We start from the raw sequence: 57,671 nt of genomic DNA, 5'->3' as shown, positions 1-57,671 counted from the left end.
CAACAACAGCATGAGCAAAGCGGTGATTGAGCTGATTGATGTGCTGATGGAAGACTAGCTGACAAATTCCACAATTCAAAATGCAAATTCCAAACATTCACCCATAGCCTGCGGCACACACACCGGAATCTGCTATTGAAAGTTAAGAATCTCTGTGTGTCACAGCCATGCGAAAATGCTGAAAGCATGCCATAATAAAACCGGGTGCCGTCCCGGGAAAAGTAATAGTTAATATATTACAAGCTCCAATGCCCTCTCCCATCATACACGCACAAAACCTTTCTCTTTCCATCGAATCAGAAAATATCTTAAACAACATTTCCTTTTCTATCAATACGGGGGAATGTATTGTTCTGACAGGTGCTTCCGGAAGCGGCAAAACAAGTCTTGCAAAAATACTTGCCGGGCATTGGAAAGCGTCTTCCGGTGAGATACATTTTTCTTCACCTGACTTAAAAAAAACCATTGTACAGCAGCAGCATGATTTCAGGTATGCATTCGAAACAAAGTCGTATTTTGGTCAGCGTTACGACCGTAATTACAGCGGCAACTTCCCTACGGTAAACGATATTCTGTTAAAAGAAAAATCTGCGGCAACTGATCTGCAAAGAGTTGTTACTCAATTAAACTTATCTGAAAAACTGCAGCAGCCTGTTATTGAGCTGTCAAACGGAGAAGGCAAGCGTCTGCAGCTTGCGCTGGCACTGCTTACAAAACCGGATGTATTAATTCTTGACCAGCCATTTATAGGCCTGGATACTGCAACACGCGGTGAGCTGCATCAGTTGCTGGAAAAGATTAAAGAACAAAAAATTACCGTTATCCTCATTACTACACCGGATGAAATTCCGGCATGTGCCGATCAGATTTTTTTAATGAGAGCCGGAACGCTTTGTGCGCAAACAAAAGATGCGCCTGGCATTATAGAAGAAATGCAACAGCAACAAAACGGATCTGTTAACTGGGAAGATTTAAAAGAAATTTCTGTCTCTGCATTTCCGCCGTTTGAAGTTGCGGTACACATGAATCACGTGAACGTTTCTTTTGGTAATAAAAAAATACTCGATGACATTTCGTGGACAGTAAAACGCGGTGAGCATTGGGCCTTACTTGGGCATAATGGTTCGGGTAAATCAACCTTGCTGAGTCTGATCAATGCAGATAACCCGCAGGTATACCTGAATGATGTATTTCTTTTTGATCAAAAACGCGGAAATGGTGAAAGCATCTGGGAGATCAAAAAAAAGATCGGTTATGTTTCTCCGGAAATGCATAACCACGTGTTGCGTGGCAGCAGCTACATTCAATCGCAGGCATTAGCTAAAAACGATTATTCGCTGGGCGGGTTTTCACAGGATAAAACCACTTGTTTTGAAATTGTTAGTTCAGGTGTAAACGACCAGGTTGGTTCTTCCACGCGCCTAACGGCTATGCAGCAAAAGACGGTTACGTACTGGATGGAAGCGCTGGATGTGATTCACCTGAAACAAAGAGCTTTTTATAAAACATCGTTAGGACAGCAGCGTTTGCTGTTGCTTGCACGTGCTCTGGTAAAAAACCCACCGGTGCTGATTTTAGATGAACCTTGTCAGGGCCTGGATAAAGAACAGACCCAGCGTTTTACTTCATTGGTTGATACAGTCTGCAATCACATTGAAAAAACATTGATCTATGTTTCACACTATGCCAGCGATATGCCGTCGTGTATTGATCATGTCTTAATGCTTGAAAACGGACGGGTGAAAGAAAACTAAGACACCACAACCATATCCATGGCTAAGCCATGAGGTCAATTTTACCACGTTGGCTTCTGGCTCGTGGCTTTTACTGCATATTTGCTCTTCCATTTTTTATACTGCTCATCCCGGATCTGCGACATAACATTTCCGTAAGAGCCTGCCCAATAATTTCTGATACCTGCACCAAAAGGTGCGCCGCGCATGCGTTCCTGAAGCAGCACTTCTTTCGTTTCAATATTGAAAAATACTACATGATAGATGGCTTCTTTCTTCAGCCTATTCATGCTTTCAGCAATAAAAACCAAACCAATACCCGCGCGGTCTTTGGTATCGTACAAAGACACAAAAGACTGTATGTCTGCTAACATGTAATACGGCGTAACGGCTGCTTCTACAGAATCAACCGGTGTGGCTGCATTAGCCTGTTTTATCGGGTTCAGGTCTACAGCAACAGATTTTCTCCGGATCATCGAAGCAACATCATATTTGTCCGGTTCGTCCAGAATAAGGTGATTCCAGGAAGGATAGTATTTGTCCCTCAAATCGGTGGCTGTAATCGGTGTATTGCCGCCAAATGTGCTTACATAACCGATCACTTTTGAATGGGAATAATCGATCCCGAACCAGGTGACGGTATAATCTGAATTTGAGAAAATATCTTCTACCCGTTGCGCATAGGCAGAATACGAGAAAACAAGTATTAACAAAAGAATTGAAAGAAGCCTCTTTTTCATAATTCAAATATACAGAATTCCTGAAATTAATGATATGGCTTTGATTAATAGAATATTATACTTCCATTAAAATATTCATGTGCACCAATTTCATACGTATACATTCACAAACATACATGCTGTTCCCGTGATATTTAAAAGTAATGTCGATTTATTGAATCTTTCCTTTTTATGCTCCCCGAAAAGCCGTAATTTTGAGGCCTAAAATCACCAATCAAACATATGATTACTGCACCTATTCGCACAACAGCAAGAGATACTCAAATTTTTGATTTAATCTCTAAAGAGGCTCACCGTCAGGAAGAAGGCATCGAATTAATTGCTTCAGAAAATTTCACTTCAAAACAAGTGATGGAAGCAATGGGAAGTGTACTTACCAATAAATATGCTGAAGGCCTTCCGGGCAAGCGTTATTACGGAGGTTGCCAGGTTGTTGATCAGGTTGAGCAGATTGCTATTGATCGTTTGAAAAAATTATTCGGTGCTGAATGGGCAAACGTTCAGCCACACTCCGGTGCACAGGCAAACGCTGCGATCATGATTGCGTGTCTGAATCCGGGAGATTCTATTTTAGGTTTTGATCTTTCGCACGGTGGTCACCTTTCACATGGTTCACCGGTAAATATGTCGGGTAAATATTTCAAGGCACATTTCTATGGTGTAGAAAAAGAATCCGGTCTGATTAACATGGATATTGTTGAAGCAACGGCTTTAAAAGTAAAACCTAAAATGATCATCTGCGGAGCTTCAGCCTACTCACGTGACTGGGATTATGCACGCTTCCGCAAAATAGCAGACAGCGTTGGAGCTATCTTATTAGCAGATATTTCTCACCCGGCCGGTTTGATTGCAAAAGGTTTATTGAACGACCCGATCCCGCATTGCCACATTGTTTCTACAACAACGCATAAAACATTGAGAGGTCCGCGTGGTGGTGTGATCATGATGGGTAAAGATTTTGAAAACCCATTCGGTTTAAAAACACCAAAAGGTGAAACACGTATGATGTCTAATGTATTAGACATGGGCGTTTTCCCGGGTACACAAGGCGGTCCGTTAGAGCACGTTATTGCTGCTAAAGCGGTAGCTTTCCAGGAAGCATTATCTACGGATTACTTACAGTATGCAAAACAAATTCAAAAGAATGCACAGATCATGGCTGAAGCATTTTTGAAAAAAGGATACGATATCATTTCCGGTGGTACAGACAATCACTTAATGCTGATCGACCTTAGAAGTAAAAACTTAACCGGTAAAGAAGCTGAAAACGCGCTGATCCGCGCAGATATTACGATCAACAAAAACATGGTTCCGTTTGACGACAAATCTCCGTTTGTTACTTCAGGTATGCGTGTAGGTACAGCTGCTATTACAAGCCGTGGTATGGTTGGTGATGACATGATCCGTATTGTTGAAATGATCGATACCGTTTTAATGAACCAGACTAAAGATTCTGTAATTGAAACTGTACGTAAAGACGTAAACAACTGGATGGCACAATATCCATTATATATTTAATTCCCGAATCCGGTGAGCGATACTACAGAAGAAAAAAAAGAAATGTCCTTCCTGGACCATCTCGAGGAATTAAGGAAACATTTAATAAAAGCAATATTAGCGGTGATGGTTTTAACCATCATCGCTTTTTTTAATATGGATATTATCTTTCATGATATCTTAATGGCTCCGTCAAGACCTGATTTTCCAACCTTTACCATACTTTGCAAATATTTTAATTATTGTATCGGTGAAATGAATTTTACATTAATGAGCCGCACCATGACAGGACAGTTTACCATGCACCTGCTGGCATCCTTAATTACAGGCGCGATCGTAGCATTCCCTTATATTGCCTATCAACTGTGGCAATTCATTGCTCCTGCGTTACACCCAAATGAGCGCAAGAATGTGCGCGGCGTTGTGCTGGGTGTTTCCATATTGTTCTTCATCGGAATTTTATTCGGTTACTACATCATTTCGCCGCTGGCAATTGATTTCCTTGCTAATTATAAATTAGATCCTTCTATCGAAAACAGCTTCGATGTTACGTCATACATTTCCACCTTATGTATGATGGCCTTAGGAGGCGGGGTTATTTTCCAGTTACCGGTAGTTGTTTATTTCCTTTCATTAATGGGTATCATGACGCCTATGTATATGAAACAATACAGAAGACATGCTATTGTTGTGATGGCTGTTATTTCAGCTATCCTTACACCATCACCGGATGTATTAAGCCAGCTATTAATGCTGGTGCCTATGTATATGCTTTATGAGATAAGCATATTTGTAAGCGCTGTTGTTTATAAAAGAAAATTAAAAGAAGCGGAATAAAATTATGGCGTATACAATCGCATTAGGTGGTGACCATGCCGGTTACACCTATAAAAAAGAAATCATTGCATACTTAGAGACTCAGGGTCATAAAACGATCGACTGCGGACCATTCTCTGAAGCGTCTGTAGATTATCCTGATTTCTCTCATCCGGTAGCAGAAGCTGTTGAAACCGGAAAAGCAACGTTTGGAATCCTGATCTGCGGAAGTGGTAACGGCGTTTGCATGACAGCAAACAAACATCAGCACATACGTGCAGGCTTATGCTGGACTCCTGAAATAGCAATGCTTACACGCCAGCATAACAACGCAAACGTATTGTGCCTTCCGGCACGCTTTATTCCCATTGAAGAAGCAATTGCCTGTGTAAAAATGTTTGTAGAAACAGCATTTGAAGGCGGCAGACACGAAGGCCGCGTCAATAAAATTGCCTGCGCATAATACCCGCCCCCAGCGCATAACAAAACAGCCCATGGTTTAAACCATGGGCTGTTTTGTTATGCGCTGGGCCCTTTGCTATTTTACCAGCTTATATGCTTTTTTGTCATACGAAGGCTCGTACATATTTTTCAGTTCGGGAATGCGCTGAATGAGATCCGGCATCATGCTTATGTTGTCAAATATGTATTCCGGCTTGTTCTCAATAATATTTGTATAGATCGCCGAAATGTTTCCGTAATTATTTAAATCGCCGAAATGCCTTAGTGATAAATTCCATTTAGCATACACGGTAACCTGTTTGTTATGGATCAGTGCAGCCGGATTTGCTCCCAGCAGCAGTACTTTCTTCTCCCGTACGGCATCTCCATTAAAGCGTACCTCGGTATCTCTGGCAAGTAAAATAGATGAGTTGTTTGAAAGCGCTTTACTTTTATCCAGAAATTTATTGTTGATGTGAAAGAAAACAAATGCTGCAATGATCGTCCAGAAGATTGTTTCTTTTAACCAGAAACGTTCAATACCTAAAAACAAAAACACGGTGAAGAAAGCAAAGACCGGAACCATGATGTACAAATTGAAATATCCCCATTCATTCATCAATAAAAAAGCAAGCAAGCCGTTCACAAACCACATAGCCATAATTTTCATCGATGAATACTGGTAGTTCAGAAAATTGCTTTTTGAAATGGTATATAAAAATGCTGTGATCGCCAGCAAAGCTGATGGAATACCGACTTTAATGATGGAATAGAAGTCAGCATAATAAATGTGATTTGTGTAAAACGTTCCCTGTATTAAGTTTTCAAATACTTCAGAAAAAGATCCTTGCAGGTAATAGTATGAAAATACCATTAACCAGGGAAACATAACTGCTGAAAGAAGCTGAAAGAATCGACGCACATCAAATGAGCTAAATACGGCAAACGAATAAACGATAAAGATAATGAAACAGGCAAAGGGCAAATAAAACAGCGAGGCAACACCTAAACTAACGCCGGCAAAAAAGTGATTCCGGGATTTCTCTCCCATACGTACATCTTTAAAAAGAAAATACATCACAGGCAACATAAATGTTACGCCTAACTGCACCGGAGATAACGCAAAAAAATCATAATTGATGGAACTGAACAGCACATAGAAAAATGCCGGATAGGACGTTTTCTGATCGTAAATATTTGTCTGAGAAACATAATAATTGAACAGGAGCGCCTGTACAACTGCCAGGATCATAGAGCAGATACGCAGCGTAAGTACAGATTTGCCGAATATATAGTTAATGATATAATAGGTTCCGGCACTGAACGGCTCTAATGTGGTCCAGATATCCTTATAGAGTACTTTCTCATCTGTCATCATATCTCCGATCGAAAGCCATTCGAGCGAAGGTATCAGCAACATATCATCTGTTAGCCAGTATAATCGTACAAGAATGGCTATTAGTGTAATTACTAATAAGCGAAACGGGTCATAACTTTTTAAAAATTCTAACACAGGCGATTAATTTTGAACCAAATTAAGCATTTTTTCTGTTTCAAACGGAGTACAGTAAACATTACCGGCTCTTTTTTGTATTTTTACGTATCCTTTGATAAGGAGCTTGTAATTTAATAGAATATTATGGAAAGTGTAAGACAACAAAAGGTAGCAAGATTAATTCTGAAAGAAATGGCAGACATATTTCTGAAAGAAAGTCGTGTGCTTTTTGGTAACGTATTTATTTCCATTACGGTTGTACGTATGAGCCCGGATCTGAGTGTGGCAAAATTATACCTGAGTATTATGCTTCAGGAAGACAAAAACGCTATTCTGAAAGAAATCAAGGTGCATACAAAAGAATTGCGCAAATTATTAGGCGAGCGTATCCGGAAGCAGGTGCGTATCATTCCTGAAATTATCTTTTATCTGGATGATAACGTTGATTATGCAAATCACATGGATGATGTGCTGTCTAAAATTACGATTCCTAAAAAAGAAGACGAGAATTTCGATCCCAATCAATATCCCGGCTTGAAAGAATAGCTGCAAATCAATCCGCATTTCCTTGAAGGCTATTTTATTCATTGCGCGTCATTATTATTTTTCCGGTAAGAATTTACTTCTTATCAATGTTATATCCATACTTTCTATTTTAGTTGTTGCCATTATTACCATGTCTTTAGTAATCGGCATGTCTGTGTTTAATGGTATGGAAAACCTGATCCGTTCCTTATACAATTCATTTGACCCTGAAATTAAAATCTCTCCCCGAACAGGCAAAACCTTTGAAATGACTGATAGTCTGCATAAGCTGGTGCAGTCTGCCGAAGGTGTTTTTATTTTAACTGAAGTGATCGAAGATAATGCTGTGATCAGTTATAAAAATGAAACCGATGTTATTAAAATAAAAGGTGTTTCTGAAAATTTTACAGCGCAGCACCGTATGGATTCTTTTCTGGTGTCCGGCTCTATGAGCATGTTTAAGCAAGGCAGAGATTTTGCCATCATTGGGCGCGGCATTCAATATAAATTATCCATTCCGATCAATAATCAATTTTCTCCTGTACAGATCTTCTACCCCGATCGCGATAAGATCAAACGTCCGGATGCGCTTGATGCTTTCAGAATAAAAAGCATTCATGCAGGCGGCGTTTTTGCTATTGAAAAACAATACGACGATAATTTTGTTTTTGTACCCTTGGTTTTTGCAAAAGAATTAATGAATTATGAAAACGAACGCACATCGCTTGAAATAAAAGTTTCCAGCGGTTATGAGGTAGAAGACGTGCAGTCTGCGCTTAAAGAACGTTTAGGCGATACATTTTTAGTACTCAACAGCGATGAGCAGCATAAGGGTTTATTGAAAGCGATCAAGGTAGAAAAGTTTGTGGTGAATGTTATGCTTAGCTTTATCCTTGCTATTTCTTCCGTAGGAATCTTTTTTTGTTTAACCATGCTCACATTGAATAAACGTAAAGACATTGCTGTGTTAAAAGCAATGGGAAGTACAAAAGCATTTATCCGTAATTTATTTATGACTGAAGGCATGCTGATCGCGCTTTCCGGGGCCGTTATTGGTATGGGCCTTGGCATCGGCATTTGTTTGCTTCAGCAATATTTTGGATTTGTTACTATAGGCACCGAAACATCCGTTATTGAAGAGTATCCGGTAGAATTACGGTATACTGATTTATTCTGGATTGCCGGTACCGTAATTTGTATTTCATTTTTAGCTTCTATAAGACCTTCTATCATAGCATCCAGAATTGATGTTAAAAAACACCTGTAAGCTTTTACACATTTTTTGTGAATAAAATATCTTCAAACATCGCACAAGGAAAAGGGTTGTTTACTATATTGTAGATTACATTTCTATAGAAAACCCGTATTCCGGGCTTACTTGATTACTGTTTTCTATATTCCTTTAACCCGTTTTACGTGAAAGTATCAACCACTGAACCGTTTCAAATTATATACTCATTATTTGAGCATGAGTATCTGGGGTATCTGTTTGAATCTTTTGTAATTCAACTGGATCACCAACGCAGGCTTACGCTCAAGCATCAAAATATTTCTGCCAAAAATGCGGATGAATTTGCGCGTGAATTAGATGATGTTGATTTTAAACTGATCGATTTAATTGACTCTATTCAGCAGGAAGCTATTGTTAAAAAATTCTATAACAAGAAAATTACACCCGCTGAATTTTTTCTAAAAATTTACCACAAAGAAAAAGGGGATGAACTGATACAGGATGCGATCCGCTCCTATATTGAATTAAAGAAAAACCAGATCTTATGTCTGCTTGAAAATAAAATGTTGTTTGAAATGGGGCATGATGGCGAGCCGACCTGGAAACGCCTGGCGCTTGCTCCGCAAAAAGCAAATATTTTATTTCACTTCATGCGTAACGAAGATAATACGCATTATTTTCCTACGATTAAGTATGACGGGCAAAAGATCGACTTCCAGTATAAAAATGCCATCATTGTCTGCAGCATGCCCGCGTGGCTGCTGGTTGACAATACCGTATACCATTTCAATAAAGATGTTGATGGCAATAAGTTGAAACCTTTTCTGAACAAAAAATTTATATTGGTTCCCCGTAAAATGGAGGAAACCTATTATGAAAAATTTGTTACCCAGATTGTTTCTTCTTTTGATGTACACGCAAAAGGCTTTACCATACATGCTGAAGAGTATGCGCCCAAGCCTGTATTGACACTTACGGAGCTGGCAGTTGCCAAAGCACCGGTTTCGCTATTTGATACCGCCGGACAGGATACGGCGGTTGATACCGTTGAAGAAAATAAAATACTGGTCAGTCTGGATTTCCAATACGGCACCTTTATCTTTTCCTCCGATAAGCTTTCTCCTTCTTTTGTTAAAATGGAGAAAACCGATGATTCGTATATTTTCCATAAAGTAAAACGCGATTCGGATAAAGAAAAAGATTTTCTGGACCTGTTACGCAACTCCGATCTGGAATTTAAAAGCGGAAAAGTAACACTCGACAAATCAAAGATATTTTCGTGGCTCTCGGCAAACCGCGCTGCTCTTGAAGCCCAGGGCCTGGTTGTACGGCAGAATTTAAAAGATGGTAAACGCTACTTTGTAGGTGCCTCTTCTATAAGCCTGGAAGTAAAAGAAAATAACGACTGGTTTGATATCTATGCTGTTGTGCGCTTTGGTGAATTTGAAATTCCATTTTTAAAATTGAAGCAATACATTCTGAAAAAGAAAAAAGAGTTTGTATTGCCAAATGGAGAAATTGCGGTTATACCGGAAGAATGGTTCAGTCAGTATTCAGATCTGTTTGCCTTTATTGAAGATGATTCAGATGATCTGAAGCTGCGCAAACACCATATGGCGCTGGTTAAAGAACTGCAGAATGACCGCTTGGCAGAGGTTTCAATGGACCGCAAATTAGAGCGTCTGCGCGACTTCCAGGAAATTGAAGATTACGATCTGCCCGCTGAGTTTAAAGGTGAATTAAGGCCCTATCAAAAAGCGGGTTACAACTGGATGCGCTTTCTGAACCAATATAATTTTGGCGGCTGCCTGGCAGATGATATGGGTTTGGGTAAAACCGTGCAGACATTGGCACTGCTGCAATCGCTGCAAAAAACTGCAGACGGAAAAGCAAGCTTATTAATTATGCCTACATCACTGGTATACAACTGGGAAATGGAAGCACGGAAGTTTACGCCTGATCTGAAAATCCTGAACTTTACAGGTATCAACCGCGATAAAAATGTTGAACAGTTTCACAATTACGACATCATAATCACATCTTACGGTACGGTGCGTATCGATATTGAATTGTTTAAACAATATCAGTTTTATTATACCATTCTGGATGAATCGCAAGTGATCAAAAATCCGGAATCAATTATTGCAAAAGCCGTTAAAGAACTTAACAGCAAACACCGGCTTATCTTAACGGGTACGCCTGTTGAAAACAGCACGATGGATCTGTGGTCACAAATGACCTTTGTAAACCCGGGCTTATTAGGCAGTCAGCAGTTTTTCAGAAATGAGTTTTTAAATCCGATTGAGAAAAAACACGATGAAGTAAAAACGAAACGTTTATACAGCATCATCAAACCGTTTATACTGCGCAGACAAAAATCGCAGGTTGTAAAAGACCTTCCTGAAAAAATTGAGAACGTACATTATTGTACGATGTCTCCGGAACAGGAACAGGAGTATGAAAAAACAAAATCAAATTACCGGAATTTAATTCTTGAATCAATCGATGAAAAGGGCTTAGCCGGCAGTCAGATTTTATTGCTGCAGGGTTTGACAAAGCTGCGCCAGATCGCGAATCACCCGAGTCTGGTTGAAGATACGTTTGAAGGAACTTCCGGTAAAATGGAAGACGTAAATTACATGCTGGATAATGCGCTGGAGCTTGGTCACAAAATTCTGGTGTTCTCTCAGTTTGTAAAACACCTGCATCTGTATGCAAAGTTGCTGGATAAAGCAGGTATTAAATATGCATACCTGGATGGACAAACACGCGACAGACAGGCAGAGGTAGAACGCTTTCAGAATGAAGAAGGCATTCGTGTATTTTTAATTTCGTTAAAAGCCGGTGGCTTAGGTTTAAATTTAACTGCTGCAGATTATGTGTTCCTGCTTGATCCGTGGTGGAACCCGGCCGTGGAAGCACAGGCGGTTGATAGAGCGTACCGGATCGGACAAAAAAATACGGTGTTCACCTATAAATTTATTACAAAGAATACCGTTGAAGAAAAAATCCTCAACCTGCAAAAAAATAAATTAAAGCTGGCAAACGATCTGATCAGCTCAGAAGAAACATTCTTTAAAGCGCTAAGCAAAGAGGATATTCAGTCGATCTTTGATTAATCATCTTTAAAGCTGAATGCTTAAAAGCTAACTGTTTTGGGTTAGTCACATTCTTCAGACCATTTGATGGCCTGAAGAATGTTAAATTTTTCAACATGCAAAAATTATTTTACTTATAAATTAAAATGCCCGGCAGCTTCCGGCTGGTATGCAATCGATTCGATTTTTATTTTTGTCATTCCGGCCGGTACACACCATTCAATTTCGTCCCCTATCTGATAACCAATCAATGCAGTTGCTATGGGAGAAAAAATTGAGATCTTATTATTTTTCACATCTGCTTTATCCGGATAAACCAATTGAAATTCCACCCGCTTGTTTGAATCCATAAAAACAATTGTTACAATCGAATGCATGGTAACAACATTGTTCGGAATTTCTTCTGGTTCAACCAGTTTTCCTAATTTAAGTTCGTTCATTAAACTGTTTGCTTCAACAACAGAGATCGATTTAAATTGTTTCGCCTCATTAATACATTGTTGAATCCGTGAATAATCCAGTTTGTTAATTATTGTTCTCATGTTAGTTAAGTTAAACAGAACATGCAGAAAATAGCATGCCAATAAGTGCGTCCTAAGTGTTTATTGGTAGTGGCAGGTTGTGAAAATACGTATAAAAAAACGGTCGCTCCATAATATGGAGCGACCGTTATCGGATATTCATTCCGGCGATTATACTGCTGAATGTTTTATTTTATGCAGATATATATTTGACACTACTAAAATTGCCAGCAATATAATCGGCATGGTTATTCCTTTTGTATCATCAATCGCTACGTGTGTGATGGCAGCGGCAATCAAATTAATCCCGAAACCTGCATACGCCCATTCCTTAACGCGTGTTGGTATTTGAGGAATCAGCAATACCAGTGCGCCAAGCAATTTTGCTGTACCAAGCTCTACTCTGAAATAATCCGGGAAACCCATAAATTTAAAGCCTTCCACAATTTTAGGGTCTGTAAAATACATGAATCCGCTCATTAGCATCATGGCACCGAAAATACCTGTTGCTACCCAGTAAATAATTTTATCCTTTTTCATACTCGTTTATTTTTTCATTTGATTGATGCTGCAATTTACGTAAATTTGATTACCAAAAGTAAGCAGTTACCAAAAAGTAAGCACAATAAATTATGGTAGTTAAACACAGTCACAAAGAATGCGGTTCGGCCTTATTGGCTGTCCGGGATGCACTTGATGTCGTAAGCGGAAAATGGAAACTCCAGATCATTATTTCAATCCGTACCGGTAACCATCGTTTCAGAGAAATTGAACGCAGCATTCCTAAAATTTCTTCAAAGGTTTTAGCAAAAGAATTAAAAGACCTGGAAGAACATGAACTGATCAAACGCACGGTGTATGATGATTCGCCTGTGCTGGTAGAGTACACGATTGAGCCCTATGCAGATACGTTGGATGATGTGATCAATGCATTATACGAGTGGGGTATCCAGCACCGTAAGAAAATTTTAAAAAAATAACGTACGTTTTTATGTGGAAACAAACGTTGCGTATACATTTGAAAAATTTCTGTTATTAAGATCCTCTTTATGAATGCCGATGTGAATCCAGGAATCGGTGTGCCCGTGGCTATCCAGAATAGTTGTATACACAAGCTCAAAATCTTTTAAAATCTGCTCCGCTTTATTCGCCGCTTCACCTTCAGATGCTTCAACCCTTTTCCAGTCAAGCACACCATCAGCATCTACATAACCAAGGTGCTGATATGCCCAGCCCCACAATGCCTGCATATCGGGTACACCGCCTATTGTCTGGCTGCCAAACTGCCCGACAATCTCTGCTATCAAACCATATTGCAGATCGATAATCTTGTACACATCTTCTTCGGGAACGTCAATTCCGTCAAAAATATACGATTGGTTTTCATGTATGCTATAGGTTTGAATCGGAATCAGCTTATAGGCATCTTTCTCCGGCAGTGAACCTGCCGTATCAGACAAATCAATCATAGGTATATACAATACTTTAAACTGGCCCCGTTTTTCAGGAAAAGCAGTTGGCTCTTCTTCAACATCCATAAAAACATACAGCATCCCTTCATGCGGAAAATTCTCAAGGGGGCTGAGATCTTTGCAGTTGATCTGAGCAAGCAGTTTCAAGGGACGATTTTCGTATACCGGCACTTTATCGGCAGTAATAAAATGTGGGGAACCACCATATTTTGTGTCACCCAGCGAAGCTTCTATCTTGCCATCTCCGTCAAATTCAATACATACAGCAAGGTTGTTATTTATAAGCTCTGCTACCTTTTTGCTCAACGTAGCTTTCACTTTTGCCTTGATCTTATCTTCTATTGATTTCTTTCCCCAGAACATAATTAAATATGATAAAATGAATTTTGACTGATTTCCCTGTCCGAATCTAATAATTATTTGCTTAAATTTTTTATTCTGAATATCGAAAATACTACCGCTTATAAATATAGTATTTACTATTTTTATAATATTTTATTTTGAATTAATAAGTTTAACAGATTATAATAATCTGTAAAATGTATTTTTTTGATATATGCCAAATAAAATTTTGTTAAATAAATTTGGGTTTTTCAATTCCACCAGATACATTTGTTTCAACATTCGGGTTCAAGGAACGTAAACGAATGGTACTTAAGCTACTTTTTATCTGTTAGCAGAAAAGAAACCAAGTCATTTAAAAAATTCATTCACCCCTAACGCTTACCCATATGATATGAACATTACAAAGCTGTTTCTTAATCTATACTAAATCTATATAGATTATATAAATAATTATTCATCTTAACATCCGGAGTCAAAAAACATTTACATAAACCCTGATTATATTCTGTTGCATACGGGATACGCCTCTCAGTTAAGTAACGTGGCAAAAACCACTGCATGTTTTACAATTTAAATCTTCGTTTTCACTTATGGTAGCTATAAAAAACTTCAGCATTAAAATAAAAGATAAAGAACCGGTATTTACATTAGGAGAAAAACTGACGCAAGAGCAGCTGGACTTCTTTGAAACGCATGGATATATACATTTCAAAAATTTTCTTAACCCTGAAACAGTGCCTGCAGTTATAAAAGCACTCGAAGATGTACAGGAACAGTGGATTGCGGAAAACAGAGAAAAAGTTAATGGTGTACCGATAAAGTACGGCGTTGATCTGGATGGTAAAAAAATTGTTCAGCGCTTTGCTTTTGCTTCACTGTTCAGCAACGTACTGCATGAACTATTAAAAGATCCCAGATTAAAAGCGTTATATCCACTCCTGCAAGCTAAAGACGAACGCATTGGTGAATTTGAAAAAGATGGTCTGGTGGTAAACCATTATATAAACAGCGATGCTAGCAGCTTTACAAAAATGGGCTGGCATACCGATTGTTTACGTGATGTGTTTTACGGTAAAAAAATTATGCCTATGTTGAATGTAGGTATACATCTTGACAACTACGATCCGAAAAATGGCGGTCTGCGTATTATTCCGGGTACACACAAACAGGATCTGCTTAATCTGCTGTTCAGAAAAAAATATTATGTAAGTCATAAGCCTGATCCGGATGAGATCGGTTTTAATATAACAGCTGGTGATTTAACCGTACACGACGGAAGATCGTGGCATCGCGTGGAGCGCTCGCCAATTACTGGTGAAGCCAGCAGAAGACGGGTAATGTATATTCCATTTATCGGCGGTGAATACCAGCCTAAAGATGAGAACAGTTCTACACAACTGTACCAAAGACTTTCAAAATTTGTACGTTAACACATTACCCCATACATGACCTATGCACTCATAACGGGGGCAAGCAAAGGAATAGGGAAATCAATAGCAGAGGAGCTTGCAGCTAAGGGCAAAAATCTGTTATTGGTTTCTCGTTCTGAAGAAACCCTCAACGAATTACGTTTATCACTTATACAGCGCTATAATGTTCATGTAGCGTATTTAGCCATTGATCTGTCTGCAGCCGAGGCGCCACAACTTGTTTCAAACTGGTGCACATCAAATAACTACAGCATTGATGTGCTTGTTAATAATGCCGGTTATGGACTTTGGGGGCCTTTTGAAAAAGTTTCTCTTGAAAGCCACCAGGAAATGCTGCAGCTGAACATGCTTACGGTTGTACAGCTTACTTATGCATTATTACCTGAGTTAAAAAAACATGCTTCTTCCTATATTCTGAATGTTGCAAGTACTGCCGCTTATCAGGCCGTGCCTACACTCAGTTTGTATGCTGCAAGTAAATCGTTTGTCTTGCTGTTTACAAGAGGCATCCGGCTTGAGCTTGAAGGTACAGGCGTCTCCGTAAGTTGTTTATGCCCCGGACCAACATCTACTGATTTTGTTACACGCGCAGGTATGAGTTTGGCAATCCAGAAAAAATCTGATACTTTCAGTATGACTTCCGAAGCCGTGGCACGTATTGGTGTGCGCGGTATGTATAACCATAAGGCAGAAATTATTCCGGGACTGTTAAATAAAATTATTGTTGCTGCTACGGCATGGCTGCCAAAATATGTAACCGAAAAAATTGCAAACGATCTGTACAAAAAATGAGAATACGCTCTTTATTAATTATCCTTACAATAGGTTTATTACTGGTAAATGCAATTTGTGTTTCCGCGCTTGGTCAAACGAGTGAAAGCATTGCCCGCGGAGATGTGTATTTTGGTTTAATGCGCTACCGCGATGCGATTGCCTGGTATAAGCTGGATTCCACAAAGGCTGAGGCCCAATGGAAAATTGCCCGTGCATATGTTTGCTACGGGGACAACGCAGTGCCGGCAGAGAAAGAATATAATTTCAGAAATGCTGTACGTGCGGCAAATAAATGCATCGAACTGGAAGAAACCAATGCCAACGGCCACACCTGGCTTGCTGCGGCACTTGGCAATACAGCTATGTATGAAGGCAGTAAAACAAAAGTTCGTTTATGTACGCAAATAAAAAAAGAGTTGAACCGTGCAATAGCGTTGAACCCTAAAGATGATATTGCGTATTCTATTTTAGGTTCTTTTTACCGCGAGATAGGCAACATAAGCTGGCTTGAGAAACAGCTTGCCATGACATTTATCGGAAAGATTCCCGATGGAACATATGAAGATTCAGAAAAAGCTTTTGCTAAAGCCATTGCATTAAACCCCACGATCATGCGTCATTGGTATGAACAGGGTTTGCTTTACAAATACTGGAATAAAAACGAACAGGCGATTGCATCCTTTAATAAAGCCAAAGCATGCCCGGTATTTGTCTCCAGCGACAATAAAAGACTCGCAGCAATAGAGGTGTATTTAAAAAATCTTCAATAAGCGTGTAGGAGAAAATTCTATACATTTCAAATTATTACACTTATTTTAAAATTACTTGTATAAATCCCACACAACCTGTATTTCATACGGCAATTCCGATGCCCGTCGAACAAATTTGAATAATAAAGCATTAAACCGTACTTTTGAAGTTAGTACCTATTACAATTCGTTCGAATGAATATTCATTATTTTCAACATGTCCCTTTTGAGGGACTGGCTTGCATGGAAGATTGGGTTAGACGACCCAGCAATAAAGTTACTGCCACACGTTTCTATGAAGATGAGCGCATGCCGTTTGTAGAACTTTTTGATACGCTGATTGTGATGGGCGGACCAATGAGTGTGCACGATGAAAAAAAATATCCATGGCTGGTTCAGGAAAAACAATTAATTAAAAAAGCGATTGAACGCGGCAAAAAAGTAATTGGGATCTGCCTCGGTGCCCAGCTGATTGCCGAAGTATTAGGCGCAACAGTTTCTAAAAACACCTACAGAGAAATCGGCTGGATGCCTGTTACAAAAACGACTGCGGCTAAAACAGTTGGTTTGTTTTCAGACCTTCCGGATACAATGAATGTATTTCACTGGCACGGGGAAACATTTAACATGCCTGAAGGCGCTACACACCTTCTTTCTTCTGAAGCGTGTGTGAACCAGGCTTTCTTGTACGGAGACAACGTACTGGCCTTGCAGTTCCATATGGAAATGACACACGATGCCATTAAACTTATCAGCGAATATTGCCAGGATGAATTAATTGAAGGTCCTTATATTCATAAGGAAGACACCTTTTACAACGACGACAATACTGTTAAGGCCAATCAATGGATGTATCAACTATTAAATAAGTTTACTCAATCTTAATTTTCTGCTCATGAAAAAAATTTTACTTCTTGCTTTTGTTGTTTGTTTCTGCACCGCAGCCTCTGCGCAGGTAACCTTGACACAACTTCCTAAAACTCCTTTAGAATATTTTGGCTATGAAGTTACCAGTCCTGCATTAAAAGCAGGTTATACAAAACGCACCCAATACTTCGGGCAAAAACCTTTTGTTCTTGAAATCGGTTCGGTCGTTTTGCGTAAATATGCTGATTTGCCTATTTATGACATGTTCAGCGAAAAGTCTGAGTTCTTCAGTTATGTGGAAAGTAAAACAACCGTATCAAGAAAAACCGGATATGTTGCCTACACGCTTGAAGTGCGATCAAGTGATTCCGGTCCGTATGCAGTCTATGCAAAAGATACCTTCTTCCTTTCAGGTACAACTATTACGTCCATCAGTGAAACTATTTATGATACAGAAGACAATACAGTTGACACGTATGCACAGTATGATGTAACTTATCATTCGAATGGAAAAGTTGAGCGCATCAAATTAAAAGATATATACAGCGGATCTGACTTGTTTTTTGCAGGTGTTTCCGTTGTTTACAATGCAAACAATACCTTAAAAACCGATACCTTATTTAAATTTGGGTATGATGGTCTGGGAAACAGAAAAGTCAACGTTTCCATTTACCAGGATCATTTTTATAAAAGTTCAAACGCGCTTAAAATAGATTCCACTTTTTATAGCCAAATAGGTTCTAATCCGGTTCTGAATACAAAATTTTCTTATACACTGAATACAAACAGTGAAATAACAGAAGCAATAGGCGCCAGCTATAATTCATCTAATGGCAAGTATGAAAATAATTTCTATTATGATTTTGGTCAGGAGCCAAGTTTAGGCATCCTTTCTCAGACAACCGTTTCAACGGTTACATTATATCCTAATCCGGTTCAGGATCTGATTCATATTCCTGCAGATTGTTCTTTCCAATCCTGGTCTATCACTTCTATAACAGGCTTAGCTATTAAGAATGGCACAAATACAGACCTGAACAAAATAACTGTTGCTGATCTTGAAGCCGGCGTTTACGTGTTAACACTGACAGGTAACGGACAAGCCTGGACGGGCAAGTTTATAAAATAGTCTTTTTTACGTTCCTGTTAAAAGCGTCTCTGATAATAATCAGAGACGCTTTTTTATATTTTCATTGTGTATCGTCCTGAAATAAGTTGACACAAAATAGTCAAACTTATGGAAAAGACAGGAAAAAGAGTTTATGTAAAGCGGACTCAAAAAGATTACAGTTTAGCCTTTAAACTACAATTAGTAGATGAAGTAGAAAAAGGGGACTTAACCTACAAGCAGGCACAATTGAAATATGGTATCCAGGGAAGAAGTACCGTATTGACTTGGTTACGAAAACATGGTAGATTGGATTGGAAAGAATCTGACCAGATGAAAAAGAAGGCCCCCAATAAGCAAATCAAAGAACTGGAGCGTAAACTAAAACGCCTGGAAGCCGAGAAAGAAATTCTCAATGCCGCTATTGACATAGCAGATGAGCTGTTTGATACAGAAATCAGAAAAAAGTATTTGCCCCTCTCAGAAGCCGCTTTCAAAGAGAAGGGGAACAAAGAAGATTTATCACAGTAAAAGGTATAGCTTCAACGTTAGGTTATAGTCGTCAGTATTTATACAAAATGCTCAAGCAGGAGTTGATACTCATTGACAGAAGAAAGGCTATCAAACAACTGGTAGATACACAAAGAAAGCAGCTTCCTAGATTAGGAGGAAAAAAGACTTACCATATTATAAAGCCGTTTATTGATCAGGCAGAACTCAAAGTTGGCCGGGATAAACTCTTCTCAATATTAAGGTTTTATGATATGCTTATTAAGCCCAGGCGCAGATATATTCAAACAACGATGTCTAAGCATTGGCTCAGGAAATATCCCAATATAGTGAAAGGGCTCATCATACATAGACCTGAGCAGGTATGGGTTAGTGACATCACATACATAAAAACAGATGAAGGAAACTGCTATTTAAATATGGTCACTGATGCCTACAGCAGAAAAATAATGGGCTACTCTATAGCAGACTCTATGGATACAGAATCCATGATAAAAGCGTTTGAAATGGGATTGAAAAATAGAAAGTATCCTGATTCAAAATTGATTCATCATTCTGACAGAGGGCTTCAGTATTGCAGTAAAGAATATGTAGCATTGTCAAATAGCAATGGAGTAAGCATAAGTATGACCGAACAATCTGACCCTTATGAAAATGCGTTAGCTGAAAGGATGAATAGAACGCTCAAAGAAGAATTTGGATTAGGTCAAAAAATAATAACCAGACAAGTAGCAAAAGAGCTTACTGAGCAAGCAATACAATTATATAATAACGTAAGACCTCATTTATCATTAAAAATGAAAACGCCAGAAATGGTGCATTAAACAAAAATCCCAGTTACTTTTGATAACTGGGATTAGTATTAAAATCTGTCAACCTATTTCAGGACGATTCATTGTTCCTGTTTTTTTCCGGATTTGATAGATACTTTAGAGATACAAACATTGACCGTATGAAAAAGCAACTGTTGAGCCACGTATTCTTTTTATTCTTTATGTGGTTAGCTGCTGCTTTAACAAATAAAAGCGCTGCACAAATAAGCCCGCCGGGCTTAGGCGCATCCAATACCGCCTCGTGGTTTGCTTTTGGCGTGAGACAATCTCTGGATTCCTCAAACAAAATTCAATCGTTCAGTTATGTCGGCATAGGCAGAATAAGCGGTCCGCAATCTGAAAATCCTTTTAAACTACAGGATATCTTTGTTTTGAATCAGGAATTCTATCACAAGTTTCACAAACACTGGCAGTATTCGCTGGCAGTGAGTTACAGAAATCAGGATGAATATGGAGAAGGAAAGTCATTCAACGCAATCTCTCCTGCACACAAGCAGGAAATACGCTTATACGGCCGAGGTATGTATGAATTGAAAATGCACAATTTAAAATTTGTGGCAACGTACAGGCAGGAGTTTCGTTCTTTTTTTGATCCGCACTTTGAACCTGAGGACAGCCGGTATCAATTACGTTCGCGGTTCCGCTTGCAGGCAGCGCTAACGCTGGACGAAGCAAAAGTACACCGCTTAACGGCAAGTATAGAAGCATTGCTGTCAACAACACAATCCACCGTGCCCGAAAATCACTGGTCGCCTTTTACGTACAAAGAAACGCGGCTGTGTTTTTATTATTCCATTGACCCTGAAAATTCTTCCTTTATCTACAGCATTGGCTACATGAACGATCTCATCGGCAAGGAGGATATAAAAAGCGTAAGCTACATTGCCCTGGATGTTATTTGGGAAAACCCTTTCAAAGCATTTAAACGCGAGGTGTTGAAACCAATTGAATAATTTTTTATCTGCTCGTTATTCGTGCAGGCGCATTTTTTCATTTCTCTTATACTATTCGTATTTTGTAGATTACTTACAACGTATTTATGGCTAAAGTAAAATCGTCCTATTTCTGTCAAAGCTGTGGTGCCCAATCACCCAAATGGGTCGGCCGCTGTGCTTCCTGTGGAGAATGGAATACCTATGTAGAAGAAATTATTCAGAAAGAAGATAAAACTTCGTGGAACAGCAGCTCTGCTAAAATTGCTCAGCGCCCGCGTCACCTCAAAGAAATTACATACAGTCAGGAACAGCGGATCATTACACCCGACGGGGAACTGAACCGTGTTTTAGGCGGAGGCATTGTGCCGGGTTCCATTGTTCTGATTGGCGGAGAGCCGGGTATTGGCAAATCAACCCTGATGCTCCAGGTTGCATTAAAACTTTCAACCGTTAAAGTATTATATGTTTCGGGAGAAGAAAGCGAACAGCAGATTAAGATGCGCGCCGAACGTATTGAAGTTCCCTCAGATGCCTGTTATATTTTAACCGAAACATCTACGCAGAATATCTTTAAGCAGATTGAAATGCTGCAGCCTGAAGTATTGATCATCGATTCAATTCAGACACTGCATTCTGCTTTTATAGAATCTGCTGCGGGCAGTATCTCTCAGGTACGTGAATGTACCGCAGAGTTGTTGAAATATGCGAAAGAAAGCGGTACACCTGTTTTCCTCATCGGGCATATTACGAAAGAAGGCACACTGGCCGGACCAAAAGTACTGGAACATATGGTTGATACCGTATTGCAGTTTGAAGGTGATCAGCATCTGTCGTATCGCATCCTTCGTACAACAAAAAACCGTTTTGGTTCTACCTCTGAACTGGGTATCTATCAAATGTCGGGAGAAGGCTTACGTGAAGTAACTAATCCATCAGAAATATTATTATCGCAACGCGACGAAGCGATCAGCGGTATTGCAATTGGTGCAACACTTGAAGGCAACAGGCCGCTGCTGATAGAAATACAGTCGCTGGTAAGTGCTGCAACGTACGGTACACCGCAACGGAGCAGTACAGGTTTTGATTCAAAACGATTGAACATGCTGCTTGCTGTATTGGAGAAACGCGGCGGCATGCGCTTTGGCGCCCAGGATGTATTCCTGAATATTGCCGGTGGTTTAAAGGTAGAAGATCCCGCACTGGACATGGCTGTGTGTGTAAGTCTGGTTTCTTCTTTTCACGATGCCATTATCCCGGCAGATATCTGCTTTGCCGGTGAAGTTGGTTTGGGCGGTGAGATCCGTGCCGTAAACAGGATTGAACAACGTATCTCTGAGGCTGAAAAGCTGGGCTTTAAGCATATCTTTATTTCTAAATACAATATGAAAAGCCTGGACCCAAAACGGTTCACGATACAACTGCATGAGGTAGCACGTCTGGGAGAAGTGTTTGATAATATTCTGCAAAGCTAAATGAAACTCAAAGAGGAATTGCTGAAAGAACACAGTTTAATTCACGCACAGAAAATCAGTATTTGGGCGGTGGAATCAAAATCAAATCTAAAGCAGCTGATGGACGCTTTTTTTAGTAAAGAAAAGCTTGTTGTTCAGCGCGCTTCCTGGTCTGCAAGCAAGGCCTATGAATTAAAGCCTCAATGGTTTGAAGCATATATTCCACACTTGATTGCCTGTTTAGATAAACCAATCCATGGAAGTGTGCGTAGAAACAGTTTACGGATCCTGCAGACCATGGACATTCCGGAATCGTACAGCGGAAAATTAATTGATACGCTGTTTGCTCTTTTAGCAGATTCAAAAACAGAAAGTGCTGTAAAGGCTTTCGGAATGACTGTTGCGTATAACATCATACAGCATTACCCGGAATTGAAAAGCGAACTGAAAATTATTATCGAAGATCAATTGCCGTTTGCTGCACCAAGTTTTAAAAGCAGGGCAAAAAAAATAATTAACAACTTATAAATGGACTTACTTTCGGAAATTATACGTGAACTGCATTCTATAGAAGTGCCTTTAATAAAACTTTGTCTGTCGTTGCTGCTGGGCGCTTTAATCGGAGCTGAGCGCGAATATAAAAGTAAAGTGGCCGGTTTCAGAACAATTATTCTTATCACGCTGGGCTCTACATTATTTACGCTTGTTTCTGTTGCTTTAATGGGCCAGGGCGATCCTACACGTATTGCTTCTACCATTGTTACTGGTATCGGTTTTCTGGGTGCAGGTGTTATTTATCGGGAAACCGGAACAATTAAAGGCATTACAACAGCAGCCGTTATCTGGGCCGCGGCTGCAATCGGCATGATGGTTGGTTTTGGATTATTTGCCATATCCATTATTTCTGTTATCCTGATCTTAATTATTCTTCTCTCTTTCTCCTGGCTGCAACGGTATATTGACCGTACGAACCGGGAAAAAGTTTACCGCATACACCTGGTTAACAATCCGGAGCATATTCAAACTATGAAGCAGAATATTAAGTCTTTCAAGCTTAGTCCGAAGATTATTAATCAAGGGAAGCGCAAAGGTTTGATCTATGTTGTTATTGAAGTAGAAGGCCCCGTAAAGTTTCACAACAATTTCATGAAGTCTTTATATGAATCTGATTTTGTTGAATCATTTGAAGTATAGTTGCACGCTTTAAAAAATCAAGGCGTCGCGTCAAATGAAATGCGACGCCTTGATTTTTTGTTTCAGTGTTCGCCTGATTTATTTCAAATCTATTTTTCCTATTTTATATTCACCCGGCAGATAACCCAAAAGGATAACCTGGTTGTCCGACACCTGCGTTGCAAACTTTGGCCTTGTTGCAATACCTTTTCCCTTATTCGGCGCACGCATTAATACACTCTTTTTAAGCTCGCCGGAAGTACTTATAGAGATTAACGCAAGCTGAGATTTCTGCGGGTTCCTTGTACGCAGCTGCCTGGAAGTAATTGCTGTTCCGTTATCCGGATTGTCGTTATAAAAAATATAAACCATATCATTGTATTGAAACACGCCTATAGATGAATAAAAGCCGCCATCATTTGTTGTGACCTGATATTTAGGAATGTTTGAGGACCAAACCCGATCACCGTCTGAACCAAATTTAGTAACCATTACGTTATTGTAGTAGTAATAATAGGTTGTGCGTGTTATTGTACCTCCGTTTGCCGTTGTTGATGTTGTTGTTACTGCATGCATATAATATTGTTCGCTAACCATAACAAGCTCTTCGTTTTCATTTACAAAAATATCTCTGATGTCGTAACTGTATAAATGTGTGTTTGCATTGGATTTCTTTTTCGACGCTTCCCGGTCATGAATATCGTCAATGGCTTTTCCAAAAACCACGGCCAGAAAAGCATCATCAAACGGCCGCTCCTTCGCATATACAATCTTCTTGTTAAGAAGATCAATTTTAGAAATGATTGTTCCTTTTAATGAATTAACGCTCCTCTCTGCATAAAAACCCGGTACATACATAAAGCGTGATTCTTTGTCAATGATCAGCTTGATCTCTGCAATCAGATAATTACCCACCCGCATGTCATACTCCTGAAAGGTTTTTGTTGCCGGGTAATAGGATAAAATATAATAGTTAAAATCAATCTTGTCGTCATTTCTTTTATTTCCTGTTTCTTCATTCCTCAAATTGACACTATAAACCATGTGAATGTTGCCGGCATTATCAACAATATAATCCATGATATAGGTATTCAAACCTGCATAGGGCAGCTCAACAAAGGATTGGCTTTTTTGTAAAAAATTTTCGTCGATTATTTTATAGTGAAATTTTTCCTTTTCTGTATTTTTTTCTTTGAAATTAGAGAAGATAAGAATTGTTTCTTTATTATCAGATAATGCAAGTCCGTAATCGACCGACCTTCGGGATGCAAGATTTGTAAATGAATTTACTTCATATAGTTTGGGATCAATTTTTCCGTCTTTAGAAATATACGAAGCAAACAATTTTTTTGTATCCGATTTGCTATTATATAGGCTCGTAAATACAATGATTTTATTTTTAGTAACCAAGACAGCTTCAAATACCGTTTTCTCCCTTTTAGTCAAGTATATTTCCATCTCAATGGACCACACCCGATTCATATTGTTGTCGAATTTCTCCAGCCAAACATCACCCATAGATTTAAGGATGTAAAACCCTGTTTCATCTTTACCCAACACATCTGTTGGCGTTGCTCCCCTGATATTTTTAACCGATGTGCCCCACTGCAATGCTACTTCCTGAGCCTTTAAAAATGGGATGTTACACATAAGAGCTGTAACAAATAATAAATGCGTTATGAATTTCATGGCATTTTAAAATTATGGTTAACTTTGACAAATATGAATCAAATTTATGCCTGAATGAAGTATTTCAACGCAATTTTGTTTTTATTGATTTCTCTCTTCGCATCTTCTCAAACTGTTCCTGAAAACAACGGTCAAATTAAAGTATACGACTCGTATCAGCCTTCAAAGGGTTCTTCTTTCGGACAAAAAAATAAAATTTCCATCAATCCTCTTGGCGTATTAATTGGTGATTATCCTGTTTATTATGAACGTATGTTTGGCAGTGCTTTCAGCGTAGAACTGGCGGCAGGTGTTACGTATGAAAATTACCTGGGCAATCTAATGTTTTATGGAATGGTTGATAACAACAGTTCCAATTCCAATTTCGCCCGGTCATATAAAATTGGCAATACATATAGCATTTCACCAAAGGTATATCTGGACGGTGATGAATTTGAAGGAAGTTACCTGGCGCTTTGCTACCGGCACCGGCTGTACAATAATGATGTAACAGGTTATGCAGGCAACAATGCTGCTTCATTCACAGATCCGGTAAAAGAGTCTGTTAAACTGAATAGTTTTACTTTTAATTACGGCTATGTATTTACGCTTGGCAAAGGTTTTATTCTTGATTATTACATAGGCTTAGGCTTACGTGGCTCTGTCGTTAAGCAGGCTGTCGAAACATCCAATATATCCAACACATACCCCTACGCTACCTATTATATCTACGATACAGAAACTACCCGTAAAACAAGCCCTACCGGTATGGTAGGATTTAAAATCGGATATACTTTTTAGCAGCATCTGCCCATAAAACATAAAGCCCGCGACTTATATCGCGGGCTTTATGTTTATGGGCCTGATATAAACTAGTTATTAATTATCGTTGTAATCCTTATTCAGTTTTAAGCGGATAAAATACATCAGTGAATGCTCTTCAACAGAAATGTATTTATCGCTTTTTGCAATTTTATTTAACTCCTGTACAATCAACTCATACACATCAAATGAAATGTCAATTTTACGTGTCAGCTCTTCTATCAGATCCATCTTTTGATCTTCTGAAAGTGCGTGCGTATATGCATTTACTTCTTTCAAAATAGCATCCTTTTGTTCTTCCGTTTTAAAAAACACATTTACCAATGTGTCGTGCAGACTTTCATTTAATATCCCGGCTTCTTCTTTGCTGATGACAAAATCTGATTCTGCCAGAAATATGTATAAAAATGATACTAAGTAGTTAATATCCCAATGCTCTAAAATCTGATCTTTCATAAACGGTTCTTTTAACAAAGGTACAGCAATAAAACACAATATTTTAATGTATTATTCAGGCAAAGGTTACATAGATGATTCACAGCATTCTGATAGTCAGTATGTAATACCTGTTCATGTTGTGTTGGCAAACCGTTGAATAACTCTTGCTGTTAAATATCTGATTTTATTCATTGTATCGTATCTTTGTATCCGTATTCAACTGGTAAATGAAAGGGTTTTTAAAAAAATATTTAGGGTTTATTTATTCAACAAAAGAAACGGATCCCGTTTCTTCTACTGAACGTGCTGCTATAGAAAATACTGTTGAACCGCAGCAGCCTGAAACTCCTTATGTGTTTAAATCTGCCGTTGAAGAAGAGGAAGGATACGAAGCTTTTGCCCGTTACTTATCGCTGAGAATACTTAATAAATCCAGCCTCGAATCATTTCCTGAAGATGCGTTTTTCGTACGCGAAAGTCTGGATGACACCATAACAATAATTGTATTAGACTATCCGGCTTCCATTGAACATCTGGTTCGTGCCAATGCTGCTGATTGGGATAAAACAGAAGAAGAATTATATGAACGCGCATTAAAAAATATTCAGGAAACCTATCACCGTGTTGTTGTTCCTTATGAAGGTCATCCTCAAGCGGGTATGCTCACATTAACCGGCGATGATGCATTTAAAACGTCTGCTGTTTTGTATCTGGAAGAATATCCGGCTTTACAGGGTACGCATGGTGCATTGGTAGCGCTTCCCGACAAAGATACCTTTATCTGCAAAACTATTGAGGATGATATTTCTCTGGAAGTAGGCATGCAGTTTTTAGTGCATTTTACAGATGAAACTTTTTATGCATCTGAGTCAAAAATTTCCAAACAGATATACTGGTATTTAAATGGCGAGTTTACGATCATTCCATACAGCATTGGAATTGAGCGCATGACGTACACGCTTCCATTCGAATTGGAAGACCGTTTATACTAAAACGATTTTACTTACTTGTACAAACCGTTACTCATTTCATTCCGTTTATTATTTATACAACAGCAAAGCTTGGTTTTTGTTGCTTAGTCATTTACTTTGTATTCTATGTGCGGAATTACTGGTTTTATTTCTATTAAATGGGGTTCGGATGAACTTCACAGCATGACTCGCAGGCTTCAGCACCGGGGACCGGATGCGGAAGGTTTTTATATAAATGAATCTGTTCACTTAGGCCACCGCCGTTTAAGTATACTGGATCTGTCTGTTGCGGCTAATCAGCCGTTCTTCTCTAAAGACAAACGCTATGTGATGGTCTTCAACGGAGAAGTATTCAATTACAAAGAACTTGCCGTTAAATATGCTATTCCAACAGATACAACGAGTGATACGGAAGTTATTCTCGAACTGTTTGCCTTGCAAGGCCCTGCAGCCTTTCAGGAATTCAACGGGATGTTTGCCATTGCAATATGGGATACATATGAAAAAAAATTAACGCTGTTACGTGATCGCTTCGGAATTAAACCGGTTTGTTATTACGACGGACCAGACGGCTTTGGTTTTGCATCTGAAATAAAATCGCTGCTTGAATTACCGATTCCGCGACTGATCAACAGCGAAGCGCTTGCTGATTATTTATTCCTTGAATACATTCCCAAACCAAATACCATTTTTCAAAACATTAAAAAGCTAACGAATGGCTGTTACCTGGAAGTTACTGATGGTGTACGTGTCGCGGTAAAAGCTTTTTACGACATTCGTGAAAAATACGATCCGAAACCGTTAAAAGAAAAAGAAGGCCTGGAGGAATTTCATCACCTCCTTTCAGATGCGGTGAAATCCCGTATGATCAGTGATGTGCCTATTGGTGCGTTTTTGAGCGGTGGCGTTGACTCTTCGCTGGTGGTTTCCAAATTTCAGGAAAACAGTACGCTGCCTGTCGAAACATTTACCATTGGTTTTGATGAGAAACAATATGATGAAAGTGCTTACGCAAAAAAGGTTTCTGAACTATTAAAAACAAATCACCACGAATACCGGCTGCCGGCAGAAGATGTTTTTTCTGTTCTGAAAGATGCCATAGAATTTTATGATGAACCCTTTGCGGTTTCTTCTGTATTGCCAAGCCTGCTGATCTCAAAGGTAAGCCGCCAGCATACAACTGTTGCATTGACCGGCGATGGTGCCGATGAATTATTCATGGGTTATAATACCTATTACTGGTATAACCGCATTGAAACCTTAAAACGGATTGGCGGTAAAGCATCTCTCAAACTTGCCGGAAACATATTTAAAATGTTTGGAGGAAAACCTGCAATCAAATCCCGTTTGTTTGAAGGCTGGGCAGATAAACATCCTTATATAAATCTTTGGTCGCAGGAACAGCAAATGTTTACCCAGCAAGAGATCGGAAAATTATTGAATTACAGATATACGCATGAAACAACCATTCCTTATTGGGAATCTCTGGAAAAAATTTCTCTCAATAACGAACAGGCTGTTTCTTTTTTTGACATACAGCATTACCTCGCAGATGATCTGATGTACAAAATGGACATCGCATCTATGCGGCATGGCTTAGAAGTGCGTTGCCCGTTTCTTGATTATAATCTCGTGGAATTTGCGGTTAATCTGCCGCTGGAATTAAAAATCAACAACGGCACACAAAAATACATTCTTAAAAAAGCGCTTGAAAAATATATTCCTCAATCGTTGATCTACCGCACCAAATGGGGCTTTTCTGCACCTTCTGAAGAGTGGCTTAAAAGATCTCATACGTATCTCATCGATCATTATTTAGATCCGGCAAGAATTAGTGCGCAGGGGATTTTTAATGCCCAAGAAATTCAGAAGTTGATTGCGTCATTCCGTTCCGGTCACTATTACCATGGTAAACGTTTATGGTCGCTTGTGATTTTCCAGCTCTGGTATGAACAGTACATGGTAGCAAAATAAAAGGGGTTGAACGCGCATACGTTCAACCCCTTTTATTTTTATTGCTTTACGTAAATCAATAGAAATTGTTTTTCTTTTCATAGATGGATCCTTTCGATCCAAACCAGATCAAAAACCCATACGCAATAAGCAAGATCGGGAATGCCGATATAATGGAGTAATCTGTTAACAGATAAATAAAGATGAACGGTATAACCGCACCACCGAATACCGACATAACTAATAATGCACTGGCATTAATGGAGTATTTGCCCATACCATCAATACCCATGGTAAATACCGTTGGCCAGATAACCGAATTACACAAGCCGATTAAAACAAGTAAGTACAAAGCCGGATCTGTTTCCTGATTCATGTTTACGATATACTTATCATCATTGTTGATGATCATGTAAACCAGCAATAGGAATAACGCTACAGAACCTGAAAATTTCATCATTTTACGCGGGCTTGTTGCAACGAAAAGCAATCCTGCACCAATGAACCTGCCTAACAGCGCGCAACCCCAGTAGTACGGGATTAACGTTTCACTTTTCATAGATATGTAATATGCCAGCGATACTTCAGCGCCTACATATAAAAACAAGGTGATTGCTCCGTTTACTACCTGAGGATACTGCAACAAAAATTTTCTTGGTTCTTTTTCATTGTTGCGTATCAGCGGCGGCTGATCCTGCATATTTATTCTAGGTAATTCTGATAACGTAACAATTAGCATCAATAAAAACCAGATAGAGCCGAATAACAGATACGGCATCTGTACCAGTAATATTTTATGCTGCATCAGTTCTTCCGGAGCCATGGTTGCAAAACTTGTTGGTTTAAGCCCGGCTATCGATAAAAACAAACCGCCTGCCAGTAATGGCGCCAGAAATGTTCCAAAAGAATTGAATGCCTGAATAAATGAAAGTTTAGCAGCTCCTTTGCCGCGCATACCCAGCAAGGCAACATATGGGTTTGCGGCTACCTGTAAAAATGTAAAGCCCGAACCAAGTACAAACAGTGCAAGTAATAATTTTACAAATGAACTGGAAGCGGCTGCCGGATAAAACAAAAAGCAACCGAAACTGGCTAAGCCGGCTCCAATAATAATGCCTTTTCTAAAGCCTACTTTATTTATTACCCAGCCGGCTGGCAGAGCAATAATAAAATACGTGCCGTACAAAGCCAGGTTTATACTTAATGATTCTTCAAAACTTAATTGAAAGACATCTCTTAATTCTTCTATTAAGGAAATATTAAGCACTGTTATTAAACCCCACATGAAGAACAGGGTGGAAAGCACTAAAAAGACTTTCGTGTAATTAATGGTAGTATTGCTATTGCTATACATGTTTTAATAATACTTTTAGATCAGTTGTATCAAATCGTCAAAAATTAGTTACGCAATTGAGCATGCTTTAGTTCGCATTTAATTTACAATTTTAATTTTTGAATAAAATGCCTCTGTAATAATTTTTATTTTTGGCTTGAATGTATTAATTCGCAGGTATGATATTATTCAATACAACTTTCAATTTAGACACTGCCGTTGAAGCTGCCTGGCTCCAATGGGCGCGTGACGTTTATTTCACTCTGGCGCTTGATTCAGGTTATGTTCACAAACATCATTTGATGAAATTGCGCTATGAAGATGAGAATAACGGCAGTACGTATAGCCTGCAGTTGTTTTTTGAAAAAGATACACACCTTGAAAAATTTCTGGTTGAATATGAATTTAAAGCCATGGAAGAACTCTCCATGCGGTTCGGTGCCAACGCAGTATACTTCCAGACCATGCTGGATGTTGTTATATAATCAGAACCTATATAAATAAGGCTTGTGGAGAATTGGTTTTCTTCACAAGCCTTATTCTTTTATGATTACTTGATCATATCAAAGCCGGTATATGCCTGCAATACTTTCGGAATACGGATTCCTTCCGGTGTCTGATTGTTTTCCAGTATAGAAGCAACAATACGCGGAAGCGCTAACGCACTGCCGTTTAAGGTATGCAGCAGCTGTGTTTTTCCGTCTGTTTTATAGCGCAGCTTTAAACGGTTTGCCTGGTAGTTTTCAAAATTACTTACTGAACTTACTTCCAGCCAGCGCTTCTGCGCTGCTGAATATACTTCAAAGTCAAACGTTAAGGCAGATGTAAAGCTCATATCTCCGCCGCATAAATGCAGGATTCGGTAAGGCAGTTCCAGTTTTTCCAGTAAGCCTTGTACATGTTTTTTCATTTCTTCTAAAATTGCATACGATGTTTCCGGTGTTGCAATCTGTACCAATTCAACTTTATCAAACTGATGCAGGCGGTTCAGGCCGCGTACATCTGCTCCCCAGGATCCCGCTTCTCTTCTGAAGCAAGGCGTGTAACCGGTATTTTTAATCGGAAGATCCTCTTCTTTAATAATCATGTCGCGGTACATATTTGTAATAGGCACCTCGGCTGTTGGTATTAAATAAAATTTATCTTCGCTGGCATAATACATCTGTCCGTCTTTATCCGGTAACTGGCCCGTAGCATACGCAGAAGCTTCGTTCACCATAATAGGCGGTTGTACTTCTGTATAGCCGCTTTTGCCTGCTTCATCCAGGAAAAAGTTAATCAACGCGCGCTGTAACCGTGCGCCTTTGTTTTTATAAACAGGAAATCCTGCACCGGTAATTTTATTGCCCAGGTCAAAATCTATGATGTCGTATTTTTTGATCAGTTCCCAATGCGGCTGTGCATCAGCATGCAGTACTGGTATTTCACCACTGGAATAAATGGTAATATTTTCTTCCGGCGTACGCCCAACCGGTACACTTGCGTGCGGAAGGTTTGGCAGCTTTACTAATACATTCTGAAGTTCTTCTTCCTTTTCAGTCAGAAAATCCTGCAGTTCTTTTGTTTTATTTCTCAGGTCTGTTGCAGCAGCCTTTTCTTTTTCAGCTTCTTCTTTTTTGCCCTGCTTCATCAGTTCACCAATTGCTTTAGCCTTTTGGTTTGCTTCTGATTGTAAAAAATCCAACGAATGTTGCGTTTCGCGTCTGCTTTGGTCGATTTTGATGATTTCTTCTACTTTTTGTTCCGCATCAGCAAAATACTTCTTTTTAAGCCCTTCCACTACCAAGGCTTTATTCTCACGGATATAATTGATTTGCAACATGTTTGTTCTAAATTATTGGATTAGGTAACAGAAACGCAAGTTACAAGAAATACCGCTTATTAGGAATCAATTTTTTTCAATAAAGTTTGAAGGTTTTCTTACTTACCCTTGACAATGAGTAGAACTTCCTATATACTTGTAACATCAAAATCGTAAACAGCCACAATTTTCTGCTGCTCACCTAATTTAAATTACCAATACCCAACGTATTATTGTTTGAATATCAGGTTTCGCATGCTAACTGTGTATACTACGAATTTCACAAAACCCACCTTGCTTAAGATTTCAATTACATTAGCACACATTTATGTACAACATTGAAGAATTAGATTTAAAGCTATTATCTGAACTACGAGTTATAGCTGAAAAAATGAATGTTCCCAATTTTAAAAAATTACAAAAGAAAGAACTGGTTTACAAAATACTCGACCAACAAGCTCTAAATCCATCCATTGCAACAGCCGTAAGAAAAGAAGTATCAACCGCTTCTACTTTTTCAACACCAGCAGAAACAACAGAATTTTCAGAAGTTACAGAAGAAGAAAACCACAATCGCAGTCCACGCGCAAAACGTATTAACGTAAAAGCCGCTGAAACTGCAGAAGACAATACATACATATCTTCGCCTGCACCTGAAGCTGCTCCCAGACCTGCAATAGCGGGCAGAAGAGAACGTCAATCCATTGTACCGGCAGAAGAAGTTCCGCTTGAGCGTGCACCAAGATCTTATTCAGAAGAACGGCCTGCACGCAGCAATTTTGAAGAACGTGCACCAAGAACTAATTATGAAGAGCGCCAGCCGCGTTCATATGAAGAACGTCCGTCGCGTGTTTCTGAAGACAGAGAACCAAGATCAGAATCAGCTGAACGTCCGATGAGACAGACAGCAAACCAGCAATATTCTGTAAAAGAATTTGATGGTGTTATTGTTAACTCAGGTGTATTGGAAATCATTTCTGAAGGATATGGTTTTTTACGTTCTCCGGATTACAACTTCATGGCTAGCCCGGATGATATCTATGTTTCACCTTCTCAGATCAAATTATTCGGTTTGAAAACAGGTGATACAATTGTTGGCCAGATCCGCCCTCCAAAAGAAGGTGAAAAATATTTCGCTTTATTAAAAGTTGATACCGTAAACGGAAAAACAACGGAGCAGATCCGTGACCGTATACCGTTTGAGTTCTTAACACCGATTTTTCCTCAGGAACGTTTAAACTTGTCTACTACGCATAATCAATTGTCTACACGTATCCTGGATATGTTCGCACCGATTGGTAAAGGGCAGCGCGGCATGATCGTGGCACAGCCTAAGACAGGTAAAACGGTTTTGTTAAAGGAAATTGCAAATGCTATTGCAGCAAATCATCCTGAAGTTCATTTAATTATTTTATTGATCGACGAACGTCCGGAAGAAGTTACTGATATCGCACGTAGTGTTAAAGCAGAAGTTATTTCGTCTACATTTGATGAACAAGCTGATCGCCACGTAAAGGTTGCCAGCATGGTGCTTGAAAAAGCAAAACGTATGGTTGAATGTGGTCACGATGTAGTTGTTTTGTTAGATTCAATTACGCGTTTAGCCAGAGCCTATAATACCGTAGTTCCTTCATCCGGTAAAATACTTTCAGGTGGTGTAGATGCCAATGCCTTACACAAACCGAAAAAATTCTTCGGTGCAGCACGTAACGTTGAAAACGGCGGCTCTCTAACCATCATCGCTACAGCATTGATCGAAACAGGTTCTAAAATGGACGAAGTTATCTTTGAAGAATTCAAAGGTACAGGTAACATGGAACTTCAATTGGATCGTAAACTGGCAAACAAACGTATTTATCCTGCTATTGATGTACCTGCATCCGGTACACGCAGAGAAGACTTATTGATTGATAAAGATGCGCTTTCCCGTATCTGGATCCTGCGTAAATACATGTCTGATATGAACTCGATCGAAGCGATGGATTTCTTAATCGACAGAATGTCTAAAACGAAAAACAACGATGAGTTTTTGATCTCCATGAATGGGTAATCAAGTCTCTTCTTAAATAATTAAAAATGCCCTGCTGAAGAGTGGGGCATTTTTTGTTTTATAATAACAAGACTAGGTGGTTGGTAGTTTACGAAAATTAAGATACAATCATATAGTTTTGTGTACTTGCTTAAACGTACTTAACCACGGCATATTCTTCGATCGACTGAAAATACGCCGTGGTTCGGTACGTTTAAGTGGCTCAACTATCAAAATGTACACAAATAATTATTTCACTTAAACTACCAACCACTTATTCATTCCCACTATACTTTTTTACTTATACTTATTCACACATAGATTAGACTCTACTCAAACTTTTTATTTTTGTTATAACACAAAATCATTATTAGCCGTTGGCTAAAGCCAACGTCAATGAAGCGCGGCGTTTCTTAATTATATCTTTGCGGCGCTTCATTGCCATCACATTTATGTGACGGACGGTTTAAATTATAAAACCTTTTTATGAAGCTTTGCATTGCCGAAAAACCTAGTGTTGCCAAAGATATCGCTGAAGTACTTGGTGCTAAAAAGCGCAACGATGGCTATTGGGAAGGTAATGGATATCAGGTAACGTGGACATTCGGGCATTTTTGTACCCTGAAAGAACCACATGATTATCTGGACAGGTGGAAGATGTGGCGCCTGGAAGATCTTCCTATGATCCCCCCTAGTTTCGGTATTAAACTGATCGACAATTCAGGCGTTAAAAAACAATTTAACGTAATTCAAAAACTGGTAAATGCCTGCGACGAAGTTATAAATTGTGGTGATGCCGGACAGGAAGGAGAACTGATTCAGCGCTGGGTCTTGCTGAAAGCAAAATGTGCCGTACCGGTAAAGCGATTATGGATCTCGTCGTTAACAACCGAAGCGATTAAAGAAGGTTTTACAAAATTAAAAGAAGCGGACCAATATAATAATTTATATGCCGCAGGCAGTGCCCGTGCCATCGGCGATTGGCTGCTGGGTATGAATGCTACGCGTCTGTTCACTAAAAAATTCGGCCAGGGCAAAATTGTTCTGTCTATAGGCCGTGTGCAGACACCTACGCTGGCAATGATCGTAGCGCGGCAGAAGGAAATAGACGCCTTCGTTTCAGAAGAGTACTGGGAGTTAAAAACCACCTACCGTGAAACGGAATTCACCGCTACCATTGAGCGTTTAAAGTCGCTCGACAAAGCAAACAAAGGACTTGAGTATTTAAAAGGACATCCGTTTGTAGTTACATCCTTCGAAATTAAAGAAGGCAAAGAAGGAAATCCAAAACTTTTTGATCTTACGTTACTTCAGGTTGAAGCAAATAAAAAATTCGGTTATTCGGCTGAAGACACGTTGAAATATGTACAGACCTTATACGAAAAAAAGTTTGTCACCTATCCAAGAGTAGATACCACGTACCTTTCTGAAGATCTGTACCCAAAAGTGAAAGGCATTTTAGAAGACTTAACCATTTACAGTCATTTAACGGCTCCGGTTCTGGCCAAACCAATTCCGAAATCAAAGGCTGTTTTTGACGATAAAAAAGTTACGGATCACCACGCCATTATTCCTACGGGTGTTACCCCGTCTCCGAATTTACAGATTGAGGAAAAACGTATTTATGATTTAATCGCACGCCGTTTTATTGCTGTATTCTATCCGGAATGTAAAGTGTCCAACACAACGGTATTAGGCACTGTGGGGCAGGTAGAGTTTAAAGCTACGGGAAAGCAGATCATTGAAGCAGGCTGGAAAGAAGTCTATGCAAACGATAAAACGGAAAAGAAAGAAGAAGGCGACGAAGAAAAAGTAATGCCCAACTTTACCGTAGGCGAAACCGGACCGCACGAGCCCAAAGTACATCAAGGGAAAACGTCTCCGCCGAAAGCATACACTGAAGCAACGCTGCTGCGTGCTATGGAAACAGCAGGCAAACAGGTTGAAGACGAAGAGATGCGTGAACTGTTAAAGGACAACGGTATCGGCCGCCCGTCAACACGCGCCAATATTATTGAAACACTTTTCAGACGGAAATACATAGAACGTAAAAAGAAAAATATTTTTGCTACGCAAACGGGCATGGATCTGATCGATTGCATCCACTCTGAATTATTGAAGAGCGCTGAACTGACCGGCAACTGGGAACGCAAGCTGCGCCTGATGGAGAAAGGCGAATATCAGCTCGAAACCTTCAAGCAGGAGTTAATTGATATGGTTACCGAGATTACCAAAGAAGTTAAAAGCAATTCCTACAAAGCAATCTACATTGCACCGGAGAAATCCAAAGCACCGGCCAGGTCTGCCCCGAAAGAACCGGCAACCGGCAGCAAAGAAGGTAAGACAAAGGAAGCAAAAGAAAAAAAGATTAAGGAAGAGGTTTCCATTGAAACATTAAAATGCCCTAAGTGTAAAGAATATCTGCTGAAAAAAGGAAATACTGCTTACGGCTGTTCAAATTTTCAGCAATGCGGATTTAAAATTCCGTTTGTAATGCTGGGTAAAAAACTCAGCGATAAAAACATTTTTGATTTGCTGAGCAAAGGCAAGACAGCCAAAATGAAAGGTTTCGTAATGCCCGGCACAGAGAAAGAAGTGGAAGGCAAACTGGTGATGAGCGGTAATTTTAACTTAGAGCTGGAGTAATATTTTTGTAGTTAATGCGATTCTGTTTAATAATCATTTTGCTACCTTCCAGGTATTATATTCAGCTACAACACGTTCAATATTGTCGAAAGTCGTTACGCCATTATTAATTTCGTTCATCAACGTTGTATTATCCCCAAACAAAACAACTGCTGTATCTTTAAAATCTTTTCGTTTTAACCGGTACAGAACATCGTCTTTTTTGATAAAATAAAAGCACTCTATGCCGGTCGACGTCATTCCGGGAAGACCAACACCGGCGCCATAACCGGCACCACCCGCTTTGGTTTCCTGACAATGGCTATATAGTGTTATATAGCCTGTTACAACTATGCGTGCAAAATCTTTATCATATTGTGTCATGCCTGAACGTGCAACCGATTTGATTATTCCAAAGCTATCCTGCCCTACAACAAAGGCGTTTACCTGTTTGGTTGTTAACCGGACTTTCTTTTCTCCGGCGACAGGCCTGAACAAAATGTAATTTGCTCCTGTTTCCCGTAAATAGCCCGAGCATTCCCATTTTATTAAGCCGGAAATTTTTTCCCCTTCCGTTGTGTAATAATAACCAGGCTCGTAAGAGGTCCTATATCCAAAGGGCATATAGGTATATCCTGAATTTTGAGAAAAGACGGATAATGCGGATAGGAATAACGTGTTTATTAAAAGAAAATATTTCATCAGCCGGAGTTGTCTGTAGCGTATAAAAGTATGAAACATTTTTTAATCCATAAGAAAAACGTTAGCGCCTACTTATAAATCCACAACAACGTCGGCTTTGTTTTCTTTTTTAACAACACATCTAAATGCGTCATCAGATCATCGCACACAACCGGACAACCCAGGCTATAACCCATAGGAAGATGGCGGGGATAGATCTCGGTATTTGATACCAGACTATAGGAATGCAGCACAACGATGCGGTTAAAGGCATTTGAATTTGTTGACTCCAGTCCGTGCATTTTATAATGTACATGTATGCCCCACTGGCTGTATGACCGGATACCAATTTTATATTTCCCTAAAGACGTGCAGTAACTTCCGCTCTCATTACTGAATACCGGTGTAGAACCTGTACTCTCCTTTCCCATTCCGTGGCAGCACAATCCTTCATACAATACTTTTTTCTTCGCGAAATCCCATACAAAAAAACGGTTCCTGCCGGAATGTATACTCATGTCTACAAAAAAAGCGGTTGTTGTATCATAGCCATTTTTTTTACAGAATTTGAATGCTTCGGCAATTTTAGCACTGTCAATTTTCTCATAAACGGTATTTTTCTTTTCATTACTCGCACATGTAGCAAGCAATAACATGCAAAAGGGAATAAATAGACGCAGCATGAACAGATGGTTGGTTATTATTAAACGAAAATCGGACTTGTATCTGTTCATAATGCGAAATAAACCAAAAGATACAGGTTCTGAAAAAATTCTTTTCTGCGCTTCTGCTAACCGTTTATGATTTAACATCGGAAATAGTAATAAAAATGAGATTGGGCTTAATTCAGAATGCCGTATCCATAAATTCAGTCTTATTTTTTAAAATAAGGTTTAAAAATGAGCCATATTTTCAATTTTTATGTACATTTTCTTTTTTATCAATGAATATTTTAACAGTTTTGCCCGCGAATATATTTAACCGGTATATTCACTAACCCTTTATTCTTTAATCTAAAAATGAACGAAATTACTGAGCTTGCTGCACAGCAAGCAGAGCTCACCCATGCCGTAGATACGGTTTGGGTAGCCATTTGTGCTGCACTGATCTTTCAGATGGAAGGCGGCTTCGCCCTACTTGAATCCGGATTTGTGCGATCTAAAAATGCCATTAGTATTATTGCCAAAGTAATGATCGACATCATGTTCGGTGGTATTGCGTTTTACGCGGTCGGTTTTGGAATTGCCTACGGCGCATCAAACGGCTGGTGGGCCTTTGGTTTTGGTATTCCGGAAGGCGATATGGGCCTGGGCCTTACCGTGTCAAATAAATTATTCTGGTTCATACAGATGGGTTTTGCTATCGCGGCTATCTCCATTGTATCAGGTGCCGTTGCTGAACGTATAAAGATCTGGGCGTATGCCTTCTTTGTGCTGTTTTTCTGTGCATGTATGTATCCGCTTGCAGCCAACTGGGTATGGAACCCGAATGGCTGGCTGGCTCAGCTGGGCTTTAATGATTTTGCAGGTTCTGCTGCAGTACACGCTATGGGCGGCTTTGCAGGCCTTGCAGCAGCGATCGTGCTTGGTCCGCGGATCGGTAAATACAATGCCGATGGTTCCATCAACCCGATTCCGGGTCACAACTTAACGTTATCTGCCGTTGGTGCATTTATTCTTTGGTTCGGCTGGTTCGGTTTTAATCCGGGCTCAACCTTAGGTGCCGTAGGCAAGTGGGAACTGATCGGCAGCGTTGCAACCAATACATTCCTGTCTTCAGCAATGGGTGGTATCTCCACCATGGTGTATACCTTCCTGCGTTACAAACGCATTGACATTACTATGGTAATCAATGGTGTGCTTGCAGGTCTTGTTGCTATTACAGCCGGCTGTAATGTGGTTAGTGCGAACTCCGCGATTATTATTGGTTTGATTGCAGGTATTTTAATTGACGTAGCCGTTGTTGCGATTGATAAAATGAAAGTGGACGATCCAGTGGGTGCTGTTGCGGTTCACGGTGTGAACGGCTTCTTCGGAACCGTTGCGGTTGGTTTGTTTGCAACAAAAGGTGGTTTATTCACCACAGGTGATGCCCACTTATTAGGTGTGCAGACATTAGGAGTAACAGTAATTGCCGTATGTTCTTTTGCAGTAACGTATCTCGTGTTTATCGTTTTAAAGAAAACAACCGGCATCCGTCTGGGTGAACGCGAAGAGCTTGCCGGCACAGACGCAGTTGAGTTTGGTATTGAAGCATATACAACCATCGAATAAATTTATATAGATGAAAAAAATTGAAGCAATTGTAAAACCTTCAAAACTGAAGGCAATACAGGCAGGTTTAATTAAAATAGGTATTCCGTGTATGACTGTTGTGCCTGTAAAGGGCGTTGGCTTGCAGCAGGGCTTTCCGGAAATATACAGAGGTACAGAAAAGTCGATTGTACTCTTATCAAAAGTCATGATCATTTGTGTGGTGAGTGATGAGAATCTTGAAAAGTGTATCGATGTAATTATTGAAACAGGCTCCGAAGGAAAAGTCGGTGACGGAAAAATATTTGTCTACGATGTACTCGATGCAATTCGCATGCGTACGAGGACAAGAGGTGATGATGCGATAAGGTAAGTTAGTAATCAGTTGTCAGTTGCGCCGCGGCGGACAGTGGTCAGTATGATAGGAAGCCTCCGGAGATTATTCTTTGGAGGCTTTTTATTTCTACTCGTCAACAATCAAACCCATTCCTTGAAAGGAACGGCAATGAAGCGAGTAGAACTTAATATAAAGAAAGGCTGCTGCTTCTCGCACCTGTCTTTGACTGCATATTTTATAATAATTTACATCAAACGCTCAACTTCGCCGTTGTTGGTGTTTCTGCCAGAGCAAATGTACGATAATGTACGAAAGACCACGCAGAGTCACCAACAACTTGTATACTCACCCCAGCCGCTCAATCGCCTCCTCTAACGACTCAACAAAATTAATCTGCTTATTCTTATTGCTTTCAAATACAAAATCATTGAAGCTTTTACTGTTATATTTTACGAAATCACCAACAATAGCCAGACGCATGCGGTAGTTCGAAAACTTCTGCAGAATCTCACCGGCGATTCCTGTTTTCAGATCAAAGAAAGCCGGAGTGATGTTCTTTTCGTGGAGAATGATTGCGTCATAGCCTTGATAGTAAATATCGGCCATTAGATTCAACGCATCTTCAATCGTAGAAATAACAATACTTCCAGAAAGTACTTCTGCTATTTCTGTGGTGGAAGATGGATGGATGTGAATGTTCATTACTACTAACCTGTTAGGATTAAAAATCCTGTTTTATTTTGTCTCCGGTTCGCCGCGGAATACAAATTCCAAAGAACTGTTTAATTTCACGTTACGATTCTAATTCAAGCGTTCTGCCCAGTTTAACTCAACAGGTAATTCCTGATTCGAAAATTCTATATGAATCACACGTCGCTTTTTATTATTGGTGGTTCTTCCTGAACTATGCAGCAATAAAGGCTTCATGATCATAATGCCACCTTTCTTTACATTACAGCTAATTTCTTTTTCTACTGACCAATCAATGGTTTCGGGTCTGTAAATATTTTTTGCATGTGAACCGGGTACAACTTTCAACGCACCATTTTCTTCGTTTGTATCATCCAGATGGATGCGTATCGTAAAAATATTTTTAAGAATTTCTAGCGGAGGCTGAACAGCAAATTGATTTTGCTTAACCGTCCATGGACCAAAACCTGCCAAGTCAATTTTTGTATCTACTGAAATGGTTAAGTCCTGGTGATAGGCTACATACCAGTTTGATGTTTCCGGTTTGTCAAAATAAATGCTTTTTACAGTAAAGAAATCAGTACCAAAAAGCTCAGCACCTACTTTCTTTAAATTTTTATTGTAGATCAATTCTTTTGCTTCAGGAATTTCTTTTAAAAATTGCCGTATTGCAAACAAGTCAGATGATTTTCGAAATGTTTCATTCGACATGTCTGCATTTTCAATAACTGCTAAAATCTGTTGAACTTCTTCATCTGAATAAATATCATCTATAATCGTAAACCCATCAAGCAATAGATTTTCTTTGTGCTTCGCAATTGCATTCATCTAGTTAATATATATAATTTAACTTCAAAAAAAGAACGGCTCTGACCTCTATCAAAACCGTTCTTCTTAAAACTTAGTACTTATAAAGTAGAACTTAAAACCTACCTCGCATACATCTTCTCTATCTGGCCCTGGCAATTCTGCATAATGATCTTACGTTTCAATTTCAATGTCGGTGTCATTTCTCCGCTCTCTATCGTAAATGGCCTTGGCATTAAAATGAATTTCTTTACACGTTCATACTGTGCAAAGTTTTCATTCATTTCGTCAAACTCTTTCTGGAATTTTTCGATCACCTGTGCATTGCAAACCATTTCTTCGTTTGTCGTATACGGAATGCCTTTGATCTCACACCAGCTTTTTACATCTGCAAACGACGGCACCACAATCGCAGAAGGGAATTTCTCCCCTTCACCAATCACCATTATTTGTTCAATGTAGCGCGACTCTTTAAATTTATTTTCAACCAGCTGCGGTGCAATGTACTTACCACCCGAGGTTTTAAACATTTCTTTTTTACGGTCGGTGATCTTTAAATATTTATTTTCTACAAACTGACCGATATCTCCTGTGTGAAACCAGCCTTCACTGTCAATTGCTTCGGCCGTTAAATCCGGCCGTTTGTAGTATCCTTTCATAATATGCGGTCCGCGCGTCAGGATTTCTCCGTCTTCCGCGATCTTCACTTCTACTCCGGGCAACAGCGGACCAACAGTACTGATTCGTGTTTCATCCGGATTGAATCTGTTTACGGCAATCACCGGCGACGTCTCTGTTAAACCGTAACCTTCCATCACCGGAATCTGCGCCGCCCAGAAAACACGCGCCAAACGAGGCTGTAAGGCAGCACCGCCTGAAACAACGGTAATCACATTCCCACCCAATGCTTCTCGCCATTTACTGAAGATTATTTTATTGGCAAGCTTCAGTTGAATGTTATAAAAGAAGCCTTGATTTTTCTGCATATCATATTTTAACCCCAGCTCAAGTGCCCAATAGAAGAGGAATTTTTTAATGCCCGTAAGTTCAGCGCCCTTAGCAACAATTTTATCGTATACTTTTTCAAGCAGCCTTGGCACCGTAACAAACATGTGCGGCTGCACTTCTTTTAAATTTTCGCCAACTGTATCTGTACTTTCTGCATAATAGATAGATACCCCCTGAGACAGGTACAGATAACACAACATGCGTTCATACACGTGGCACAACGGTAAAAAACTAAGTGCTTTATGATTGTGATTAACCGGCATCAGCGGAATCGCTGCCAGTACATTGCTTAATATATTGTTATGTGTAAGCATAACACCCTTGGGCTTACCTGTAGTTCCGGACGTATAAATCAAGGTAAGCAGATCGTCGTTAAATACATTTGCCTTATATGGATCAAGCATCGAAGCCGGTTGGCCGTCTGCCAGTGCCGTGATATCTTTCCAGCTTTTCGCTCCGTTCACATCCTGCAAGGTATATATTACAGGATTTGTTCTGGAACCGTTTACGGCTTCTGTTGCTTTTGCAAATAATTGTTCGTCATACACAAAAACCATTTTAACTTCGGCGTCATCAAAAATATACCGGTAATCTTCCACCGTAAGTGTCGGATAAATCGGTACACTCACCGCTCCTATCTGTTGCAGTCCCAGATCAATAAAATTCCATTCCGGACGGTTTGGTGAAATAATGGCTACTTTATCGTCTTTTTGTAAACCCGATTTTATAAAGCCAATACTTACTTTATCAATAATTTCTTGAACACGCACAGAAGAATAACTAATCCAGGTGCCATTCTCTTTGGTTGCCAGTGCATCTTGTTTGGGATACTTGGCAATCTGCTGCGGAATTAAATCGAAAAGACGTGTAACAGCCATGTAAGTTTTTGGTTAGAATGTTGAACGGTTAATGTATATACGATAATCTGAATTAAAAAGATATACCGGATGTATGATAGAAAAATGTGGTGATATTGTATTTTTGAGTTTCATTCACCTATTTCTTTATGCCTAACATAACTCTTTTCGGAATTAAAAATTGTGATACCATGCAAAAAGCATTTCACTGGTTAGATTCTAAACACATTGCTTATACATTTCATGATTTTAAAAAAGGAAATCTGACGCAGGAAGATGTTTCCTTCTGGCTAAAAGATCTGACCATTGAAGAAGTAATAAATAAAAAAGGAACCACCTGGAAAAAACTCTCTGAAGACGAAAAAAATGCCGTTTCAAACGAAAACGCTGCTATTGAATTAATCTTAAAAAACCCTTCGTTAGTAAAACGTCCGTTGGTACAAATGGGTAAAAAACATGTAGTTGGCTTTAACCCGGAACAATGGGATATTCTTTTTTCTTAAATATGGTTTTCTCCTGCTTGAAATAGTTATATTATTTATTGAAATAGAATAACCTTATTTCCGATTCTGCCGTTTATGTAAGAAATTACACTAAACTAAAACCTATGGAACCCACGATTACAGCAGACGTTATTTATACTCTTGTCCTGAAACTTAAGGGAGATGGTTTGAATGAAGCTGAAATTAAAAAAGCGCTGGTAAACAGCGTGATGGGTGAACAACAGCTACTGCAAACACTTAACAAGGAGGCGATTTTCCTTCATAAAAAAGAGAAAAGCAAGTTCCAAAAAAGATCTGTTTTGTATTCTGTATTTGGTTCAGTAGCCATTTATTTCATATTGTCGCCATTTTTAAGTGAAAAGGCTGCTAATTTTATTTGTTTAACATTGGCATTAGGCGTATCAACCTTCCTGGTAATTAAACTACGCACTCTTTTCGCTTAACGTCTTATTTCGGATAATTTTTTAAAATTTAGCCGAATTTTTATTATGAGTGCATAACAAATTATTGAATTTTTCCGTTAAATAATTATATGAAACCCAAAGAAACCGTTTGCTTCAACATTAAATATTCCTGGCATGCCATTTCCAGAATGTATAATGAGCGTGCATCAAAATATGGTACTACTGCAGCAGTAGGTTTTATTCTGTTGAATATTGATGTTGAAAAAGGCACAGCAGCTACACATATCGGGCCGGCGCTGGGTATGGAAGCAACCAGCCTTTCAAGGGTATTTAATACTATGGAACAGGATGGATTAATTGAGCGTCGCAATGACAGCTCGGATAAACGAAAAGTGACGATTTTCCTTACGGCCCTTGGTAAAGATAAAAGACAAATAGCTAAAGATTTTGTATTGGATTTCAATAATAAAGTTCGTGAACAGGTTTCTGAATCTAAATTAAATACATTCTTCGAAGTGCTGCATGAAATTCAATCCATCATAGACAATAAAAATACATCGCTAACCTAATAACCTTCATTTTAAAATGAGCCATCGAAAAATTCGCAAAGTTGCAGTATTGGGTTCCGGCGTAATGGGGTCTCGAATTGCTTGTCATTTTGCAAACATTGGTTTGGAAGTGTTGCTTCTGGACATTGTTCCGAAAGAGCCTAATGATGCTGAAAAAGCAAAAGGCCTGACGCTTGAAAGTAAAGCTGTTCGTAACCGCATTGTAAATGATGCGCTGATGGCTTCACTTAAATCAAATCCTGCTCCTTTGTATGATGCTGCCTTTGCATCCCGCATCACAACAGGAAATTTTGATGACAACATGAAAGACATCGCTTCGTTCGATTGGATCGTTGAAGCGGTTGTTGAAAATATAGATATTAAAAAGAAAGTCTACGAGCAGGTTGAATCGTTCCGTACACCGGGCACCCTGATCACATCAAACACGTCGGGGATCCCGATGCACCTGATGTCTGAAGCACGCAGCGAAGATTTTCAAAAACATTTCTGTGGTGTACACTTTTTCAACCCGCCACGCTACATGCGTTTATTGGAGATCATTCCCGGACCGAAAACAAGTCCGGAAGTTATTGATTTCTTAATGCTGTATGGTGATCTGTATTTAGGAAAAACTACCGTACTGTGTAAAGATACTCCCGGTTTCATTGCAAACCGCATCGGTATCTACGGAATTATGGAAGCGTTGCATACCATTATTGATCTTGGTTTGTCGGTTGAAGAAGTTGATAAATTAACCGGTCCGGTTATTGGTCGACCAAAGTCAGCAACCTTCCGTACGCTTGATGTGGTAGGGATCGACACGGTGATCAAAGTTGCAAATGGTTTGCTTGCCGGTGCACCGAACGATGAAGCAAAGGACATGTTTGTTCTTCCTGAAATTCTGAAAAAAATTGATGAGAACAAATGGTATGGTGATAAATCACAGCAAGGTTTTTATAAGAAAACTAAAAACGATGCCGGCCAAACGGAGATTCTTTCGTTGAACCTGAATTCGTTGTTATACGGTCAGCAGCAAAAAGTAAAGTTTGCTGCTCTTGAACAAACGAAAGCAATTGAAGATCTGAAACCACGTTTTTCTGTTTTAATAAAATCAGCAGACAAGGCAGGACAATTTTACAGAAGAACATTCTTAGGTCTTTTCAAATACGTTTCAAACCGTATTCCTGAAATCTCCGATGAATTGTATCGCATTGATGATGCCATGCGCACCGGTTTCGGCTGGGAACTTGGTCCGTTTGAAACATGGGATGCTGTTGGCGTAGCGAAGGCTGTGAAGTTGATGGAAGAAGATGGTCGTAAGCCTGCGCAGTGGGTATACGAAATGCTTGAAGCAGGCAACACAAGTTTCTACAAATCAGAAAACGGAAAGCGTTTGTACTATGATATTCCGAGCAAGTCGTACAAAGTAATTCCGGGTACAGAATCATTTATTATTTTAGATACACTTCGTGCAAACAAACCGGTGTTTAAAAATGCTGGCGCAACCTTACACGATATTGGCGATGGAATTGTAAATCTTGAGTTCCATACAAAAATGAATACGCTGGGCGGCGAAGTGGTAGATGCGATCAACCGTTCGATTGGTATCGCAGAAAAAGATTTCCAGGGAATAGTAATCGGTAACGATGGTGCAAACTTCTCTGCCGGTGCAAACCTTGCGCTGGTATTGATGTACGCGATCGAACAGGAATACGATGAAATTGATTTCATGATCCGTGCATTCCAGAATACCATGATGCGTGCGCGTTACTCGTCGATACCGGTTGTTGTAGCACCACACAATCTAACACTTGGCGGTGGTTGTGAAATGACGTTACATGCCGATCACGTTCAAGCATTTGCTGAAACCTATATTGGTTTGGTAGAGTTTGGTGTAGGTTTGATTCCTGCCGGTGGCGGTACAAAAGAATTTACGCTACGTGTAAGTGATTCATTCGAAGATGGTGATATCCAGGTAAACAATCTGAAGAATATGTACATGCACATTGCAACGGCTAAAGTTGCAACCTCTGCGGAAGAAGCAAGAAGCATGGGCATCCTTCGTAAGAGCGATGGAATTACATTAAACAGAAGTCGTTTGATTGCGGATGCAAAAGCAGCAGCGATCAGTTTGGCAGAAGCAGGATATACGCAACCAAAACAACGCAAGGATATTAAAGTTCTTGGTCAGTCGGCATTAGGCATGTTCTATGCAGGTGCAAACTCCATGGTATCCGGTAAATATATGTCAGAGCACGATCGTAAGATCTCTGAGAAGCTGGCGTACATCATGTGCGGCGGCGACTTATCTGCACCTACATTGGTATCGGAGCAATACTTACTGGATCTCGAACGTGAAGCGTTTTTGTCACTTACCGGTGAAAAGAAGACGTTGGAGAGGATACAAAGTATTTTGACGAGCGGACGACCACTTCGTAACTAGTTGCTAGGTGCCGTCACCTCGGTCTGTGGCACACAGACCGGCTACCGAATAAAATAATGTTCTGTGTGCCACAGACCATGGATAGAAAACAGTAAAACTATGAAATCGCAAGAAGTATATATAGTAGCAGCTTATAGAAGTGCCGTAGGTAAAGCACCTCGCGGACTGTTCCGTTTTTATCGTGCAGATGATCTGGGTGCAGATGTTGTTAAGCATCTTGTAGCTTCGGTTCCTGCATTGGATAAAGACCGCATTGATGATGTGATCGTTGGTAATGCTACTCCCGAAGCGGAACAAGGATTGAACATTGGTAGAATGATCTCCTTAATGGGATTGAATACGGTAAAAGTTCCGGGCATGACGGTGAACCGTTATTGCTCATCCGGGTTGGAAACCATCGCGATTGCGGATGCAAAAATTCGTGCGGGCTACGCCGATTGTATCATTGCAGGCGGTGTGGAAACCATGAGTCCGATCCCATTCGGCGGCTGGAAAACGGTTCCGAATTATGAACTGACTAAATCACATGCTGATTACTATTGGGGTATGGGCTTAACCGCTGAAGCTGTAGCTGCACAATACAATGTATCCAGAGAAGATCAGGATTTGTTTTCGTACAACTCGCATCAGAAAGCTGTAGCGGCTATTAAAAACGGCCACTTGCAGGATGGTATTGTTCCGATCACGATCAAAGAAACGTATCTGGATGAAAAAGAAAAAAAGAAAATAAAAGAATATCAAGTATTGGTGGATGAAGGTCCGCGTGCAGATACAAGCATCGCTGCCTTAGCGAAACTTCGTCCGGTATTTGCGAACGGCGGTTCGGTAACAGCCGGTAACTCTTCGCAAACATCCGATGGTGCAGCGTTTGTATTGTTGATGTCTGAGAAAATGGTAAAAGAGTTAAATCTGAAACCAATCGCCCGTTTGGTATCCTACGCTGTTGCTGGTGTCGAACCACGCATCATGGGTATTGGTCCGGTGGAAGCCATTCCGAAGGCATTAAAGCTTGCAGACTTAAAACAGGACGATATCAATCTGATCGAATTGAACGAAGCATTTGCAGCGCAATCATTGGCTGTGATTCGCACGCTGGGGCTAGACGAATCCAAGATCAACGTAAACGGTGGTGCTATTGCATTGGGTCATCCGCTGGGTTGCACCGGCGCGAAGTTGTCTGTACAGATCTTCAATGAGCTGAAACGTACCAACCAGAAATACGGCATGGTTACCATGTGTGTAGGGTCGGGCCAGGGTGCAGCAGGTATCTTTGAGATGCTTTAGAACGTATAGAGTACTAAGTACAGTCCGCCGCGGCGAAACGGAGTACAAAAAAGAAATTTGCAAAGCTTAGCACTTAATTCTGAAGTTCGGATTAGTGTAATAAAAGAAATCAGATTAAAATTATCAATTACTTAGTACTCTGTACTCCGTACTTATCAAAACAAGAATATTATTAACATTAAAAAACACAGTATCCATATGTCCACTTCATCAACATCAACAGACAAGCGCTTTAAAGGAGGCGAGTACATCATTCGCGAACAGGAAGCATCCAGTATCTTCATCCCGGAACAGTTTGACGAAGAACAGAAAATGATGGCTGATATGGCCAGAGATTTTTTAGCTACTGAAGTACACCCGATTCTTGATCGTATTGATGCGCAGGAACCAGGCTTGATGGAAAAATTGCTTGAAAAAGCAGGCGAACTCGGTTTGCTTGCTACGTCTATTCCCGAACAATACGAAGGTTTCGGAAAGGACTTTAACACATCTTTGTTACTAACAGAGATTGTTGGTGCAGGTCACTCGTTTGCTGTTGCACTTGCAGCGCATACAGGTATCGGTACCTTACCGATTCTATATTTTGGTACAGAAGAACAAAAGAAAAAATATTTACCGAAGCTTGCCAGTGGTGAGTGGAAAGCAAGTTATTGCCTGACAGAGCCAGGTTCAGGTTCGGATGCGTTGGCTGCTAAAACAAAAGCAGTACTTTCTGCAGATGGCAGCCATTATATTTTGAACGGACAAAAAATGTGGATCACAAACGCTGGTTTTGCAGACACGTTTATTGTCTTTGCTCAGATTGATGGCGATAAGTTCACAGGTTTTATCGTTGAGAAAGGTGAAGGCGTTACACTTGGTAACGAAGAGCACAAAATGGGTATCAAAGGTTCTTCTACCCGTCAGGTTTTCTTTAACGACTGCAAAGTACCGAAAGAAAATGTGTTAGGAGAAATTGGTAAAGGACACTTGATTGCATTCAACATTTTAAATATCGGACGTATTAAATTGGCCGCTGCCGCCTTAGGTGGTTCAACACGTGTAAGCACACTTTCAATCCAATACGCAAAAGAACGTATTCAATTCAAACAACCGATCGCAAACTTCGGTGCCATTCAATATAAATTAGCAGAACAGGCAATTAAGATCTATACCGTTCAGTCTGCCATGTACCGTGCCGGACAAGGCATTCAGGATGCAGAAGAAGAATTGGTGAAACAAGGTAAGACTTACGAAGAAGCCTTATTAGCTGCTGCGCAGGAATATGCCATCGAATGTGCCATGTTAAAAGTTGCAGGTTCTGAAACATTGGATTATGTAAGTGATGAAGGCGTTCAGATCTTAGGTGGTTATGGTTTCTCTGCCGATTATCCGATGGACCGTTCGTACAGAGATTCCCGTATCAACCGTATTTTCGAAGGGACGAATGAGATCAACCGTATGCTTACGATGGATATGTTCCTGAAGAAAGCAATGAAAGGCGAACTGGATCTAATGGGCCCTGCCATGGCGGTGCAGAAAGAGTTGATGGCGATCCCTGATTTTGGTGCAGAAGACGAAGGTCTGTTTGCAGATGAAAAGAAAGCGATCAAAAACATGAAGAAAGCATTATTAATGCTTGCAGGTGCTGCTGCTCAAAAGTACATGGATAAGCTTGCCACAGAGCAGGAGATCTTAATGAACCTTGCCGATATTGCAATCGACATTTATGTTGCTGAATCTACCTTACTTCGTACAGAAAAATTAATTTCTATTAAAGGCGAAGATGCAGTGAAAGGTCAGATCGATATGACGAAAGTGAATATATTTGATGCTGCAGACCGCATTAACATTGCAGGTAAAAACGCGATCAACTCTATGTCAGATGGCGACATGCAACGTATGATGTTGATGGGCTTGAAGCGTTTTACAAAAGTAGCGCCGTTAAATACGAAAGATGCTAGAAGAAGAATCGCTGCTCAATTGATTGAGGCGAATCAGTATTGTTTCTAAGAGTTTGCCGTGGTTGCGTCCTGCCGCGGCGGAGACACAACCTCCTGATAACTATTTCATACAAACCCGTCAGACTGCTCGTTGTGGTCCGACGGGTTTTTGTTTTTATAAATAAAACTACGCATATTGGATCACCAGCTGATTTTTGAATGTGCAAATTCTTATTAAATAAGAAGATTACGAAATGATTGACAAAAAGATCACCGTACTTATTGGTAAAGCCATACGTGAAGGAAAATACCTGAGCATTACTTACAAAAATAAGAATGGAGAGATTACACCTTTTTGGATAAGCATATTCGACATAAATGAAAAAGATGAATTATTGGTAAACATTTTTAATGTCACAAAAGAAGTCCCCATAAGAGATGGCAAAATATATATTTCACGTATTCAGACTGCTGAAATACTGAAATTCTCACACTATGATGTTCCGGAAAAACTGAATAAAAAGTTAAATGAAGATGAACGTTTACAGGTATATGAATTTGATCGATACGACAATAATATATTGAACTACTTCCTGGAATGTTATAAAGCCAATAAAGATCCGTTTTTGTACAAAGCAATTTTAATTCAGGGGATAGACTTAACGGAATTAGCAAAGAAGAATCCATATCAGTTAACAGAGGAACAGCAAAAACAGATTATAAAAGATCTCTATCATAACGATTACAAAAAGTATTATGATTACGATCTCGCCTTAAGTGAATTTTCAATTGACGTAAGGTCGAAGGGTAAATTTGTAATTGCATACAGAAACCTCACCTTTGATCCGGTACAGAAGATATTATATTTAGGCAGTAAAGTCCACTTCAATTCAAATTTTTATATACAGGATAAAAAGCATTCTTTGTCATACTACACCGATCTGAGTGCTGAAGATTTTGAATCGATATACATCAAGGATAAATCCCAGGCTGTTGAATTATTGCGGGCCAATTTCGTAACCGGCGAATTGCCAAATACAAGGCCTGAAGTAGTGGTTTTGGGATATGCGCAGATAGATATATCCGGCATTTATGACCATATTCATCTGGAATATGAACATAAAAAAATGGAGGCTCCATTGCGGGCATTCTTTCAAAACTTATCCTTGCTCGACAGACAAAACCGAAAAGAACCTCACATTGCATTGTATGACCGCAATATTAATATTGATCAGATTCAAACCATTTACAATGCGTTAAAATACCCCGTTACGTATGTACAAGGTCCGCCCGGAACTGGCAAAACACAAACAATATTAAATATTATTGTGAATTGCATTACCAATGGAAAAACAGTATTGATTTCATCAAATAACAATGTACCCATTGATGGAATCAAAGATAAATTATACTTAGGGAAATACAGAAACAAAGAAATTCTGTTTCCTATACTCAGGCTCGGAAACAACGAATGTATAGTACAGGCACTTCGTGTAATTAAAGAACGCTATGCTTTTGAAACAAGAGATGTGCCGAAGGAAGAGCTATTGTTTAATCTTAAAGAAAAGTCGAAAGAGAAAAACAGAGAATTGCTTGAGAAAATTAAAAATTATGAAACCAGAATTGAACTGTCACAAAACTTATTTTTTGTTGACAGTCTGTTATCAAAAGATGGGAATCACTTACTTGAAAAAGAAAGGCAAACCATTGAAGGAAAACTAAAACAGATAGCAGAGACCAACAATGATGATCTCGACAATTTATATGAAGTGATAAAAGACAATCCACAGCTGTTGCAATTTTTTTACTTCGAATCATTAAAGTACGCAAAACGGCTGAAAACCAAGGATTATATTTCGTTGATAGAAATTCTGGATATTGAAGAATCTGAAAAACAGGTAAAAGAATTTAATAAGTGGCTTGCAGACGAGGACAACATGGAGAAACTTACAAAAGTGTTTCCCATAATCCTTACTACCAATATATCAAGTCGAAAGCTGGGACGTACATACAAATTTGATTTACTGGTAATGGATGAAGCCGGACAGTGCGATATATCCACCAGTCTGATTCCAATTTCAAAATGCAAAAACATGGTTTTGATTGGCGACACAAACCAGCTAAAACCAATTGTTGTTTTTGAAGAAAGCAGAAATCAATATTTGATGAACCAGTTTGGAATAGAGAAGATATACGATTACTACAATAATTCTATTCTCTCCGCATATAAAAGGATTGATAACATTTCGAGAGATATTTTACTGAGCTATCATTATCGTTGTGGAAGGAAAATTATTAATTATTCAAACATGCGGTTTTATGAGAACAGATTAAACCTTTCAAAGATTAAAACGAATGGTGCGCTGAAGCTGATAGATGTAAACAATGTAAACCAACAGGACAGAAATGCAACTATTGATGAAGCAAATGAAATAGTAAAATACATCGCCGACAATAAATTAACGGATGTTTTCATCATCACACCATTCCGTAACCAAGAGAAAGTTTTGAATCATTGTTTGGAACAGGCGAAGGCCAATGAAGAAATTGATTCTTCTGTAAGTTGCGGTACGATTCACAAAATACAAGGACAAGAGAATAAAACCATCATCATATCCACTTCTCTATCAAGAAATACAACGTCCAGCACATACGACTGGATAAAAAATAACAGCCAGTTAATTAATGTCGGTGTTACACGGGCACAGGAAAATCTGGTTGTGGTAGTCGATAAAAAAGCAATTGATATGTTGTCAAGGAAAAATGACGACTTGTATGCACTGATTGATTATGTGCAAAAAAATGGCACTACACAAATCCAGGAAAGTACAGCAAATAAGTTTACCATTGGATTTTCGAATGATTCCAAATTTGAAGATGAATTTTATAAAACAATGAGCCATTATTGCACCATTCAGCGCGCCAGTTTTGAAAGAAATGTAAAAGTTATTACTGTTTTTCCGGAAGAAATAAACAATCCTGGTGTAAATAAAAAAGAATTTGATGGAGTAATTTTTGAAGGCAGGATTCCCAAAGTGGTATTTGAAATTAATGGCGTTGAACATTATAAAAATAAAAAAAGAATTGACTCCGATACGATTAAGATGCAATTACTGATGTCTAAAAACATAGAAAGAATTGTTATACCCAATCAGTATGTTAAACATTATGAATTTATACGGGAATTAATGAATAAAATCAAAGGCGGCAGTTATCAAAAGACATTGTTTGATGGCTATGATCCACTATCTGTTGACGATTAAAACTTCTAACCCTAACCACACTCCAACTATTCATGAAAAAATACTGTAATAAGTATGCTATACAAAATAATAATTTTTTTATTGTGCATCATTTTAGTATTTTACCATAATATTAAACTTATTATTTTATTTCTATGAAAAAAATTTTACAGCTTCTTGGATTAACAATCATTTCGTCATCTGCATTTGCTCAGACTCAAGTGCCGAATGCTGATTTTGAAAACTGGACATTATATAAGCCCGCATATAATTATTATGCTGCAAACGATTGGAGTGATGGGGCCGCTTGCGTTTCAGTAAATGGCGGTACAGAATCCTGTCAATTTGTAAACAGACGCACAACCAATGCACAATCCGGTACATATGCACTGCAGCATTTTGATGTAGCATTCGCTTCGCAGGGAGGAGGGTCAAGTGTAAATGCGCTTCCTTTCTGGAACCTTGATGAAAACTTTGATGGTGTTGCTTTTACTGGTCGTCCTACATCTGTATCGTTTTACTATAAGTATGCAACAGATGACAACCAACCTATGTCTATTGAATTTATGTTATATTCCGGTAACCTTTTGGGTGACCCTACTATGATTGGTGTCGCTACGTTTGATTTTTCAACTGTACAGAGTACATATAAAAAAGTGGATCTGGATTTTACTTATACCAGCACAGATGTACCAACAAACATTTTTATCAAAAGTGATTTTTCAGGAGATGGTAATCCTAAAACAGCGCTTGATACGTTAACGTGGGACAATATTGTGTTCAATTATACAGCTACTGATGTAACCGACAAGTCAAGTCCTGATTATTTTACAGTTTCTACTTCTAATAAGGTATTGTCAACGTCAAGAGATATTCATGCCGTTACGATATTAGACTACACAGGAAGAACCGTTGCTTCTTTTGAGAATACATCCAGTAATTTTGATGTTGCTCAGTTGAAAACTGGTATCTATATCTTAACCGGAACAATTAATACCACTCCGTTTTCAAGGAAAATAATTATTGAATAAATGCTTTTGTTTGCCTGTTAACGCGCTGCGTTAACAGGCATTTTTTATTTTTTTAAATCAAATTTCCTTCAGTATTCCTACCGATTTTCTACAACTTTCTTTTGTTCATTTGTATCAAATAAAAACACAAAAGAATATGAAAACGAACAGATTTATAAAAAAAGCAACTTCAGCTATAGTAGCAGTAAGTATGCTGTTTGGTGTTTTTGCTTCACAGGCAAACAGCTTGTATACTCAGGAGCGTAAGAATAATCACACATCCGAATTTCATAAAGTGCTTGAAGAAAAAGGGTATGCACATATCTCTCAATTCAGTGTAAGTAAAAGCGATATACATCAATCAAAATACTTTGTGAATTTTATCAATGACGGAAAAATTTATGATGCTTACTTTACAAAAAAAGGCGAGCTGATTGAAATTTATGAAGTTGCTGAAATAACCAATTAAGATAAAAAAGGTGTTCACTTGAACACCTTTTTTATCTTAATTGGTTAAAGTGCCAGTAACAGAAGTACAAGTGCGCAAAGTAAAATCCCTGTTATTGCAGCACCTTTGCCTCGTAATTCCCCTCTTCTTCTTGCAATTTTAGCAAGACTTATAATGCCTAATATAATTCCTGCAAGAACAAGCGGAATAAATACAATACCAACCAAAAGCGCTATACCTATTGAGGATAGTCCAAAAATCAACGACAGTGTTGCCAGTTTATCCTTGGGAGGTTTAACGTACGCATTTATCGGAGCCGTTTTCTCCGCTATAATAATTTCTTCCCTTCCGTTTGCATACCGTATTTTTTGAACCGTTGATTTGTTTACAATAATTGTTGGGCCGTCTACATAATCACACATTTTATAGGATATCGTTGTAGGGCTTGTTTCTATTATTTTACAATATTCCAGTTTGCCGGATTTGAAAAAAATAATATCACACGGCGGTAAGATTGTATCCTCAACCGCTTGAAACTCATCCACCACTAAACCCGTTTGGCTGGCTGCACATGGAATTGAATCAGGAACATCTAAAACAAAAGGTGCTGTCTTTGTTTCTGACAGATCATCTTTATTTTCTGCTGCAGCTGTTTCAATGCCGTATACATTGAAAGCGAACGAAACAAGGATTATATATAGGTATTTCATATTTTGTTTAAATCGGCTGACTGATTTCTTACTAAAGATATTAAAAATAGACCGGTAATTTGTTGTCGAACGTAGTCATAATCTTGAATAAGGGTTTTCGTAGTCTTGAGTATTGGTCCATTTTGGATGTGCGTTCATAAAACGCATATCTGAGTGTATTTCCTTCATACGCATAACTTATAGATCTGTGTGTAACAAAATACGTGCAGAAAGAAACGCAGCATACATATATTAAAACACTCATCCGTACATAATCCTTTTGGAAAATGTTTCCTTCTATCAACGTCAGTATAACGAGTAGTATTGTGGCTGTTAAAAGGCTTAAAAACACATCGTAATTGTTCCACCACCACGTTGTTCCGAAGCCGCCGATATAGACCTCGAATGGGAAAAACAGCCGCACCCCTCCCCATGCAGCAGCAGGTGTGGGCAGATCACCTATTAAGTGAGACACATATGAGCAGAAAAATAAAAGCAGGATCCATTTTGTTTGTGGCATGCTAATATATTTTTTCCAGCTTTCTTCTTTAAAAAATAATTTCCGCAGACAAATAAAAACAGCCGCCAGCAATGCAGCTGCCAGTAAGGAATGAAAAAAACCATGGTGTGAATACCAGAATTTTCCAAAATAAATTTCCATTCCTGTATGTTTTAAATGCAGCCATTTACCGATTGTGGAATCAAATCCGGACCATAAACTTATGGCATCTATATCCGGCAATGCACCTGCAAACCCGCCCAGGAGAATCAGCGAAAGTTTGGTTTTTGTTTTCGCTTTTGTAAAAGTGCTTATTAAAGCCGCTGTAGCTGTTCCTGATAAGGTGTGAATAAGAATATCCATTGGGTATGCTTTATTGAGGGACGTAAATTATGTATATTTAAGTATTAAAATAGAATTATTATAATGGAAATTAGCGGAAAAATAATTGCCTTGCTTCCGGAACAAAGCGGACAAGGTAAAAATGGCACCTGGAAAAAACAGGAGTATATTCTTGAAACAACAGGGCAATACCCTAAAAAAGTATGTTTCTCTGTTTGGGGTGATAAAATAGATCAGTTCAATGTTAAATCGGGAGACGCTGTTGAAGTGTCTTTTGATGTTGAAAGCAGAGAATACAATCAGCGTTGGTATACAGAGTTG

Annotated in this window: 54 protein-coding genes (2 of these 54 only partly in view); 38 read left to right on the top strand and 16 right to left on the bottom strand. The window is 39.2% G+C overall.

The features are described from left to right. A protein-coding gene (locus tag CHU_RS17655) for an arginase (RefSeq protein WP_011586974.1) crosses the window boundary here: on the top strand, positions 1-58 show its 3' end. It extends 887 nt beyond the left edge of the window; 58 of the gene's 945 nt are visible here — the last part of the coding sequence; its start codon lies off the left edge, out of view; it ends in the stop codon at positions 56-58. A gap of 190 nt (positions 59-248) precedes the next feature. Continuing rightward, positions 249-1,754: an ATP-binding cassette domain-containing protein gene (locus CHU_RS17650; RefSeq protein WP_011586973.1), complete on the top strand. Its 1,506-nt coding sequence runs from the start codon at positions 249-251 to the stop codon at positions 1,752-1,754. 41 nt (positions 1,755-1,795) lie between these two features. Here CHU_RS17650 and CHU_RS17645 read toward each other — a convergent pair whose 3' ends face one another. Beyond that, a complete protein-coding gene (locus tag CHU_RS17645; protein ID WP_011586972.1) occupies positions 1,796-2,473 on the bottom strand; it encodes a hypothetical protein in 678 nt (225 codons plus the stop codon). A 222-nt stretch (positions 2,474-2,695) separates the two neighbouring features. Between CHU_RS17645 and glyA the strand changes: the two genes are divergently transcribed. Genes glyA through rpiB form a run of 3 tightly spaced genes read left to right on the top strand, consistent with a single transcriptional unit; the run spans position 2,696 to position 5,249 of the window. Beyond that, a complete protein-coding gene (gene glyA, locus CHU_RS17640) occupies positions 2,696-3,991 on the top strand; it encodes a serine hydroxymethyltransferase (RefSeq protein WP_011586971.1) in 1,296 nt (431 codons plus the stop codon). 12 nt (positions 3,992-4,003) lie between these two features. Next, positions 4,004-4,807 (top strand): twin-arginine translocase subunit TatC, encoded by an 804-nt coding sequence (tatC, locus tag CHU_RS17635; protein ID WP_011586970.1) that lies wholly within the window; start codon positions 4,004-4,006, stop codon positions 4,805-4,807. 4 nt (positions 4,808-4,811) lie between these two features. After that, the gene (gene rpiB, locus CHU_RS17630) at positions 4,812-5,249 is read left to right on the top strand and encodes a ribose 5-phosphate isomerase B (RefSeq protein WP_011586969.1); all 438 of its coding nucleotides are present in this window, start codon (positions 4,812-4,814) and stop codon (positions 5,247-5,249) included. A gap of 75 nt (positions 5,250-5,324) precedes the next feature. On the opposite strand, the gene CHU_RS17625 is transcribed toward rpiB, so the two are convergent. After that, positions 5,325-6,740, bottom strand: coding sequence for a DUF6427 family protein (locus tag CHU_RS17625; protein ID WP_011586968.1), 1,416 nt, complete (start codon positions 6,738-6,740; stop codon positions 5,325-5,327). 126 nt (positions 6,741-6,866) lie between these two features. Between CHU_RS17625 and CHU_RS17620 the strand changes: the two genes are divergently transcribed. The 3 genes from CHU_RS17620 (at position 6,867) to CHU_RS17610 (ending at position 11,597) form a co-directional block, all read left to right on the top strand. Continuing rightward, on the top strand, positions 6,867-7,268 hold the full coding sequence (locus CHU_RS17620) for a ribosome-binding factor A (RefSeq protein ID WP_011586967.1): 402 nt from the start codon (positions 6,867-6,869) through the stop codon (positions 7,266-7,268). Between the two features lie 22 nt (positions 7,269-7,290). Next, complete coding sequence (locus tag CHU_RS17615) at positions 7,291-8,514, top strand: ABC transporter permease (RefSeq protein WP_011586966.1); 1,224 nt, start codon at positions 7,291-7,293, stop codon at positions 8,512-8,514. 149 nt (positions 8,515-8,663) lie between these two features. Continuing rightward, a complete protein-coding gene (locus CHU_RS17610; RefSeq protein WP_011586965.1) occupies positions 8,664-11,597 on the top strand; it encodes a DEAD/DEAH box helicase in 2,934 nt (977 codons plus the stop codon). A 113-nt stretch (positions 11,598-11,710) separates the two neighbouring features. On the opposite strand, the gene rnk is transcribed toward CHU_RS17610, so the two are convergent. Next, the gene (rnk, locus tag CHU_RS17605; RefSeq protein ID WP_041932482.1) at positions 11,711-12,118 is read right to left on the bottom strand and encodes a nucleoside diphosphate kinase regulator; all 408 of its coding nucleotides are present in this window, start codon (positions 12,116-12,118) and stop codon (positions 11,711-11,713) included. A gap of 150 nt (positions 12,119-12,268) precedes the next feature. Next, complete coding sequence (locus CHU_RS17600; protein WP_011586963.1) at positions 12,269-12,637, bottom strand: DoxX family protein; 369 nt, start codon at positions 12,635-12,637, stop codon at positions 12,269-12,271. Positions 12,638-12,729: 92 nt separating this feature from the next. Here CHU_RS17600 and CHU_RS17595 point away from each other — a divergent pair, with 92 nt between their 5' ends. Continuing rightward, the gene (locus CHU_RS17595; RefSeq protein WP_011586962.1) at positions 12,730-13,077 is read left to right on the top strand and encodes a winged helix-turn-helix transcriptional regulator; all 348 of its coding nucleotides are present in this window, start codon (positions 12,730-12,732) and stop codon (positions 13,075-13,077) included. A 9-nt stretch (positions 13,078-13,086) separates the two neighbouring features. Here the strand turns inward: CHU_RS17595 and CHU_RS17590 are convergent, their stop codons facing one another. After that, positions 13,087-13,932, bottom strand: coding sequence for a DUF1963 domain-containing protein (locus CHU_RS17590; RefSeq protein WP_011586961.1), 846 nt, complete (start codon positions 13,930-13,932; stop codon positions 13,087-13,089). A 572-nt stretch (positions 13,933-14,504) separates the two neighbouring features. On the opposite strand from CHU_RS17590, the gene CHU_RS17585 reads away from it, so the two are divergent. From CHU_RS17585 to CHU_RS17535, 11 genes are all read left to right on the top strand, one after another. Then, positions 14,505-15,344, top strand: coding sequence for a phytanoyl-CoA dioxygenase family protein (locus CHU_RS17585; RefSeq protein WP_011586960.1), 840 nt, complete (start codon positions 14,505-14,507; stop codon positions 15,342-15,344). 15 nt (positions 15,345-15,359) lie between these two features. Next, entirely contained in the window at positions 15,360-16,136 is a 777-nt protein-coding gene (locus CHU_RS17580) for an SDR family NAD(P)-dependent oxidoreductase (RefSeq protein WP_011586959.1), read from the top strand. Then, the gene (locus CHU_RS17575) at positions 16,133-16,888 is read left to right on the top strand and encodes a tetratricopeptide repeat protein (RefSeq protein ID WP_041932481.1); all 756 of its coding nucleotides are present in this window, start codon (positions 16,133-16,135) and stop codon (positions 16,886-16,888) included. Before CHU_RS17580 ends, CHU_RS17575 begins: the two co-directional genes overlap by 4 nt. Before the next feature lie 222 nt (positions 16,889-17,110). Further along, complete coding sequence (locus CHU_RS17570; RefSeq protein ID WP_202944120.1) at positions 17,111-17,752, top strand: type 1 glutamine amidotransferase; 642 nt, start codon at positions 17,111-17,113, stop codon at positions 17,750-17,752. Between the two features lie 10 nt (positions 17,753-17,762). Beyond that, positions 17,763-18,863: a T9SS type A sorting domain-containing protein gene (locus CHU_RS17565; protein WP_011586956.1), complete on the top strand. Its 1,101-nt coding sequence runs from the start codon at positions 17,763-17,765 to the stop codon at positions 18,861-18,863. A gap of 108 nt (positions 18,864-18,971) precedes the next feature. Beyond that, a complete protein-coding gene (locus CHU_RS19905) occupies positions 18,972-19,373 on the top strand; it encodes an IS3 family transposase (protein ID WP_011585551.1) in 402 nt (133 codons plus the stop codon). Then, entirely contained in the window at positions 19,364-20,176 is an 813-nt protein-coding gene (locus CHU_RS17555; RefSeq protein ID WP_148206040.1) for an IS3 family transposase, read from the top strand. The genes CHU_RS19905 and CHU_RS17555 overlap by 10 nt, the downstream gene beginning before the upstream one ends. A 128-nt stretch (positions 20,177-20,304) precedes the next feature. Next, a complete protein-coding gene (locus CHU_RS17550) occupies positions 20,305-21,138 on the top strand; it encodes a DUF2490 domain-containing protein (protein WP_238379309.1) in 834 nt (277 codons plus the stop codon). An 86-nt stretch (positions 21,139-21,224) separates the two neighbouring features. Further along, the gene (gene radA, locus CHU_RS17545) at positions 21,225-22,592 is read left to right on the top strand and encodes a DNA repair protein RadA (protein WP_011586954.1); all 1,368 of its coding nucleotides are present in this window, start codon (positions 21,225-21,227) and stop codon (positions 22,590-22,592) included. Continuing rightward, on the top strand, positions 22,593-23,099 hold the full coding sequence (locus tag CHU_RS17540) for a hypothetical protein (RefSeq protein WP_011586953.1): 507 nt from the start codon (positions 22,593-22,595) through the stop codon (positions 23,097-23,099). Next, positions 23,100-23,765, top strand: a complete 666-nt coding sequence (locus tag CHU_RS17535) for an MgtC/SapB family protein (protein ID WP_011586952.1) — start codon at positions 23,100-23,102, stop codon at positions 23,763-23,765. A 78-nt stretch (positions 23,766-23,843) separates the two neighbouring features. On the opposite strand, the gene CHU_RS17530 is transcribed toward CHU_RS17535, so the two are convergent. After that, positions 23,844-25,433, bottom strand: coding sequence for a hypothetical protein (locus tag CHU_RS17530; RefSeq protein ID WP_011586951.1), 1,590 nt, complete (start codon positions 25,431-25,433; stop codon positions 23,844-23,846). A gap of 54 nt (positions 25,434-25,487) precedes the next feature. Between CHU_RS17530 and CHU_RS17525 the strand changes: the two genes are divergently transcribed. Beyond that, positions 25,488-26,213, top strand: a complete 726-nt coding sequence (locus CHU_RS17525) for a hypothetical protein (protein WP_011586950.1) — start codon at positions 25,488-25,490, stop codon at positions 26,211-26,213. A 78-nt stretch (positions 26,214-26,291) separates the two neighbouring features. Here CHU_RS17525 and CHU_RS17520 read toward each other — a convergent pair whose 3' ends face one another. Beyond that, entirely contained in the window at positions 26,292-26,690 is a 399-nt protein-coding gene (locus CHU_RS17520) for a hypothetical protein (protein WP_143144134.1), read from the bottom strand. 209 nt (positions 26,691-26,899) lie between these two features. On the opposite strand from CHU_RS17520, the gene CHU_RS17515 reads away from it, so the two are divergent. Then, the gene (locus CHU_RS17515) at positions 26,900-27,664 is read left to right on the top strand and encodes a hypothetical protein (RefSeq protein WP_011586948.1); all 765 of its coding nucleotides are present in this window, start codon (positions 26,900-26,902) and stop codon (positions 27,662-27,664) included. Positions 27,665-27,769: 105 nt separating this feature from the next. Further along, a complete protein-coding gene (asnB, locus tag CHU_RS17510; protein WP_011586947.1) occupies positions 27,770-29,617 on the top strand; it encodes an asparagine synthase (glutamine-hydrolyzing) in 1,848 nt (615 codons plus the stop codon). A gap of 55 nt (positions 29,618-29,672) precedes the next feature. On the opposite strand, the gene CHU_RS17505 is transcribed toward asnB, so the two are convergent. Next, positions 29,673-30,950 carry an MFS transporter gene (locus CHU_RS17505; RefSeq protein WP_011586946.1) on the bottom strand — a complete coding sequence of 426 codons (1,278 nt, stop codon included), beginning with the start codon at positions 30,948-30,950 and terminating at the stop codon, positions 29,673-29,675. Between the two features lie 158 nt (positions 30,951-31,108). Here CHU_RS17505 and CHU_RS17500 point away from each other — a divergent pair, with 158 nt between their 5' ends. Next, positions 31,109-31,414, top strand: coding sequence for a DUF4286 family protein (locus CHU_RS17500; RefSeq protein ID WP_011586945.1), 306 nt, complete (start codon positions 31,109-31,111; stop codon positions 31,412-31,414). A gap of 65 nt (positions 31,415-31,479) precedes the next feature. On the opposite strand, the gene serS is transcribed toward CHU_RS17500, so the two are convergent. Beyond that, positions 31,480-32,751 carry a serine--tRNA ligase gene (gene serS, locus CHU_RS17495; RefSeq protein ID WP_011586944.1) on the bottom strand — a complete coding sequence of 424 codons (1,272 nt, stop codon included), beginning with the start codon at positions 32,749-32,751 and terminating at the stop codon, positions 31,480-31,482. Positions 32,752-33,058: 307 nt separating this feature from the next. Between serS and rho the strand changes: the two genes are divergently transcribed. Together rho and CHU_RS17485 are read left to right on the top strand one after the other, a co-directional pair. After that, a complete protein-coding gene (rho, locus tag CHU_RS17490) occupies positions 33,059-34,780 on the top strand; it encodes a transcription termination factor Rho (RefSeq protein ID WP_011586943.1) in 1,722 nt (573 codons plus the stop codon). Positions 34,781-35,245: 465 nt separating this feature from the next. Then, positions 35,246-37,405 (top strand): type IA DNA topoisomerase, encoded by a 2,160-nt coding sequence (locus tag CHU_RS17485; protein WP_011586942.1) that lies wholly within the window; start codon positions 35,246-35,248, stop codon positions 37,403-37,405. A gap of 33 nt (positions 37,406-37,438) precedes the next feature. Here CHU_RS17485 and CHU_RS17480 read toward each other — a convergent pair whose 3' ends face one another. Next, complete coding sequence (locus tag CHU_RS17480; protein WP_143144133.1) at positions 37,439-38,086, bottom strand: hypothetical protein; 648 nt, start codon at positions 38,084-38,086, stop codon at positions 37,439-37,441. Between the two features lie 68 nt (positions 38,087-38,154). After that, positions 38,155-38,748, bottom strand: coding sequence for a murein L,D-transpeptidase catalytic domain-containing protein (locus tag CHU_RS17475; protein WP_041932821.1), 594 nt, complete (start codon positions 38,746-38,748; stop codon positions 38,155-38,157). Positions 38,749-39,084: 336 nt separating this feature from the next. On the opposite strand from CHU_RS17475, the gene CHU_RS17470 reads away from it, so the two are divergent. Then, positions 39,085-40,338 carry an ammonium transporter gene (locus tag CHU_RS17470; protein WP_011586939.1) on the top strand — a complete coding sequence of 418 codons (1,254 nt, stop codon included), beginning with the start codon at positions 39,085-39,087 and terminating at the stop codon, positions 40,336-40,338. A gap of 10 nt (positions 40,339-40,348) precedes the next feature. Further along, positions 40,349-40,690 carry a P-II family nitrogen regulator gene (locus tag CHU_RS17465; RefSeq protein ID WP_011586938.1) on the top strand — a complete coding sequence of 114 codons (342 nt, stop codon included), beginning with the start codon at positions 40,349-40,351 and terminating at the stop codon, positions 40,688-40,690. Between the two features lie 309 nt (positions 40,691-40,999). Here the strand turns inward: CHU_RS17465 and CHU_RS17460 are convergent, their stop codons facing one another. The 3 genes from CHU_RS17460 to CHU_RS17450 all read right to left on the bottom strand — a co-directional run bounded on the left by CHU_RS17460 (position 41,000) and on the right by CHU_RS17450 (position 44,037). Continuing rightward, a complete protein-coding gene (locus tag CHU_RS17460) occupies positions 41,000-41,356 on the bottom strand; it encodes a DUF4180 domain-containing protein (protein WP_011586937.1) in 357 nt (118 codons plus the stop codon). 99 nt (positions 41,357-41,455) lie between these two features. Further along, complete coding sequence (locus CHU_RS17455) at positions 41,456-42,172, bottom strand: phytanoyl-CoA dioxygenase family protein (protein ID WP_011586936.1); 717 nt, start codon at positions 42,170-42,172, stop codon at positions 41,456-41,458. Between the two features lie 101 nt (positions 42,173-42,273). Further along, positions 42,274-44,037, bottom strand: coding sequence for an AMP-dependent synthetase/ligase (locus CHU_RS17450; protein WP_011586935.1), 1,764 nt, complete (start codon positions 44,035-44,037; stop codon positions 42,274-42,276). 128 nt (positions 44,038-44,165) lie between these two features. Here CHU_RS17450 and CHU_RS17445 point away from each other — a divergent pair, with 128 nt between their 5' ends. From CHU_RS17445 to CHU_RS17405, 9 genes are all read left to right on the top strand, one after another. Next, positions 44,166-44,519, top strand: coding sequence for a Spx/MgsR family RNA polymerase-binding regulatory protein (locus tag CHU_RS17445; protein ID WP_011586934.1), 354 nt, complete (start codon positions 44,166-44,168; stop codon positions 44,517-44,519). 104 nt (positions 44,520-44,623) lie between these two features. Then, the gene (locus tag CHU_RS17440; protein ID WP_011586933.1) at positions 44,624-44,962 is read left to right on the top strand and encodes a hypothetical protein; all 339 of its coding nucleotides are present in this window, start codon (positions 44,624-44,626) and stop codon (positions 44,960-44,962) included. 89 nt (positions 44,963-45,051) lie between these two features. Then, positions 45,052-45,492, top strand: coding sequence for a MarR family winged helix-turn-helix transcriptional regulator (locus CHU_RS17435; protein WP_011586932.1), 441 nt, complete (start codon positions 45,052-45,054; stop codon positions 45,490-45,492). Between the two features lie 16 nt (positions 45,493-45,508). Further along, on the top strand, positions 45,509-47,914 hold the full coding sequence (locus CHU_RS17430; protein WP_011586931.1) for a 3-hydroxyacyl-CoA dehydrogenase/enoyl-CoA hydratase family protein: 2,406 nt from the start codon (positions 45,509-45,511) through the stop codon (positions 47,912-47,914). Between the two features lie 99 nt (positions 47,915-48,013). Continuing rightward, positions 48,014-49,198 (top strand): acetyl-CoA C-acyltransferase, encoded by a 1,185-nt coding sequence (locus tag CHU_RS17425; protein ID WP_011586930.1) that lies wholly within the window; start codon positions 48,014-48,016, stop codon positions 49,196-49,198. Positions 49,199-49,396: 198 nt separating this feature from the next. After that, positions 49,397-51,190, top strand: coding sequence for an acyl-CoA dehydrogenase family protein (locus CHU_RS17420; protein ID WP_011586929.1), 1,794 nt, complete (start codon positions 49,397-49,399; stop codon positions 51,188-51,190). Positions 51,191-51,374: 184 nt separating this feature from the next. Further along, positions 51,375-54,383, top strand: a complete 3,009-nt coding sequence (locus CHU_RS17415; RefSeq protein ID WP_011586928.1) for a DEAD/DEAH box helicase — start codon at positions 51,375-51,377, stop codon at positions 54,381-54,383. Between the two features lie 134 nt (positions 54,384-54,517). Further along, complete coding sequence (locus CHU_RS17410) at positions 54,518-55,393, top strand: T9SS type A sorting domain-containing protein (RefSeq protein ID WP_011586927.1); 876 nt, start codon at positions 54,518-54,520, stop codon at positions 55,391-55,393. Positions 55,394-55,529: 136 nt separating this feature from the next. After that, positions 55,530-55,841: a hypothetical protein gene (locus tag CHU_RS17405; RefSeq protein ID WP_041932479.1), complete on the top strand. Its 312-nt coding sequence runs from the start codon at positions 55,530-55,532 to the stop codon at positions 55,839-55,841. 44 nt (positions 55,842-55,885) lie between these two features. Here CHU_RS17405 and CHU_RS17400 read toward each other — a convergent pair whose 3' ends face one another. Together CHU_RS17400 and CHU_RS17395 are read right to left on the bottom strand one after the other, a co-directional pair. Beyond that, positions 55,886-56,530, bottom strand: coding sequence for a DUF4190 domain-containing protein (locus tag CHU_RS17400; protein ID WP_011586925.1), 645 nt, complete (start codon positions 56,528-56,530; stop codon positions 55,886-55,888). A gap of 40 nt (positions 56,531-56,570) precedes the next feature. Then, positions 56,571-57,371 (bottom strand): metal-dependent hydrolase, encoded by an 801-nt coding sequence (locus CHU_RS17395; protein ID WP_011586924.1) that lies wholly within the window; start codon positions 57,369-57,371, stop codon positions 56,571-56,573. A 63-nt stretch (positions 57,372-57,434) separates the two neighbouring features. On the opposite strand from CHU_RS17395, the gene CHU_RS17390 reads away from it, so the two are divergent. Then, positions 57,435-57,671, top strand: partial view of a DUF3127 domain-containing protein gene (locus CHU_RS17390; protein ID WP_011586923.1) — the 5' portion only. 114 nt of this gene lie beyond the right edge of the window; only the first 237 of its 351 coding nucleotides appear in the window; its start codon is at positions 57,435-57,437; its stop codon lies beyond the right edge, outside the window.

The sequence above is a fragment of the Cytophaga hutchinsonii ATCC 33406 genome, from assembly GCF_000014145.1.
Lineage (GTDB): Bacteria > Bacteroidota > Bacteroidia > Cytophagales > Cytophagaceae > Cytophaga > Cytophaga hutchinsonii.
Note: the sequence above shows the minus strand (reverse complement) of the source record. Positions and strands in the feature narration are given on the sequence as shown.

Coding starts and splice junctions, on each gene's coding strand:
- CHU_RS17650 (WP_011586973.1), top strand. CDS start 249: ATGCCCTCTCCCATCATACACGCACAAAACCTTTCTCTTTCCATCGAA.
- CHU_RS17645 (WP_011586972.1), bottom strand. CDS start 2,473: ATGAAAAAGAGGCTTCTTTCAATTCTTTTGTTAATACTTGTTTTCTCG.
- glyA (WP_011586971.1), top strand. CDS start 2,696: ATGATTACTGCACCTATTCGCACAACAGCAAGAGATACTCAAATTTTT.
- rpiB (WP_011586969.1), top strand. CDS start 4,812: ATGGCGTATACAATCGCATTAGGTGGTGACCATGCCGGTTACACCTAT.
- CHU_RS17620 (WP_011586967.1), top strand. CDS start 6,867: ATGGAAAGTGTAAGACAACAAAAGGTAGCAAGATTAATTCTGAAAGAA.
- rnk (WP_041932482.1), bottom strand. CDS start 12,118: ATGAGAACAATAATTAACAAACTGGATTATTCACGGATTCAACAATGT.
- CHU_RS17600 (WP_011586963.1), bottom strand. CDS start 12,637: ATGAAAAAGGATAAAATTATTTACTGGGTAGCAACAGGTATTTTCGGT.
- CHU_RS17595 (WP_011586962.1), top strand. CDS start 12,730: ATGGTAGTTAAACACAGTCACAAAGAATGCGGTTCGGCCTTATTGGCT.
- CHU_RS17590 (WP_011586961.1), bottom strand. CDS start 13,932: ATGTTCTGGGGAAAGAAATCAATAGAAGATAAGATCAAGGCAAAAGTG.
- CHU_RS17585 (WP_011586960.1), top strand. CDS start 14,505: ATGGTAGCTATAAAAAACTTCAGCATTAAAATAAAAGATAAAGAACCG.
- CHU_RS17580 (WP_011586959.1), top strand. CDS start 15,360: ATGACCTATGCACTCATAACGGGGGCAAGCAAAGGAATAGGGAAATCA.
- CHU_RS17575 (WP_041932481.1), top strand. CDS start 16,133: ATGAGAATACGCTCTTTATTAATTATCCTTACAATAGGTTTATTACTG.
- CHU_RS17570 (WP_202944120.1), top strand. CDS start 17,111: ATGGAAGATTGGGTTAGACGACCCAGCAATAAAGTTACTGCCACACGT.
- CHU_RS17565 (WP_011586956.1), top strand. CDS start 17,763: ATGAAAAAAATTTTACTTCTTGCTTTTGTTGTTTGTTTCTGCACCGCA.
- CHU_RS19905 (WP_011585551.1), top strand. CDS start 18,972: ATGGAAAAGACAGGAAAAAGAGTTTATGTAAAGCGGACTCAAAAAGAT.
- CHU_RS17550 (WP_238379309.1), top strand. CDS start 20,305: ATGAAAAAGCAACTGTTGAGCCACGTATTCTTTTTATTCTTTATGTGG.
- radA (WP_011586954.1), top strand. CDS start 21,225: ATGGCTAAAGTAAAATCGTCCTATTTCTGTCAAAGCTGTGGTGCCCAA.
- CHU_RS17540 (WP_011586953.1), top strand. CDS start 22,593: ATGAAACTCAAAGAGGAATTGCTGAAAGAACACAGTTTAATTCACGCA.
- CHU_RS17535 (WP_011586952.1), top strand. CDS start 23,100: ATGGACTTACTTTCGGAAATTATACGTGAACTGCATTCTATAGAAGTG.
- CHU_RS17530 (WP_011586951.1), bottom strand. CDS start 25,433: ATGAAATTCATAACGCATTTATTATTTGTTACAGCTCTTATGTGTAAC.
- CHU_RS17525 (WP_011586950.1), top strand. CDS start 25,488: ATGAAGTATTTCAACGCAATTTTGTTTTTATTGATTTCTCTCTTCGCA.
- CHU_RS17520 (WP_143144134.1), bottom strand. CDS start 26,690: ATGAAAGATCAGATTTTAGAGCATTGGGATATTAACTACTTAGTATCA.
- CHU_RS17515 (WP_011586948.1), top strand. CDS start 26,900: ATGAAAGGGTTTTTAAAAAAATATTTAGGGTTTATTTATTCAACAAAA.
- asnB (WP_011586947.1), top strand. CDS start 27,770: ATGTGCGGAATTACTGGTTTTATTTCTATTAAATGGGGTTCGGATGAA.
- CHU_RS17505 (WP_011586946.1), bottom strand. CDS start 30,950: ATGTATAGCAATAGCAATACTACCATTAATTACACGAAAGTCTTTTTA.
- CHU_RS17500 (WP_011586945.1), top strand. CDS start 31,109: ATGATATTATTCAATACAACTTTCAATTTAGACACTGCCGTTGAAGCT.
- serS (WP_011586944.1), bottom strand. CDS start 32,751: ATGTTGCAAATCAATTATATCCGTGAGAATAAAGCCTTGGTAGTGGAA.
- rho (WP_011586943.1), top strand. CDS start 33,059: ATGTACAACATTGAAGAATTAGATTTAAAGCTATTATCTGAACTACGA.
- CHU_RS17485 (WP_011586942.1), top strand. CDS start 35,246: ATGAAGCTTTGCATTGCCGAAAAACCTAGTGTTGCCAAAGATATCGCT.
- CHU_RS17480 (WP_143144133.1), bottom strand. CDS start 38,086: ATGAAATATTTTCTTTTAATAAACACGTTATTCCTATCCGCATTATCC.
- CHU_RS17475 (WP_041932821.1), bottom strand. CDS start 38,748: ATGCTGCGTCTATTTATTCCCTTTTGCATGTTATTGCTTGCTACATGT.
- CHU_RS17470 (WP_011586939.1), top strand. CDS start 39,085: ATGAACGAAATTACTGAGCTTGCTGCACAGCAAGCAGAGCTCACCCAT.
- CHU_RS17465 (WP_011586938.1), top strand. CDS start 40,349: ATGAAAAAAATTGAAGCAATTGTAAAACCTTCAAAACTGAAGGCAATA.
- CHU_RS17460 (WP_011586937.1), bottom strand. CDS start 41,356: ATGAACATTCACATCCATCCATCTTCCACCACAGAAATAGCAGAAGTA.
- CHU_RS17455 (WP_011586936.1), bottom strand. CDS start 42,172: ATGAATGCAATTGCGAAGCACAAAGAAAATCTATTGCTTGATGGGTTT.
- CHU_RS17450 (WP_011586935.1), bottom strand. CDS start 44,037: ATGGCTGTTACACGTCTTTTCGATTTAATTCCGCAGCAGATTGCCAAG.
- CHU_RS17445 (WP_011586934.1), top strand. CDS start 44,166: ATGCCTAACATAACTCTTTTCGGAATTAAAAATTGTGATACCATGCAA.
- CHU_RS17440 (WP_011586933.1), top strand. CDS start 44,624: ATGGAACCCACGATTACAGCAGACGTTATTTATACTCTTGTCCTGAAA.
- CHU_RS17435 (WP_011586932.1), top strand. CDS start 45,052: ATGAAACCCAAAGAAACCGTTTGCTTCAACATTAAATATTCCTGGCAT.
- CHU_RS17430 (WP_011586931.1), top strand. CDS start 45,509: ATGAGCCATCGAAAAATTCGCAAAGTTGCAGTATTGGGTTCCGGCGTA.
- CHU_RS17425 (WP_011586930.1), top strand. CDS start 48,014: ATGAAATCGCAAGAAGTATATATAGTAGCAGCTTATAGAAGTGCCGTA.
- CHU_RS17420 (WP_011586929.1), top strand. CDS start 49,397: ATGTCCACTTCATCAACATCAACAGACAAGCGCTTTAAAGGAGGCGAG.
- CHU_RS17415 (WP_011586928.1), top strand. CDS start 51,375: ATGATTGACAAAAAGATCACCGTACTTATTGGTAAAGCCATACGTGAA.
- CHU_RS17410 (WP_011586927.1), top strand. CDS start 54,518: ATGAAAAAAATTTTACAGCTTCTTGGATTAACAATCATTTCGTCATCT.
- CHU_RS17405 (WP_041932479.1), top strand. CDS start 55,530: ATGAAAACGAACAGATTTATAAAAAAAGCAACTTCAGCTATAGTAGCA.
- CHU_RS17400 (WP_011586925.1), bottom strand. CDS start 56,530: ATGAAATACCTATATATAATCCTTGTTTCGTTCGCTTTCAATGTATAC.
- CHU_RS17395 (WP_011586924.1), bottom strand. CDS start 57,371: ATGGATATTCTTATTCACACCTTATCAGGAACAGCTACAGCGGCTTTA.